Source organism: Nocardia sp. JCM 34519.1, assembly GCF_020361265.1.
Classification (GTDB): Bacteria; Actinomycetota; Actinomycetes; order Mycobacteriales; family Mycobacteriaceae; genus Nocardia; species Nocardia arthritidis_A.
In genome coordinates this window covers 283751-325327 of record NZ_JAIRBR010000009.1, presented here as the reverse complement: position 1 = coordinate 325327, position 41577 = coordinate 283751, and the positions used below count along the sequence as shown (strand labels likewise).

Here is a 41577-nt window from a genome sequence, read left to right as displayed (position 1 = left end):
TCATTGCTCACACACTGGTCTTCGACGCCCTCCGCCCATGTCCGGGCATCGTCAGCACTTCGGACTTACTCGTCTAGTTGGTCTTCGATCGCGTCGGCGGCCTCGTCCGGGTCGGTCCGGACGGCGCGGAGGCGGCGGATGGTGCCGTCGTGGTCGCGGAAGGTGGCCCTGGCCGCCCACCGTTCGGGCTTCCCGCCGCTGGCGGGCAGGTAGCCGATGTCGATGACGGTGGAGGTACCGGGTTGGATGGGTGGTCTCATCGGCTGCTCCCGATCACGCCCCGGATGCGCAGATCAGCGAACGCGACGGCATCGGACCACCGATGCCCTTTGCCCTCGTGGGATTGAACGACGTTGAGCCACAACAGGTCTTGCCCCCAGACGCCGAACAGTACGAAGTTCATCACCGTGCTGGCGGCCGACAGGGCGTAGGCGTCGTGCTCGGCGAGCCGATCCGGGTCGGCGCCGAGTTCGAGTAGGGCACGCCCGATCAACCGCGAACCCTGCCAGCGGCCGTCGGCGTCGCGGACGACGTAGCGGTCCCCGTGCGGATGCTCGGTACTGGTGGGTGTGGTGGCTTCCGGTGCGGCCGCGACGATGTCACGGACCCGCGACACCAGCGCGGTCGCGGTGATCGGGTTGGTGCTCATAGCAGGCCCTTTCCGATGCGGTCGATGATTTCGGCGAGGTCGTCGACGGTGTTGGTGGCCGCGAACAACTCGGTTGCCTGGCGGCTGGTCAAGCCGAGTCGCCGCTGGGCGTAGTCGCGGGCGATGAGGTGCTGGCCGGTGGCGAGATCCAGGGCGGTGGTCAGGTCCGGATTCACCCGGATCTGTTGGCGGCCACTGGTGTTGACCAGGCCCGCGATGCGCAGGCTCATCGTGTCGTACACCCACCCGACGTCGGGGTCGAGTTCGACGGTCCATCCGGCGAAGCACATCGCGGTCCGGCACAGCGTGGCGCCGTTGTCGGCGTAGACGAGACCGTGAATGTCGACCTCGCGGTACACCCACTGGTCCCAGACCGCGCCGGGATGGCGGGTGTGGTTGGGTAGGGCGCGGATGGTGTCGAGCACCGTGCGCGCGAATCGGATGTCGGGGCTGGTGCGGCGGATCATGACCGAACCCCGTGCCGCGCAACCGGTTCGACACCGATCAGGCGTCCGGCGGCCAGTAGCCGTGTGCGCTGGCCGGGCAGCCAGGTGGCTTGGCAGCATGCGCAGTACCCGGTTTCGCGCTCGCGGCCGCCGATCACGGTCATACCGGTCTCGAGCGCCTGCGCGGGGCAGGTGGGGCAGCGTCGTCCCGACAGTAGCCGGGTCAGGCCCGACACCAGGCGTGCGGCGTTCCAGCGCTCGGCCTCCGCAGCGCTGGCGTGCGCTTCGGGGCAGTGCAATTCCATGACGATTTTCGTCATCGTTTCTCCCGTAGATGCAGTATTCAATTCCGGTCAGGGAATTCCGGTGGTGCTAGCCACATGTGAAATCCCCTGCAACACATCCTATTTCAATTCATATCGGCCATCAATACCATCATATTCGTTGCAGCAGAACACAATTCGTAGCTCTCAGCCGTTGAATACTCCCCGGTTGCGGCAGAGGTGGAAATAGTTGCCGCCGGGCGTCCACGGAAACCCGGACGTCGATTGATGCAATTCGTGCGGGAACAGGCGTGCGTCGCGGGCATACCGCCATTGCCGCAGATTCACCAGCTTCGGGTGTTCCTCGTCCTCGTGACCCCGGCCGGGCACGATGCCGTACCCGAATTCGGGCCAGCGCAACAGTAGCGACGACCCGATCGGCCGCACCGACCGCGAACGCCCATCAGCGGCATGCGGAATATGCCCCTCCAGGATCAGCGCGAACCGGTATTTGACACGCAACCGATCCAGGATCCGCACCAGTTCACGTGCCCCGTCAGCGGTTTCGGTATCCAGACCGTTGAGCCGATACAGTGGCCCGGCAACGACGAGGGCGGGCTGGTGCGCGGCGATCGCGGCTTCGATACGCCGCAACTCGCGCGGATCCTCCAACCGCACCCCGTCCGGGCGGGACTCGATCCGCAATTCGTCGTGCCAGTCCGGCCGCGGGTGCAGTTGCTGATCGCAGACCCCGTCGACGCGACCGACGATATCGCGGTAGCGACGGCGCAGCTGACCGGGCAGGTTCTCCGCGTCGATCACCAGCACTCGATGCGAGCGCCGGTCGGGTGCACCGGCTCCGGTGATCGGTGCGGCGAGGAACGGGTGCAGGCCCGCGGTCACCGCGCACGCGATCTGTGCCAGGAGCGTGGATTTGCCGAGTCCTTCGATGCCGGTGAGGATCATCCGGTCCCCGTACTCGAACAGCTGCGGGATCAGCCAGTCGTAGGAATCGCTGCCCGCGAGCACGTCGGCGACCGACGGCGGTAACGCGGCGGCGCCCGGCGCGACGGGGTCGGTGAAATCCAGATCCAGCCCTTCGCGCGCGCGTTGCACGACTTCACCAGTGAATTCCAGATCACCTGTACGGTGCAGGGATTGGAGTTTCTGGATCATCCGGGTCGCCTCGGTGATGGCGGTGCGGGCGCGCCAGAGGGTGATGATCCGGTCGGCGAAGTAGGGCACCGATCCGGGCACGCCTTTACCGAGCATTTCCAGGGTGAGCTGGCGCAGCCGGTGGGGATTGCCGCCGAGTTCGCCTCTGCTGCTGGCTTTTTCGATGATCACTGCCGGATCGGCGGGGTGCCCGTCGCGCAGCATGTCGACCATGGTGGCGTGCAGCAGCTGGTGAGCGGGCCGGTAGAACGCCTCGGTAGGGATGTCGGCCACCTGCTGCGCGACCTCGGTGTTGTCCCAGGTGTAGAGAGCCGCGCCGAGGATCTGCTGTTCGGCTTCCAGGTCGCACATCAGCGGTTCCTCCTCGACGCTGGTCACGACCCGACCCTCAGGCGTTCACGCAGCTTGGACGCCGCCCACAGCCCGGCCTCGGCCATGCCGCCGAGCTCGGAGCGCAGCACATCCTGGTGCACGCCGTCACCGAGGAGCGCTTCGAGTTCGGCGCGCAGGGCTTCGCGGGCACGGCCCGGTGGGGTGCCGCCGTTGCGGGTGATCATGTCGAGGTGATCACGCGCCAACTGCCAAGCCATGGCTCGTTTTTCGCCGACGGTGACCGGGTCCGGAACAGGCAGCGGCTTGTGAGCGGCCGTCATCCGCCAGTAGTACCCGGCGTCGCCGTAGAGGTCGAAAAGCCGGTCCAGGTCCGGGTTTTCGGCGACATCGCCGGTCGCGAGGTACTCCGCGCGAGCGTCGATCAATGCCTCGGCACGGTCCAGCTCGGCTTGGGCCTGGGCGTGGCGGAACGTGCCGGCGTCCGGTTCGGCCAGGACCGCGATCGCGTCGGGCACCAGCCGAGCCAGCACCCGCCGCCGCATCGCCGCAGTCGCAGGAATCTCCGGGGCGGCGGCGTTGAGCCGGTCGGCGACCTCGTCCCCGCCATGTCGTCGGCGCGGCGCCGACGGCCCGGTCCTCGGCGGCGATGACTCCGATCCCGGTAACGCCGACGCCCTGAACGGCGGAGACTCCGGCGGTGACGGCGAGCTGGGTTGCGCGGAATCCTCGCCTCCTCGCGCGTTACTTACCGCAGGGGGGAGATCTACAGAAGAAGAGATATCTTCTTCTGTACATTGTGAATTGTGAGACGCGTACGCGTTGGTAGGTGGGCCGCTAGCGTTTCCGCTAGCGCCCGCGCGCCGGTTCGCCGCTTTCGCCAAGCCTCCCAATCTCCCTGCTGACTTGGCCTTTTCCCGCCTTTCGGTGGTGTCGGAGAACACTGTTTGATGCATGGCGTAGTCATGCATGGTGTAGAAATCCGTGCCCACACGGTGCCGTCGCCGTGCACGCACCGTGCCCGCATGGTGCCGTCGTAGTGCAATCGTGGTGATGCCAGGATTGCGCCACGGTGAAGACCTCACGGATGCGTTTGGGCACCAGCTTGCGGGCCTGCGTGCCGGGCACGACCCCGTCGGTGCGGTTACGCACGCAGTAGATCCACAACTCGATCAAGGCCAGCTTCGCGACCGGCGACATCGGCCCGGTCTTGCGGTTTTCCAGGAAATCGACCGACAGCTTGATATAGCCGCGACCGTCCTTCCTGGCTTCGATGCGGGATTCAGCCGCCATATCCCTCTCCTACCCGGCCCGCGCCCCGGCACACGCCATGCGGCGCATACCGGGGAGCGGGCTGACCTGCGGTCGCCGTCGAATCGTGAACTCGGGGTGGTCTATTCGATCAGCGTGACGTCGCGTGACTCGTAACGGCCGTCATCCCAACGCCTCTCGGTCACCCACGCGCGACCGTGACCGCTCTCGACCACATACCGGCACTGGTAGAGGATGCGTACGGGTTGGCCGGTCTCGTCGCGGACTTCGGCGACGATCGTCCAGTGCTGGCCGTCGCCGAACGGATCGCTCGCGTTCGCAAGGAGGACGGGCATCGGCCTGTCCGGGTATGGCCCGGTCACGACGCACCCTCACCAATAGGTGTGTATATCGTTGCGCTGCGCCGGATTCCGCCCGGTTTCCCCGAGCGGAGGCGTCCGCGTTCGACCGCGATGTTGACCAGTATCAGTGCGGTGCCGTCGTCGAGCGCGGTGACTTGTTCGAGGGTGAACGGGTCACCGCGGGTGATCAGGTCGTCGAGACGATCGGCGATACGTTCCTCGGCAGCGGACAGAATCACGCAGTCGTAGCGCAACAAGCGGGCCTGCAGGGTGTCCAGCGAGATACCCAGGTGCCGGGCGATCGCCTGGTGAGACATGTTGCCGCCGCGCAGGAATCGGTACTCCTCAACGAAGACCCGCCCCGCGTCATCGCGCGCTGCCGAGTCGCGGGAACGACGCCTGCGGTTCGAGCTCATGCCGACCTCGGTTCGGTCATCGCATCGAGGTAGCCGAAGTAGTCGCACTCGATCCACCGCAACGGACGGGAGTCACCGTTGAGCCGAAACCCCTTGTCCGCCAACGCGTGTGGCTTGGGCTGTGACCGCCACTGCAACACCAGTTGCTTCGTGACACCGAGGCGCTGAGCCACCTCGACGGTGTCGATCAGCCCGTGCTGGCATCTCGGGTTCCGGCACTGCTGTTTCGTCATTCGTGTTCACCTCCTTCCGCATTCGCCTCAGTGGTGCGGCGCTTCGCCCGTTCGGCGTCGACCTGCTCCAGGGTGGCCTTGATGGACACGATCAGCTCCCGCAGCGTCGTGGGCTCACCTGCCAGGTCCACGGTGGGCGCGCCGAGCAACCGGTAGGAGTCGATCTCGTGGTAGAGGTCGCGCAGATGATCCATCGCCGCCACGGCGAAGATGCGGCGCCGGAACTCCCCGACCGTCGGCATCTCCTCGCCGCCGTCGAGCCACTCCGCGATCTGGGTGGCCAGCTCGCCACCGGGCTCCGCGATGACCTGGTTGGCCAGGAACGGCAGCCGGGTCTTGGAGATGTGCAGGTTGTTCTTCAAATCCAGGTCGGCGACGATGTCGAACTCGTGCTCGAGCCCTTCGCGCTGCATGGGGCGGGTGCCGACCTTGCGCGGCACCGCGCGGCCTTTGGCGTCTTCTTCGATGACGTATTCGGTTTTGGTGCGCATCGTGACGATCAGGTGGCCGGGGAAGGTGAGCATCGCGTCGACCATGCGGCGCTCGTCGGGGTTGGCTTCCTTCCACCCGGAAAACGAGTTGCTGCCGAGCTTGCGGCGGTCGACCTGTTCGAGCATCCCGTCCTGGCCCATCCAATAGTGCGACCAGGAATCGATGATCATCACCGCGAACCCGTGACCGGCGGCCACGCCGAGGATTTCGACGAGGCTGGCCGGGGAGAACCGGTCCGGTTCCAGGGTTTGCCACTGCCAGCCGTTGAGGCCCTGATACTTGCTAGCGCTGCCATGCTCGGTGTCGACCATCCCGACCACCCCGCCGTCGCGCTGCGCCCATTCCCAAGCCAGCGACAGCGCCGTGTAGGTCTTGCCGGACCCCGACGGTCCGGCCAAGGCCATGCGCGCCTTGCTCTTTCGCCGGACGGCGGGTTTGAACTCGATCGCCACCGCTACCGCCTGTTCGAGGGGTAGACGGCGGGCCCGCCTGCCATGGGACCGGCAGGCGGGTTAAAATGGGGTCGCATATTTACTCCCGTAGATGTGCCCGACCCGGCGGAGTGCTAGCCCGCCGGGTCACCTTTTTGTTCTTCGTCTCCCGTAGACGTTGTTCCCGTAGATACGGTTGTGCTCGGTTCTGGCTGGTCTCCTTCCTGTTCGATCCGGAACATATTTTCGGCCGGGATGTCCAGTGCCGCAGCGATTCTCACCGCCAGCGCGGGGCTGCACGAGGTTCGCGCTCCCGAACGCAGCAGCCCGATGATGCTCTTGCCGCACCCGGCGCGGTCGGCGAGGCTTCGGACTGCAATCCCCCTGTCCTGCATCGTATCTCGCAACACGGTGCGGGTCTTCAATCTCGCCCGGTAGACCATCCTGGCCCCTCCCTCTGCCTCATCCCCAGTCCAGACAGTAACAACAGAAGGCATCTATGTCTACCAACTCACGAATGAATGATGAATATTTGCGCAGATAGACGATATTTCCAATATCTATTGGCGCACATCGCGCATAGGGTGTCGCATCAAGTGTTCTGCCGGTGTGGACATATGCCCTACGCTTAGGCCATGCCACGTAAGCGTGCGATACCCGAGCCGTGGGCCTCCGCGATGGCCGCGGTGGGTATCAACAGCCGAAACGAACTCGCCGACACCGCCGGCGTGCACCCGACCACGATCAGCCGGTTGATCGACAACCCCGAACACCCGTCCTCGATCGAAACGGTCCAGGCCGTGGCCGACGCACTCAAACTGGACGTCCGCGACGTCGCCCACTGGTCCGGCATCGCCCTCGAACTCGCCGAGCCCTACATCCCGCCCCCGGAAGCAGCCCTCCTCGGCCGCGAACAACGCCGACTCGTCACCGAACTCATCCGCGCACTCGCCGCGACCAACCGACACCCACGCCCGCCGTTGAAGATTCAGACGGCCGGAATCGTCGTCCTGTCCGGCGAATAGCCGAATATGTAGCCACAGTGAATATTTCGCAGGTACGCGGCACCGTTCACCACACGACCGATGCCGTCATGCAGCAACGCCATTCATCGCAGCTGGACAACCTCGGCATCGGCGATAAAACGCCGATTCGAATGTCTACTTCCGCAAGCGTTCGAGCACCGTCCGCAGCTGTGCCTTGCAGGACGCCTGCAGGTCGTCGGTACTGGGTGCGGCGACCGCTACGATCCTGAACTCGATCTCCGCTGCGAGGTTGCTGTCCTTGGCCGCGCAAAGGTAGCCCATCGAGAGGAAGCCGCCGAATTGTGTCTGGCCCCACGCCCAAAACCCATTCGACCCGACTCCGGACAGATCACCAGTGCCTTTGGTATTCGCCGGACCTGTGCCGCTCTGCTGCCAGAGCTTGTAGATATTGGTGTAATCGTTCTGGTAGGCGGGCTTCCGGTCGAACTCGGCATCCAGCGTCATCGTTGATGTCTGGTCGCCGTAATCTCCATTCCAGCGGTACGCCGCGGAGCACGAAAGGCTACCGCCGCCCATTTCGGGGTCGGGCGGGCTTTCGGTGTGCTTCGGTGCCTCCCTGGGGCCGGTCGTCCCCCACTTCAATAGCACCGACGGGTCGATCAGGCTGCAGGAGTCGATGACGCCGGGCATCGCATACCGGTCCGCGGCCCGTTTGGACTCGCCGTCGATCAGCATGACCGCGCCGACCACAACACCGATGGCGACCACCAGGGCGACCGCCCCTCCGACGAGCCAGCGCGTCTTGTTCGAGCTGGTACGCGGGGATGAGTACGGCGAGGGGAGGCTGGATCGTGGCGGCATCGGATGCCTGGGCACCGACCTTCGTTCCGCCTGTGGCACCGAGACATCCCGCAGCACAAACGTTTCCGAAGACTGTGGGGGTGCGGCAACGGCTCGCTCGGACACCGCGTCACGCACGAAGGCTGCGAATTCGCTGCAACTACTGAATCGCTGGTCACGATGCTTGGCCATGCCCCGAGCAAGAACCGCGTCCAAACGCACCGGAAGATCCGGCCGGATCCGGCTCAGCGACGGCAACGGTGCGTTCAGATGCCCCGCCACCACCTGCCCGGGGTTGTCAGCCGCAAAAGGTGACTGCCCGGCCAGCAATGTGAACAGGGTGCACGCCAGTGAGTACTGGTCGGCTCGGTGATCGAGCGGCTGCCCGGTCAGCTGTTCTGGTGCCGCATACGCAAGCGTCGCGGTGAAAGTACCGGTGGCGGTGATCTTTGTGGTCGCGTCCAGCAACCGTGCGATACCGAAATCGGTGAGCACAGCACGTTCGTCCCGACCGGCCTCCGGGGCGGCGAGCAGAATGTTGGCCGGTTTGATGTCGCGATGCAGGACACCCCGCGCGTGCGCATAGTCCAGCGCGGCGGCGGTTTCGGTGATGATCCGCGCCGCCCGGTCGCTGGTCACGGCGCGGGGATCCAGTCGGCCTATGTCAGAGCCCTGGATGTATTGCATGGCGACCCATAGGTGACCCGCATGGGTACCGCGGTCGTAGACGCCGACGATGTTCGGATGTTCCAGCCGCGCAACGACATTAGCTTCCTGCTCGAACCGCCGACGCAGCTCCGCGTCACCGGAGACCTCACGATTGAGCAGCTTCAGCGCAACCCACCTCGGCAGCCGAGGATGGCGGGCCAGATAAACCGTGCCCATACCACCCCGTCCGAGCACGCCTTCGATGACATAGTCCGCAAACGTCGCGCCGATATCGGGATGAACCACGATCCCCCCTCGCACTACAGCACCTCATGATCCACGCCAGCATAGGCGGACAACCAAATCAGCGGGAGCAGCGCGGGTGTGCCACGCATCGGCTACACCAACGATCGGCGACGACTGGCCGAAGCAGTCGCTGCACAACTGGAGGGACAGTGCAGAAGTACTACAACCCACTGTCCACCATGTATCCGTCACATAGGGCGCCGCGCGAATCTCCTAGCAACACAACGGACTCAAGCCCGACTCACCGTTAAGCAGGTCTCGCGTCCATCGCATTCTTACCTCTGCTGGACCGCCGCCGCAACGAACCTATCTATGACGGAGGTGAGCTTCCGGTCACTGATCGCTCTGGAATCGCCTACGCGGCAATCACATTCGTGAATAGGCAAAGCCGGAGTCCACGGCAAACCGCATACGGTAAGGAATAGCCCAGACTCACCCAGACGATTGAAACTTATTGGTAGCGTTTGGACTTCGAGCTAGAACCGATCCAGCCACAAATGACGCTCGACCGGTGTATTGATGTGAGATGCGATCTTTGTACCGCACCGTCGCGCAAGCGTCCGATAGCGGCGCTGCCGGTGCCGAACAGGCTCGCGAGAGCTCCCGAGGGCCGGGACCGGGCATTGTCATGAGCACCTGGTCGGCGACGACCAGAGCCCAGATTTCATACAGAATCGCTTTGCCCACAGCCGATTCCGCAATATCGTTGACACCCAGCAGTGTGCTGCCACCTTTCGCGACCGGGGGCGGGTCGAGTCCGGCACTGGGGACAAGTTCCCCAATCATCGAGATCTTCCGAACGAGGCCCGATGATGTGACGATTTGAGTCGATCAATCAATTCTATTGGGCCAGTGGGGATTTCAAGGCCCAGACAATGAACTTCTCTTGATGAGGATTTCAAGGAGGGGACTATGTCACGCAGCCAGAAACACCGGAAACGCATCCGAATGCTCCGGACCGCCGCTGTTCTCGCGACCATCACCACGCTCGCATTCGACCCCACCAGCGCGTCCGCGCGGCCGATGGATCCTCCCTACCCCATCGGTGGGGCGATCAAGGTCGAATACGACGAGACCGGCGGATTCGACTTCTTCGGCAACGCAACCAACCCCGAGTCCGACGCCGCCCGCGGCGGACGCTGGCAGGCATTCGAGAAGAACAGCTCCATCTACTGGCACCCCCTGGTGACCGACGGCCACGCCCACCAGATAGGCGGTAGAATCCGGGACAAATGGGGTGAACTCGGCTGGGAGAACGGAACTTTGAAATACCCCACCACCAGAGAACAACCGACCCGCAAGCCGGGCCGGTTCAACGAGTTCGAGGGTGGGTCAATCTACTACTCCAGCGCAACCGACGCGCACAACATCTGGGGACTGATCCGCGACAAGTGGGCCTCACTCGACTGGGAGAACGGCCCACTCGGGTTCCCGACCAGCGACGAATTCGGCACCCGCAACAACGGCGCCGGCCAGCACATGGAAGGCGGCGAGCTCTATTACTCGCCGTCCACCGGTGTCCACCCGGTGTGGGGCGCCATTCGCGACCAGTGGGCCAACGCGGGATATGAGAACGGGCAATACGGGTACCCGACCAGCGACGAAGTCAAAGGCGGGGAAGTAAAAGGCGACGGGTACGAGGGCCAGTGCCAGTACTTCGAACATGGCGTCATCATCTCGGGTTTCTCGACACCGTCGTTCTACGACAAAGGATTCTCATCGGTCTACGTCGGCCCGGCAGGCACCCAGTTGGGGCTGTTCAACACCTCCAAGTACACCGCAGAAGTCGAGAACGCGGTCAATCAGTGGAACTCGAAAGGCGGGGTGACGATCGTAATGCCCGGCGTCGAGAATCCGGTACTGCGGCTCATTGATGTCAACCGTTCCGATGTGCAGTTCGTCGGGCAGTACGACCAGGGCACCCAGATCCAGTTCAACACGTATTACATGGATCAAAACGATTACCGTGGCCCCAAGGACCGCAATCTCGTCATGCACGAAATGGGTCATGCACTGGGTCTGCACCACAGTTGTGAGGACAACATCATGCTCTCCCGTGTAACTCCACAAACCGAGTTCGGTCCAATCGACAGCAGTTCGTATCAGGCTATGTGGGGAGGGGTCTGACATGCGTTTGACCATCGAATCGATATCTACCCGCGCGGTTGGCTTATTCGCTGTCATGATCGCGGCGGCGGTCGTGGCAGGTTGCGACGAAACACCGCCGGATGTCCCGGCAGGGAAGGTCAAAAACGTCGAGGCTGAACTGGCCGTCGACCCCTCCGACCGTGCCGCGGTCGCAGGGTGGGCCGATGCCATCTTCGTCGGAACGGTGGAGGAAAATCTGCACACCGAGGTTCCCGAGACCGGAATACCGGAGACCCAGTTCCGGGTCGCTGTCGTGGACCAATTGAAAGGCGAGTTGCCCGCCAAGGTCGTGGTCAATCAATTGGGAGGTACGAATAGTCGCGGTGAGATCATCGTCGTCGACAACGTGCCGCTCATCGGTCCCGATAAGACCTACCTGTTTGTCACCCGCTACTACGCCGAGAAGGGATGGCTCACCGCCGCGACCGGGCTGGGAACCCGCGAACTGATCGGCCCGGAAGCCGAGGCCGCGAAGCGGGCCGACAACAATCCGGCCAACCGCGATGCCGAGCCCGATGTCGTCAAACGCATGCGCGATGCCATCGCCCACGAAAAGCCCTTCCCAGACGAGGCCACCCGACCGAAACTGCCCGATCCCGCCAGCCTCCCCTCGGCCGTGACCGGCATCCCGACCCCACGAGGAAACACGAGTCCGGCACCGACACCGACCACGAGCCTTCCACCGGCTCCCACAACCAGCGCACAACCGCACCCGCCAACGACCACCAGCGGAAACCCACCGACTCCAACATCATGACAATTGACATCGCTCATCTACGGAGCCGTCGGGGAAGGATTTCCCGACGGCTCCATAAGGTAATTCCCAGTCCCAGAATATAGTTCACGGCACGCCGCAGGCAATAATTCGAAATACCTTCCGCTCCCGTAGAATTGGTGTTGCCAGACACCGGCTAGCACCGGTTTGCACACTACGGGAGAACAATTGAACATGCATCGTTTCGCGCGCGCTGACGGGCGGCGCGCCTGATGGCGCGTGAACGGATAAAGCCTGGCAGACACGGGAAGATCACTGTCACCCCGGTCCGCGACCAGGACGGGAAAACAATCAAGCACATCGCGAAGACTAATGTCCGGGACACCGACGGTGCACTGCGTCCGGTCACAGCGAGCGGACCCAGCAAGACGAAAGCCATTGCGGCACTGGAAGAAAAACTCAGCGGCCGCGTGACGCCGTCGAAGGCGGCCATCACATCGGAATCTCTGGTCGACGCACTCGGCGAGCGCTGGCGAACCAGGATCCAGCGATCGAATCGGTCGGCGAACACCAAACGCCGGTACATCGAGATCCTGGATCTGCACATCATCCCCGCGCTGGGCAAGCTCACCATCGGTGAATGCACCGCCCTCGTGCTGGAAAGCTTCCTCGAGGAGTTGGGTGAGCGGATCGGGAAACCCACCGCCAAGCTGGCCAAGACCTGCCTGTCCGGGATGTGGACCATCGCCAGTCGATACGGGGCGTCGGCGGGCAACATCGTCAAACTGCTCGCACCGATCGAGGTGGAGGACAAGCCCGTCGTCGCGTGGTCGACCGATCACGTCCTGCGCGTCCGGACGGCGCTCCATGAGGACGAGCACGCGATACGGACCGGGATAGCCGACATCGTCGATCTCCTGCTCGGAACCGGATGCCGGATCGGTGAGACCATGGCGCTCAAATGGAAGCACCTCGACCTCGACGCCGCGAAACCCAGCGTCCTGATCGAAGGCACCGTGGTCCGGCTCCGCGGCGGCGGACTGTTCATACAGCCGCATCCGAAAGGCGGTCCCAACGGCAATCGGCGGCTGTTCTTGCCCACTTGGGCCGTGTTGCGCTTGAAGATTCGGCGCACGCTGATGCCGCACGACCCGGAGGATCTGGTCTTCCCGTCGATGCGCGGTACCCTGCGCGACCCGCGCAACGTGCGCAAGCAGCTCAAGCGGATCCTGACTCGGCTGGGCTTCACCGATATCCCGCAGAACCCGCACGCCGCCCGCAAGACCGTCGCCACGAAGCTGGCCGAGGACGGCGAAGGCGGCCAGACCGACATCGGGATCGCCGCAGCGCAACTGGGCAACACCGAGGCGATCACGCGTCGGCACTATGTCCAGCGAACTCACGTCGGCCCGGACGCCCGCGATCGGTTCGATGCCTTCGCCCTCGCCGGTGAAAATGGAGAGTAAATAGAGAGTTGGGCTCCGATGAGCCTGTTGCCCCGGATCCCCAGGCCCGCTGGCCTGGGTGTTTGTGGGGCGGGCGGGGCTCGAACCCGCGACCAATGGATTATGAGTCCACGGCTCTAACCGACTGAGCTACCGCCCCTGGGCTGTGGTGGGTGCCGACAGCTTGGTGGATGCTACCGGGTGGGGTGCCGGTCACACCAGTTGGGCTGGTCGGGGGTGTCGTGTTGGGCGGCTCGGGGTGGGGGAGTGCTTCCGGATTCGCTCCGGCCATGCGCGGGCTTCGCCGACTGTGCCTATTAGGCTGGGCGTACCGCCGAACATTCTGGAGGGTCCGTTATGTCGAACGTGTTCACGAATGTGTTGAAGGCGCATCAGTGGGTGTACGAGAACAGCGGTGGGCTGGTGGGGCATCGACTGTTGTTCGGTAATCCGACGTTGCTGTTGCGGACGGTTGGGCGCAGGTCGGGGCAGCCGCGGACTTCGGCGTTGACGTATGGGCGGGATGGTGACGCGTATCTGGTTACCGCGTCGAATGGTGGTTCGCCGCGCCCGCCGGGTTGGCTGGCGAATGTGAAGGCCGAGCCGAAGTGCGAGATTCAGGTGGGGCGGCGACGGATTCCGGTGCTGGCCAAGGCCACTTATCCGGACGACCCGGATTACGCGCGGCGGTTCGCCATCGCCGACGAGGTGAACAAGGGGCGGTATACCGCCTATCAGAAGATGACGAAGCGGCCGATCGCGGTAGTGGTGTTGACGCCGGCCTGAGTGGGTCAGCGGTCCTCGTCGCGGTCCCAGTGGTCCCAGTGGTTCTCCTCGGGGTGGTCGTAATCATCGCCGTCCCAGTGCTTTTCGCGAGGCGGGCGGCTGGCCAGCTGGACTACGACGGCCACGATTATGAGAATTACGATGACCACAATCACGGTAATCACGCACGCACCCTAGCGCCGACCTGGTTCGCGCGCAGGGCGAGACGGGTCGGCGCTAGGGTGAATGGCCTTGCGTGCCAGCCGTTTTTCAGATCGTCATAGCACGAGTACGGTCCGCCCGATCGCGTCGCGGTTTTCGATCGCGGCGTGTGCCCGGTCGGCCTCGTGCAGCGGGAAGCTTTGCCCGATCACCACTTCCAGCCGTCCCGCGGCCGCCTCCTGCAATGCCCGCTCGGCGAGTCCGTGCCAATCGGTTTCGCCCGCGGTGATTTCGGGCAGGCTGGCGACGGTGATGCCGCGCGCCGCCGCGGCTTCGCGGTTCACCGTCGCGAATTCGCCTGCGGAGGCGCCGTATCCGAGGAATCGGCCACCGTCGGCGATGGCGTCGAGCGCGGTCGTGCCGAGGTCGCCGCCCGCGCCGTCGAACACCACGTGCACACCGGACCCGCCGGTGATCGCGCGCGCCTTGTCGGCCCAGCCCGGTTCGGTGTAGTCGATGACTGCGGTCGCGCCGAGTCGTGTCGCGAGTTCCAGTTTCGCCGTGCCGCGGGCGGCCGCGATGACCTGTGCGCCCGCGGCGCGGGCGAGCTGGGTCAGCAGGATGCCGAGGCCGCCGCCCGCCGCGGTGATGAGCACCCATTCGCCCGGTTGTACGGCGGCGCGATTGTGCACGGCGAGCGCGGTGCGCCCGTCGTGTGCGACGGCGACGGCTTGCGCCGAGCCGAGTTCACCAGGCACTTCGGCGAGCGTATCCACCTTGGCGAGCGCCTTTTCCGCGTAGCCGCCGGTGGGTGTGCCGCTGCCGATTCCGCTGGCCGCGGTCATGGTCGACACGCGCTTGCCCAGCCACGATTCGGCGACGCCCGGTCCGACGGCGGAGACGACGCCCGCCACCGCGCCGCCCGGCACGTAGGGCGGTGTCAGCTTGAAGTACTGGGTGCCCCAACCGCCGCGCAGCCGGGTGTCGAGGAACATGACGTCCGCCGCCGCGACGTCGACCACCACCTCGCCGGGCCCCGGCGCCGGATCGGGCGTCTCGCGCACCCGCAGCACCTCGGGTCCGCCGAATTCCGTCGCGTAAACCGCTCGCATGACCGTCTCCTCGTTCGCTGTGTCCTGGTCGAGTCCAGGATGAAACCTGAATAAAGATTTAGGTCAAGCCGAGTGCGGCCGATTTCGCCGTGGGCGGAATGATCAATCCGCCATGCGGGCAGTCCGATTCAGGAACCGCTGCTACAACTGCTGCCGCCGCCACAGCTACTACTGCTACCGCCGCTACAGCTACTACTGCTACCGCCGCCACAGGAACTTCCACCCCCACAGGAACTTCCGCCCCCGCAACTACTTGTCGAATCGTGCCCGCCATGGTGGTGGTGCCCGCTGGAATGGCTCGATCCGGAGTCGGTTCCGGTATCGAACATGAACGGAGCGCTCGAACTCGAATCGGTGGACGTCCCCGTATCCCCGGCCGCCCAAGGTCCGGCCCCGTCGCGGCTACCCGCCGATGAGGTGCCGCTGCCGCGACGCACCATCCCGATGAACCAGATGCCCAGTGCGAGCACGATCAGCACTATTACGAAACCCCCGAGTGGATCCATGTCCGCACACTAACCGCTCCTGGATCGCCCCGCCGTACAGTTAACTGTGTCGCCATTCAACTTCCGCGAACTCACCCGCGTATTCCGCCCCCGGCAGTCCGAGATCGATCCGCGCCGGGTCGATGCCGCCGTCGCCGCGCTGGAACTGCCGGAGGCCGTCTTCAAAACCTGTCCCTGGCAACCCCGCGAGCTGGTGGCGACCGGTCTGCGGCAGTGGCTGCGCTGCTGCGGCGCGGCCATGCGCGACGGTCAGGTGATCGGGATGCCGTCGCATGCGGTCGACGAGGCGTGGCACGGCCTGATCCTGTGCACCGAGCGCTACGCCGCCTTCTGCGCCGGCGCGTACGGCCGTTTCCTGCACCACTTTCCGGAGGGTGCGGGCGCGCCGAATCCGGCGCACGGTTCGATGGAGCAGCAGTTGGGCCGCACGGTGGTGGCCTGGTCGCTGGCGGCGCGGCCGGGGGAGGAGTGCGTGCTGTGGGATCTGGACCGGCGGGTCGGCGTCGAAAACCCTTGGGGCATCGGCGCCGACCGGGTCGCGGCGATCGAGGCGGAGCTGGCTAGGTGAGCTTCACCCGCTCGGCGAAGAAGCGCACCGCGGCGGGCGCGAGCCGGTTGACGTGGTACTGCAATCGCGCCTCCGGTGTGACGGGGACGATGCTGCGGTCGCGTTCGACAGCCCGCACGATCAGCTCGGCCACCTTCGCGGGCCCGTAGCCGCGCCTGCGGTAGATGTTGTCGTAGCGCTGCTGCTTGCGCCGTTCCTCATCCGCGCCGATGCCCGAAAACCTGGTGTTGGCAACAATATTGGTGTGCACGATGCCCGGGCACACGGTGTGCACCGAGATACCCTTGCCCGCCAGCTCGGCGCGCAGGCAGTCGGAGAACATGAATACCGCCGACTTGGAGGTGGCGTACGCGCTGAACCCGCGCTGCGGGCTGTAGGCGGCCATACTCGACAGGTTCACGATATGCCCGCCCAGCCCGCGCTCGGCCATCGCCTTGCCGAAGGTGCGGCAGCCGTTGATCACCCCGCCCAGGTTCACCCGCATCACGCGATCGAATTCCGTTGCGGGCGTGTCGAAGAAGTCGCCCGCCTGACCGATGCCCGCGTTGTTGATCAGAATGTCCGGCACGCCGTGCGCCGCGATGACGGCGTCGGCGTGCGCGGCCACCTCGGTCTCGTCGGATACGTCCAGCGAATAGGCGTGTGCCACACCGCCTTCCGCAGCGATCAGCTCGGCCGTCTCCTTGGCGGCGACGAGATCGATATCGGAGAGCACGATTTCGGCGCCGCGCCGGGCGAAGGACAGCGCGGTCTCCCGGCCGATACCGCTGCCGCCGCCGGTGATCACCACCAGCTGATCCGCGAAAGGCGCGCCGGCCCGGCCGACTTCGGCCCGGCGCAGCCCGCGGGCGGCGGGCGCGCCCGCCAGCGAGTCGATGAGTTCGGTGGTCGCGGTGGCGAGCAGTTCCGGGTGCGAGAACGGAACCCAGTGTCCGGCGGCGATATTCCGGCGCCACAGCCGATCGGTCCAGTTGGGTTCGTCGTCATAGCCCGCGGGCCGCACCGCGATATCGCGGCCGGCGACGATCAGCTGCACCGGGACGTCGGTGCGCCGCTCACGCGGAGAAAGCAGGTGCTGCACGATATTCGCGCGGTAGATCAGCAGGCCGTCGACAATGTCGCGCCGAAAACTGGGTCCCAGCTTGATATTCGACGGCGCGGTCTCGTTCATCAGCGCGACGAACAGCTGCCAGAGCCGTTCGCTGCCGATCAACCCTAAGGTGGCCCTCGGCAGCACCGGCGTCATGAAGAAGAAGGTGTATGCCGAGGAGAGCAACTGGGTGAACGGCTGCCAGATATTGCGTGGCGTCGGCCGGGACAGCCGCTCGCGCATCCATTTCGCGACGTGGTCCAGATTCGGCCCGGACACCGAGGTGAACGATGCGACGCGCGCCGCGGCCCCCGGTTCGCACACCGCCTCCCACACCTGCACCGAACCCCAGTCGTGCGCGAGCACATGCACCGGGCGGTCCGGGCTCACCGCGTCGATCACCGCGTAGAAATCCTTGGCCAGCTCCGCGAGCCGGAAGTCCGCGACGCGCCTGGTCCTGGTGGATTCGCCGTGGCCGCGGGTGTCGTAGGTGACCACCCGGAAGCGCCGGTTCAGCAGCGGCACCACCCGGTCCCACAGGTGGTGGGTGTCCGGCCAACCATGCACCAGCACAACGGTTTCCGCTGTCGGGTCGCCGGATTCGAAGACGGCGATGTCGAATTCGCCGCTGCGCACCGTCCGCCAGCTCGCCGGGGCGTCCGGGATGGCTTCTGTCATCGGATATCTCCTTGTCACAGGACGTATTTCACAGGTCGAGCACGAGACGTTCACCCGCCGAACGGGATACGCAGACGAGCATTTCGCCCGCCGCGTGCTCCTCGGCGGTGAGCACGGTCTCCCGGTGGTCCGGCGTGCCCGCCAGCACCCGCACCTTGCAGGTGCGGCAGAAGCCTTGGCGGCACGAGTACGGCCGGTCGGGGCGGCGTTCCAGGATGGCGTCGAGCGCCGTTTTGTCCGCGGGCACCGCGACCACCTCGCCGGAGCGGGCGAATTCGATCTCGAAGGGCGCGCCGTCCACGATCGGCGGCGGCGAGAACCGCTCGGAATGCAGTTCCACACCGCGCATTTCGCGGATCGCCTCGGTGATGACCGCGGTCATCGGGACGGGACCGCAACAGTAGACCGCGGTGCCCGCCGCGACGCCGGGCAGCAGCGCCGCGGCGTCGGGCAGGCCATGCGCGTCATCGGTGCGCACGGTGACGCGGCCGCCGAAGCTTTCCACCTCGTCCAGGAAGGGGATGGTGTCGCGGCTGCGGCCGGTGTACACCATGGACCAGTCGACGCCGAGCCGATGCGCCAGCCGCAGCATCGGCAGGATGGGCGTGATCCCGATCCCGCCTGCAACGAAATGCAAACGGGCCGAAGGTGATCCGTGCCCCGGCACGGCGAACGGGAAGGCGTTGCGCGGCCCGCGCAGCACCACCGGCGTGCCGACCGGCAGCGCATCGTGCACCTCGATGGAGCCGCCCTTGCCATTCGGTATGCGGCGCACCGCGATTCGGTAGGCGCGGGTGTCGGCGGGGTCGCCGCACAGCGAATACTGGCGCAGCCGCCCGGACGGCAGCTCGATATCGAGGTGCGCGCCGGGATGCCACGGCGGCAGCTCCCGGCCGTCCGGCGCTTCGAGCCGCAGGCTCACCACATCCTGGTCGTATGCCTCGACGCGGCGCTCGGTCACCACCACCGGTATCCGGCGATCGTCGACCCGGGGGTCGAGCTCGCGCCGATTCGTCCGCGCGGTCCAGCGGATCCGGGCCGTCGCGACCGCGTCGACCACCCGGAACGCCCGGTCGGTAGCGCGCTTCCCGAATAGGTCCGCGGGCATTTCGGTCGGGATATGTCTCACGAAGCCACCGCGCGCGCCGCGGGCGACTCGGCCAGATAGGCGACGGCCTGTGCGGTCGACCCGACCGACTCGGGGTTGTAGCCGGGTTTATAGGTGGACAGCGCGCTGCGCAGCAGCGAGGGCACGCCGGGCAGCGCGCCGCGCCACATCGAGCCGAAAATGCGGAGGACCAGCCGCGGGTAGCGGTGGTTCGGCAGTGTCGGGTCCTGGTGGACCAGGAATTTCGCGCCGCGGGCCACCAGCGTCACGAAGATCGGGAAGGTGAGCGCCATGATGGCGGCGCGCCGCACATAGCCGACCCCGAAGTACAGCGCGACATCGTGCGCGACGTGCCGGTGTTCGACCTCCTCGGCGCCGTGCCAGCGGAACAGATCGGCCATGCGCGGGTCGGCGCCGAATTTCTCCAGGTCCGCATTGAGCACCCAGTCGCCGAGGTAGGCGAAGAAGTGTTCCAGCGCCGCGATGAAGGCCAGCCGGTCGACGAGCACCTGCCGCCCGGCGACGCCGTGCACATCCGTGGGTACGAGCGTCTTGCGGAAGAGGTATTCCGCTTGCCGCACATAGGGTTCCGGATCGATGCCGTGTACCGCGAGCACCTCGTGCAGCACCTTGTCATGCGTTTCTGCGTGCATGGATTCCTGGCCGATGAAGCCGTGCATGGCCTCGCGCAGCTTCTCGTCCTTCACGTAGGGCAGCGCCTCTGCGTAGGTCGCGCAGAACATTCGTTCGCCCTCGGGCAGCAGCAGATTGAGCGCGTTGATCACATGTGATGCGATCGGCTCGTCCGGCATCCAGCGCAGCGGCGTATCGGTCCAGTCGAATCGCACATTGCGCGCATGCAGCGCGACCTCGCCCGGATCGATGCCGGGGCGTCTGCGAAGTAGCTTCATCGGTACTCCTATCCACGGATGTCGCCTCATCGCGTCCGTTCCTGCATAGCTGTAGCAAACATCATACACATATATGCAACGTCGAGTTACATACACATGCCGGTTCGAGCCGCCCTCGCTCGGCGGCGCACCGTGGAATGCTGGTTGGCATGCTCGAATTCGATGTCGCGGGTGCCGGTTATGTCTGAAGCGGAATTGGATCCCGCCGCGGTCGAGATCGGCAGTTTCTTCCCGCAATCGCCGAGCGCCGTCTGGCGGGCGTTGACCGAGCCGAGCCTGATCGAGCAGTGGTTGATGCGATCGATCGGCTTCACGACGGCGGTGGGCACCCATTTCATCTTCGCGGTGCCGACCCAGCCGACCGGTGAGATCGCCTGCGAAGTGCTGGAGGTCCGGCCGGGCGAACAGCTGACCCTGAGCTGGGTGGATCTGCGCGCCGAATATCCGCGGCGCTGGGTGCTCGACTGGACGATCCGGCCGCAGGGCCGCGGCACCCGATTCCTGTTGACGCACACCGGATTCGATATCGCCGACCGGCGCCAGAAGATGGCCCGCAATGCCATGGAGCGGGGTTGGCGGACCACGATGACGCGCTTGCGTGAGGTGCTCGAACACGCCGAAGCGTGAGGTGGCTGATCGTGTGCTGCCTAGGCAAAGCCGGGCACTGCCGCCGAAATCGCCTGGGCCCGTGCGAACGAGACCGGCGTGATCGTCTCTCGCCGCTGCAATCCGGCCTGCTCACCGGGGCTTTTTCGGTCGAGCGGGTCGCGGGTCTGCCCGCCGAGGATTGGCGGCGGGCCCACCACGATTTCACGACGGGCCTGTCCGCCGATCTCGAGCTCGCCGCCGCGCTGCGGCCGATCGCCGAACGCCACGGACGCAGCGTCGCCGAGGTGGCCATCGCCTGGGTGCTCGCCTGGCCCGGCGTCACCGGGGCGATCGTCGGCGCGCGCAAGGCGGCTCAGGTGGATGGCTGGATCGGCGCGGGCTCGCTCGAACTGACCCCGGCTGATATCGAGGAGATAGCCACCGCGATCGAAGTCTCCGGCGCGGGCGTCGGTCCGGCCCGCCACGCATGAAGATCGCCGGGCCGCGCCGTCAGCCCAAGGCGTCGAAAACCGCCTCGGCACTGTCTCTTTCGCGATACAGGCGCCAGGCGGTCTCGGCGATGGCATCGGGGTCGAGGGTGCGGCCGGTGGGATCGCCGAATTGTTCCGGATGCGCGGTGACGTGGCGGTGGATATCGCCGCGTTCGACCAGGCCGCCGATGGTGAGGGTGCCCGCGTATATATCGTGCTCGGCCAGCGCGGCGTGCAGGGTCACCGCGTAGTTCCGCATGGCGCCCGAGGCGATGGCGAGTGAGCCGAGCGCGGGCATCGGCCGGACCGCGCTCAGTCCGCCCGCGAAAAGTAGTGCTCCGGAACGTCTTTCGAGCATTCCGGGCAGGACGTGGGCCACGGTGTCGACCGCGGGGTACAGCCAGGTCATCGCCCGCCGCACCTCGTCGGCATCGATGGTGGTGATCGGCTTCGGCAGCGCCGGATCCATGGCGGTCGCGCCGTAATACATGACATCGATCGCGCCGATCGTGTCGAGCACCGAGCGCAGGCGCGGCATATCCAGCACATCGGCGGCATACGCCTTCGCCTCGATGCCCGCATCGTTGAGCGCGGCGACATATCCCGGGTGTCGTTCCGGGTTCCGGGATATCAGGGCGATGGCGAAACCTTCCCGGCCGAAGCGGTGGGCGATCGACATGCCGAGCCCGGGGCCGACCCCGATGACGACGGCCGTTCGTCGTTCGTTCATGACAAACCTTTCTGGATGAAATCGAGGTATCCCTCGACTTACCCGCCCACCGTAGCATCGATTCCGAGGGTGCCCTCGAGTTTGTAGAATGGATTCCATGGCGACCACATCGAAACCGCTGCGCGCCGACGCCGCGCGCAATCGCGACCGGCTGCTGGCCGCCGCCACCGCGGTATTTGCCGAGCGCGGCCTCGACGCCCCGCTGGAGCACATCGCGCGCCGGGCCGGAGTGAGCATCGGCACCCTCTATGCCCACTTCCCCTCCCGCGAAGCGTTTTTCGCGGCGATCTTCCCGGAGCGCCTCGCGGCGCTGGACCGCATCGGCGCCGCCGCGCTCGCCCAGCCCGACCCGTGGACCGGCTTCGTCCAATTCCTGACCGATCTGTTCGCGCTGCAGGCCGAGGATCGTGGTCTGAACGACGCACTGGCCCAACGCTTTCCGGACGGCGTAGATATCGGTGAGGCCTGTGCGCGCGGTGTCGTCTACGCCGAGCGCATCATCGAACGGGCGCAGCGGGGCGGCATGCTGCGCGCCGATTTCGGCATATCCGACCTGTCCGCGCTGACCTCGGCGATCGGCCAGATCATCCGGGAGACGATCGATACGCGACCGGATGCCTGGCGTCGCTTCCTCGGGCTGTACGTCACCGGACTGTCAGTTCAGGAAGCGAAAACCTGACCGGCCCAATCGATGTGGTAGTCGTAGGTCTGGCGCCACTGTTCGCCGTCGGCCATCCGGTTCAGGATCAGCGGCAGGAACAGCCGGATGAAGACGCGCGAGAGCGGACCCGCGGCCTTGTTCCGGTTGATCCGTTCCGCCTGCCGGATGATCCGCTCGACGCGGGGCCGCCTTGCGGCGACGAACTTTTCGAACGCCACCCGCGGTGTCGCGTTGTCGCGCAGGCACTTCGCCAGCATCACCGCATCCTCGACGGCCAGCGACGCGCCCTGTCCGGAACTGGGGGATGGGGCGTGCGCGGCATCGCCGATCACGATCATCCGGTCGCCGTGCCAGCGCGGTAGATGCGGCAGATAGTGAATCGGCATGAGCGGCAAGAGTTCTCGGCCGCCCGCGATAAGTGGCAGCGCGGGCCCGGCGTCGTCGGCGAAGAGTTCGGTGAGGTAGGCGCGGACCGCCGCATCGCCGTCGGCCAGGACCGCGCCGCGCGCCGGTTCGACGGGATGCGGACAGTTGGCGAACCACCACACCTCGTCGTCGGGTGCGGTGGCATAGCCGAAGAACGCGCGTTTGCCGAAGACGAACCGGTAATCGCCGGGCCCGCCACCGATCTCGACACCGCTCGTATACCCGCCGCTGCCGATGAGCCCGACATAGCTGGGTCGCGGCGCGGCCGGATCGATGCAGTAGCGAACTCTGGAATGGATTCCGTCGCAACCGATCAGAACCGCGCCCTCGGCCTGGCCGCCGTCCTCGAATACGGCCCGCACGCCATGCCCGGATTCGTGCGCATCCACCAGCCGCTTGCCGTATTCGATGCGGATGCCGCGACGCAGCGCCTCATCGCGCAGGTTCCGGTACAGATCGGCGCGTTTCATTGTCCGGCTGGTGGTGCCGTCGGGCAGGGTCTGCCCGGTGGACACCGAGCCGAGAACCTTCCCACCGGCGGTGACGATATGCATCTGCGGGGTCGGGAATCCCGCGGCGAGTACCCGGTCCGCGTCGAGTACGCGCAGCGCATCGATTCCGTTGGAGCCCAGTCCCAGAAAGCTGCCGACCCCCGCCGCGACATCCGAATGTGCCTCGTAGACAACGGAATCGATACCTGCTTTCTGCAATGCCAACGCCGTGGCCGGACCCGCTATCCCGCCCCCGATGATCAGTGCGTTCGAGATCATGAACATCTCCATCTAATTCATTCAATTGAATGAACGAAATGCTACGCTGACGGAGACACGCGAGCAACGGCGATAATTCGGAAGAATCGGCGACGGCAGTTACAGGAGATGTGGGTGAGCGCGGAACGCGACGAGTTGGTGCAGCGGATGCTGGTCTTGGGTCGCGAGATGAGCACGGTCGCGGTCATGCACCATGCCGCGGTCGGTGAGCGACTCGGCATCTCCGCCACCGAGGGCAAGACGCTCGAACTGCTGCAGCGGCTGGGCCCGCTCACCCCGGGCGAGCTGGCGAAGAGCTGCGGGCTGGCCGCCAACACCACGACGTATCTCGTTGCGCGCCTGGAGAAGAAGGGTTATATCCGGCGCAGGCCGCATCCGCACGACAGCCGCAAGGTGCTGCTCGAGGTCGATCCGGCGACCTGGGCGGCGGGTACCGAGTTCTATATCGATTTCAGCGCCAAGATGCAGCGGTTGCTCGCCGGCTACACCCCGGACCAGCTGCGGCTGCTGTTGCATTTCTCGGAGGAGGTCATCCGGATCAACGAGGAGGCCATCGCGGGCCTCGCCGAGGGCTGATCAGCGTGGCGCCTCGGTGAATTCGACATCGGAGCCGGTGAAGGCGAGTTCGCCCGCGGCATCGTGGTGCAGGGTCAGGAAGACGACGCATCGCCCCGCGATCCAATTGGCCAGTTCGGCCGAGGCCACGCCGTCGGCGACCCGCAGCGCGGCCTTGTTGAGCGGATCGGCGGAGGCGACGGTGGCGTAGACGGTGTACCCGGTGTTCGTCGGCGGCCCGGCGAATACGGCGACGACCTGATCGGCGCGAACCCAGCAGGTCCCGTGCGCGGCATGTCCGCGCAACCACAACATTCCACTCATGCCGCTCCCTCGCTGGCGCTCGGTCGCGTCATGAGCGGAGCACGCTGTGCCCATGATTCGCTCGCAAGCTCGCTCATGCCGTTGCCTCGCTGGGCTCGTCCACCTGTTTCGTCTCCCCGACTCGCTGACATCTCAGATGAGGATGCTAGCCAGGTTCACCCGCGACGCAATCGGCATTGAGCGAGACATGATGTAGCGCATCCGCGATCGGTGATCACTCCTTGCCGGTCTACGCCTTCCCGTGCGGCTCGGGCCTGCGTGAATCGATTTCGCCGAGCGCCCAGCGCGCCCACTCCCGATTCATCGTCCAGAATCGCTCGCCCCACTCCATGGCGATCCGGCCGTAGACCGAGAAATCCTTGTCATCCCAGTCGACGGTCGCTTTCAACGCCGCCAGTTCGCCGAGCGCCTTGGCCGCGCCGTTCTCGACACCGGTGAGATACTCCATGGCCTGTTCCTTGCCGACCTCGCCGAGAAAGAAGACGCGCAGCAGCATCTCGTTGCGCGACGCGCGTTTCGGGCGCGTCGTGGTGAGCCAGTCGCGCAACTCGGCGCGGCCCGCGCCGGTGACGGTGTACTCCTTGCGCCCGCGCGGACCCTCGTCGGTGACGGTGATGAGTTCGGCGTCGGCGAGTTTGGTGAGTTCGGTGTAGATCTGGCTCTGGGTGGCGGGCCAGACGTTGGCGAGCGATTCCCTGAATCGTCGCAGCAGGTCGTAGCCGCTCGCCGGACCGTCGGCGAGCAGCCCGAGCAGGGCATACCGGAGGCTCATGACCAATATCGTACATTCCAGTATTGACATGTCGAAATGGCAGTCTCTATCTTCGACATGTCAGAAGTGGAATATTGAATATCGAGGATCTGGTCGACATGTCCTACCTGCGCACCTTCGCCCCGTGGATCGTCTACGCCGTCATCCCCTCCGGGTACTGGCAGTGGGCCGCCCTCATCGCCCTGATCCTGTCCGTCGTCGAGATCGTCAGACAGACCCGTGCGGGCCGCAAGGCCGACGCCATGATCATCGATATCGGCTCGGCCCTGTTCTTCGCGGCGCTGACCGTGCTCGCCTTCGCCGATCCGGGCACCCCGCTGCACCCCTATAGCCCGGCACTGTCCAACGCCGTACTCGCGGTGATCGCGGGCGTATCGCTGGCCGTGCGTGCCCCGTTCACCCTCGGTATCGCCAAACAGTCCGCGCCGCAGGAGGTTTGGGACCACCCGGTATTCATCCGGATGAATTACGTCATCACCTCGGTGTGGGCCGCGAGCTTCGCCATCGGATGCCCGCTGCTGGCCGTGCTCGCGCACCGGGACGCGCCGCGGATCGCGATTCAGGTCGCGGCGTTCGTGATTCCGGTGGTGTTCACCATTCGATACGTCGCGCGCATTCAGGCCCGGGCCAGGGCCGCGGGCGAGCTTGCCTGAAATCGGGCGTGCGCCAACGCTGTTGCGCGTATGACTCGCTCAAGCCCAACGCGGACACTGCAATCGGCCGCGATACGGATCCTTGACCGCCCGATGGATCCGGTACACCGGCCGATTGCCCGGCGCCGCAGCGGCTTCCGCAGGCCGGATCGATTCGGTCTCGCCGGCGGGCGAGATCCTGTGCTCGCCGGGTATTCCGGCGATGTGCGGACGGTGTCTGCGGCCTGGTGTCTGCATGGGCCACAGGGTAGGGGCGCGATCTTGGAAAGAGCTGAGGAAGCCGGTGTGGTGTCGTTACGCTCGACTCGGACCGTCTGGAAGGGGTTGACGAATGGGACACGTCGAGCACACCGCGACCGGGTTGGCGCCGGTCGATTTCGCGTTCGACTATGTCGAGGACTATCGCAACGTTCCGAAATGGATGTTCGGAATCAAGCATTTCACTCCCTTGACCGAACAGACCACCGGAGTCGGCGCGCGCTTCGACACCGCTCTGCACCTCGGCCCGACCACGCTGCACCTGCATGCCGAGGTGATCGAATTCGTGCCGCACCAGATGATTACGCTGCGCGCGGTCAAGGGTATCGAGGGCACCATCCGCTGGACCTTCGCACCCATCGACGAGCGGTCGATGACGATCGGCGCGATCGCCGACTACCGGGTGCCCGGCGGGCTGGCCGGGCGCGCACTCGACCGCATCATCCAGGCGTTCATCGGGCCTGCCATCCGGCACACCGAAAAGAACCTGCGTCAGCAGATCGAATCCGCTTACGCCACGGCGAAGGAACGCGGCTGATCCGGACCGGCCCGCCACCCCGCATGGAAATCGCCATGCGTTGCCCGCCATCCGCGGGCAACCGGCGGCGCGCTACGACCCGATGACGGCGTTCATGATGGTGCCCGCGCTGGTGGCCACCACGCCACCGATCATCGCGCCCGCCACCATCTTCGGGGATTCGAGGCCGCCGCCGGTCCACTTCTCCCAGGCGAAGCGGCCGCCGGCGTAGATGATTCCGCAGATTCCCGACAGCAGAACGAACCAGGTCAGGTAGCGGACGAGTTGGAGGAACTTGTCGGACACCGGGGGCGCCTGAGGCGTTGGATTGCCGATCTGCGCCAGCAGGATGTCGTGGGCGGTGGCGAGGATCATCGTGTGCTGCTCATTCCGGATTCGGGACGGGGTTCATTCGCTTATCGAATGGTATCGGTTTGCCAATTGTGACGCAGTCGCCTTGGTACGCAACAACAGAGCTTACCGGCCCTTGCCCGAGTTGCCGAAGCTCTGGATCATTGGTGGTGGCGGGTGTCCGGCCACCCGCGAGGCCGGGCGCGGCAACGGATTCCGCCCGTTCCGCACCGCCCGGGGATGAGTCGACCTACCCTTACCCGTATCCTCGACAACGGTCGAATTCACCGGTGGCCGAACGACTTTCGCCAGTTCTCCGGCAGACTCGACGGTAGGTGGCAGTAGCAGGAGAGGGAGCAGACGGTGAGCATCATCTTGACGTCGATCGGGGACACCTTTACGACGCTTGCGCAGATCGGCAACCCGACTCCGCAGGCGCCGCCGCTAGCGGACAAGTTGACCCAGATGGTTCGCTACTTCACCTGGTTCGCGATTGCCTCCGGCGCCGTCAGCATCATTTACGCGGGCGGACGGTTCGCCTGGGAGAAGTGGAGCGGCGGCGCGCTGCAATCGCCGAAGATGGTGGCGGGTGCGATGATCGGCGGTGTGGTGGCCACCAGCGCGGGCACCATCATGAATTCGCTGATAGGTAGTTGACCCCGCCCTGCGCGATGCGCTCTACCCTCCCTGATCTTCGAATCGGCTGTCAACAGGGGAGAATCGGTGAACGACAACGGCGTTTCGCGCAGGGTGTTCGGGCTCGCCCGATATCGACGGTCGCGGGGCCGGTGGCGTGCGGCGAATCTTCGGACAACTCGACCGCTGCCACCGGTACGCCCGGCCGGGCTCGATCGTCATCGACGTTTATGTTTCCGGACGCGGTGCGCAACCCGAGTAGTGTTCGTCCGCAAGGAAAGTCGCGAACCGACCGGTCGGTCTTAATCGAAGCTTAGTCGTCGCCGTCCCATGACCAGCGTGGCACCGCGCGAAGCGGATGCAACTCCGCATCGGTTCTGGCATGCGAATTCTGCTGTGCCACTTTGGAACCGAACTCGACATGGGAGCGAACCGCGGTGCGGAAGGCGGCACTGTCGAAAAGGCCCGCCGCCTCGAAGGTCTCCAGGTACAGCTCGACGAAGCGCTCCCGCTGTTCGTCGGTGATGGCCAGGCCGCGGTGCGCCGCGATGAGGTGGTCGAAACCCAGCCGCTCGGTGAATCTGCCGGGGCCGCCGAAGGATTCGGCGGTGAACCAGGTGAGGTGCTCGACGTGGTCCGGTCTGCGCTCGGTGAACAGGGTCTTGAGGATCGGGTCGGTGAGCACCTTCTCGTAGAAGGCGGCCTCCACCCGGTGCAGCACCGCATCGCCGCCGACGTGCTCGTAGAGACTGGGCATGGCGTTACCTCCGTGCGGAAGTGGGGCGGTGGCACCTATTAGAAGCCTTTCCAGGTCCGGCGTCCATGGGCGTCGAGGGCAATAGCAGGATCCAGTTGGTAAACGGGTTTTAGTAAATCGTGTTCACGAATCGGCGATCCGTGGTTTGATCTCCTTCTAGAACGTGTTCCACACAGTGACGTGTGATCCGCGAGGCGAGTTGACATCGCCGCGGATCGATAGGAGTTAGCCGTGACCGTGACCACGCCGGCACTTCCCGCTGGATTCGACTTCACCGACCCGAACCTGCTCGCCACCCGGCTGCCCGTTCGCGAATTCGCCGAACTGCGCCGCACCGCACCGGTCTGGTGGTGCGCCCAGCCCGACCGCGCGAGCGGCTTCGACGACGGCGGCTACTGGGTGGTGTCGAAACTCGAGCACATCAAAGAGATCTCGAAGAATCCGGAGGTGTTCTCCGCGCAGCGCAACACCGCGATCATCCGGTTCAACGAGGAGACCACCCGCGAACAGATCGACATGCTCGGCAATATGCTGCTGATCAATCTGGACCCGCCCAAGCACACCAAGATCCGCCGCATCATCTCCAAGGGTTTCACCCCGCGCGCGGTGGAGAGCCTGCGCGCCGCGCTCACCGAACGCGCCGCCCGGATCGTGCACGAGGCCAAGAAATCCGGCAGCGGCGACTTCGTCGAACAGGTCGCCTGCGAACTGCCGCTGCAGGCCATCGCGGAACTCATCGGGGTGCCGCAGGCCGATCGCCGGAAGATCTTCGACTGGTCGAATCAGATGATCTCCTACGACGATCCGGAATTCGAGGGCGACCACCACGCCGCGACCGCGGAGGTGATGGGGTACGCCTGGAATATGGCGGAGCAGCGGCGACGCTGTCCGGCCGACGATATCGTCACCCAGCTGGTCAACGCGGATATCGACGGTGAGCACCTCGGATCGGACGAGTTCGCGTTCTTCGTCATCCTGCTCTCGGTGGCGGGCAATGAAACCACCCGCAATTCGATCACCCACGGCATGAAGGCCTTCGTCGACCATCCCGAGCAGTGGGAGCTGTACAAGGCGCAGCGCCCGCGCACCGCACCCGACGAAATCGTGCGCTGGGCGACGCCGGTCACCGCGTTCCAGCGCACCGCGACCAGGGATACCGTCATCGGCGGACAGGCCGTCGCGGCGGGGCAGCGGGTCGGATTGTTCTACAGCTCGGCGAATTTCGACGAGGACGCCTTCGACGATCCGTTCACTTTCGACGTGCTGCGCAATCCGAATCCGCACGTCGGATTCGGCGGCACCGGAACGCACTACTGCGTCGGCGCGAATCTGGCCAGACTGCAGATCGACCTGATGTTCAACGCCATCGCCGACACCATGCCGAACCTGCGCCAGGTCGCGGATCCGGTGCGGTTGCGCTCGGGTTGGCTCAACGGCATCAAGCGATGGGATGTCGAATACGTTTGAATCGAGTCGTGAACGCCAGACCACGGGGCCGCGCGCCGGTTGTGCGCGAGGCCGATATCCGGCGCGTCGCCCGCGACCTGCTGACCGAACGCGGGCCCGCCGCGGTGACGCTGCGGGCCATCGCCCGTGAACTCGGGGTCACCGCGCCCGCGCTGTACCGGTACTACCGGTCGCTCGACGATCTGATGGAACGGCTGCGCCGGGAATTCTGCGCCGACCTCGCGGCGGAGCTGTCCGCCGAGATCGCCTGCCTCCCCGAGGACGGCGCGGTGCGATTCTTCGCCATCTGCAAGGGTTTCCGGCGCTGGGCGCTCGCGCACCGCAGGGAGTACACCCTCGTATTCGCCTCGCCCGGCGCGGGCTCGGACACCATGCGCCGGTTCGGCGAACCCTTCGGCCTGGTCTTCCTGGCCGCGGCCGGCCGCCTGCTGGCCACCCGCGAGATCATCACGCCGCCAACGGATGTCATACCGCCGGAGCTGCGCGACGACCTGACCCGTTTCCAAACCGAGCTGCTGGCAATGCTTTCCGAATCCGGGCAGAAGTTCCCTGCCGAAAAGCTGGACCTGGGCGTCACATATCTGATGATCCAGATCTGGGCGCGGCTGTACGGGCACGTGACCCTCGAGGTGTTCGGCAATTACCCGATCCCACTGGCGAATCCGGAGATCCTGTTCGATGCGATGCTGGCCGAGTTGGGGCGCGCCGTCGGATTGTCGGCGAACCCTGACGATCCGGTCGATGGGCAGCGGGGTCGTTCTCGGACCGAGCCGAGCTGATCGCGGGTCGCCGGGTGGGTCGATGCGGCCGCGTGCTGACCCGAGGTCGGCCGAGGTGACCGCTGGCTGAGCCGGTTCGGTCGTGGGCTGAGCCGATTTGGCCGTGGTGGAGTGGATTCGGCCGTGGGATTTGCCGATTCGGCCGTGCGGCTGGGCCGGGTGCGGCCATCCGGCTGTGGCTGCGTTCGGCGGGCACGGAACACGCCGTGGTGACCGAGTGCCGGGTGGTGACGACGGCGGGTGGCTACCCTCTGCTGCATGGGGCGGATCCTGCTCACCACCTCCTGCGCCGCGGTCGCGGTGCTGGCGGTCGCGTGCGGCGGCAAAGATTCGGCGGGCGGGACCGGGACGCCGACCACGGCCGCCACCAGCTCGGCCGGTACCGGTACCCCTGACACGAAACTGCCGCTGTGCGGCGATGTCGTGGCCCCGCCGGATTCACCGCCGGACTGCAGGCTCACCTCCACCGACAGCGCCGGTGAATCGTTCACGGTGCACCACACCACCGAGAACGGTCAAGCCACGGTGACCATTCAGGTGATCGGGCGGGACGGTGCGCGTAGGCAGACCATCGTCGAGCACGACAATCGGATCGTCGGCCAACCCGTGCTCCGCGATCTCGACGCCGACGGGCGCGACGAGCTGGTGGTGCCGCTGTCCCAGGGCGTGGTGAACTCCCGCTTCGTCATCTATCACGCCACCGACGGCGATCCGGAGTTCGTCAACTCGGGGGAGCTGTTCGGTCTCGGCCCGGAACGGACGCCGAGCGGGTATGTCGCGATCGAGGCCAGAGATGGTGCGGCACAATGGGATATCGATTTCGCGACCTTCCAGGGCGCTCAGCTGCGTCGTGTGGTCACCGCGCGGGTCGACCTGAGCAAGGACGCCGCCGGAAAGGTCTCGGGCGCCTGTACGGTCGCCGACGCCGGTGGCCTCGCCGCCACCGGGCTGACACCGGACGAGGCCACCAAGCGGTTCTGTGCCGAGCCGATGGTGTTGCGGCACTTGCCATCCTGAGTTCTCAGATCCGGGCGCCCTTGGCGCGGTTGCAGGATCGGCACAGGATCTGCAGATTGCTCGCGCTGGTCGCGCCGCCGCGGCTGAGCGGGATGATGTGGTCGAATTCGAGGTAGTGGCCGTCGCCGCATTCGACGCATTTGCCGCCGTCGCGTTGCCACACTTCGGCTTTCACCTCCTGCGGGATGCTGCGGGTGTCCAGTTGGCGCGGGGTGAGCACCAGCCGTTTGGCCACCCGGAGCGCGCCCTCCAACGCGGCGGCGACATAGTCGGGGTCACCGACCTCGAAGGTGGCTCCGCCGCGCGCCGAGGTGGCCCCGAGCACAACGGTATTGGCCTCGGCATGTACCGAAACGATTCGGGACCAAGGGATTTCGGTGCCGGTACCGGCACCGACGAAGCGCAGCTTCTTATTGCTCGCCAGCAGGCGGCCCTCGGTGAACTTCGGCCCGCGGGCCAACTGCCGGACGTGGACGGCGGGCAGATCCAGGTGCACCTTCTCCTCCGGATCCAGGTGCAGGCCGCGGGTGCGCACCTGCGGCAGCTCGCCGCCGCGCAGCCGGGACAGCGTGCGGCCCCGGTGCATTCGCCTGCGCAGCTCCTCGATCTGCGGCCCGCACAGGCCCAATTCGGCGATCGCGTGCTCGAAGGTGTCCAGCTCCGCCTGTTCGATCTCGCCATCCGCGAACGCGAAGGTCACCAGGCGCTCCACATAGGTGAGTCCCATATCGCGCAACGTGTTACGGCCCGCGTCCGCCGAAATCCGCTGGTAGCGCAGCGAGGCCCACAGTTCCGCCCATTCGGGCCCGCGGGTGCCGGAGCCGGTCAGCACCCGCCAGGCACGGGAATGCCAGTGGGTCAGGAACTCCTCGATCTCCGCCGCGCAGCGCTGGCACGGCGCGGTGCCACCGAACAGCTTGCGCCGCAACGGGTTACCGCACCTTGCGCAGCTCCCCGGGCGCAGTGGCGGGGGAGTGAAGGTCGATCCGGTCCATTCCGTGCCATCCCACCAGCGCAGTCCGGGCCGCCCCTCCGGATCCGGATGCCAGTCCGCCAGTTCGGGATTCGGCGGCGGCGCGGGCGGTATCTCGATCGTGCGCCGATCCAGTTCGACCCGCCGGACCGGCTCGTCGACCCGCACGCCGAATTCGGTGACCAACCCGGCGAGGCCGTTGTCCCAGCCCTGTGCGACGGCACGGAAGCGCCACCCGCCGTCGCGCCGGTAGAACTCGCCGAACACCATCGCCGTCACCGGATCGGGCGCATCGATCTCGAAGGTCAGCGCGGGACCGTCGGCATCGTGCACGGTGACGGCCAAACCCGCGAGATCGCCGAAGGTTCCGTTGTCCACCGAGCCGGCGACGACGATTCGCTCGACATCGGATTCGGTGCGCGGCAGCGAGACGCTCAGCCGGGCGGTGCGCGGCGCGGGTTCCTGGTCCAGCGTCACCGCCTGCGAGATGTGCCGGGGCGCGTTGTAGAACACCAGATCCCGGTCGGCGCGCACCCGGCCCGAACCGTCGAGCAGCAGCGCGTTCGCATCGATGACCGGTCCGGACCGCCATGAAACAACCACGGCGAGAAGCGATGTCGGGACCGGTGCGTTGGCGCCTTTGCTGAGTTTCATCGTCCTCGAACTATGCCACGCGCCTCCGACACACCGATCGCGGCGGCGTGTTTGTTCGGCGATCCGTGCGATTACCGGGCGGCGGCCGCGCGATAGGTGGCCGCGGCCTTGAGCACCATCTCGCGGTACTCGTCCTCGGCGTCGGAATCGAGCACGATGGCACCGCCCGCGCCGATCCGCCAGCGCCCGGCGTAGCGCACCGCGGTGCGGATGACGATATTGAGGTCGGCGGTGCCGCCGAGCCCGAGGAATCCGATGGTGCCCGAATAGATCCCGCGCGCTTCGGTTTCCAGCTCGTCGATGATCTCCATGGTGCGCAGCTTCGGCGCGCCGGTCATCGAGCCGCCGGGGAAGCAGGCGCGCAGCAGATCGACCGCGTCCACGTCGCGGCGCAGGGTGCCGCGGACCGTCGAAACCAATTGGTGCATGGTCGCGTACGCCTCGGTGGCCATCAGCTTCGGCACGTGCACGCTGCCGATCCGGCAGACCCGCCCGAGGTCGTTGCGCAGCAGGTCGACGATCATCAGGTTCTCGGCCCTGGTCTTGGGGCTGTCGGCGAGTTCGCGCCGTAGTCGCTCGTCCTCGTCCGGGGTCGCGCCGCGCGGCGCGGTGCCCTTGATCGGTTTGCTCTCCACCGTTCGGGCCCGGTCCACCTTGAGGAAGCGTTCCGGTGACGAGCAGGCGATGTCGAGGTCGGCGAAGCGCAGATACGCCGCGTAGGGCGCCGGATTACAGCGGCGCAGCGCGCGGTAGAAGGTGAGTCCGTCGGAGTCGATATCGGTGACGGCGCTGTCGGAGATGGTGATCTCATACGATTCACCCGCCCGTAATCGCCGCTGGCACACCGTGATATCGGCGAGGTAGCGCTGCTTGCCCCGGGTGAGCAGGGCCGCGACCTCGCCGGGATCGGTGACCGCCGCGAGTTCGGGCGGATTCGCCCATGTGGGCAGCGATTCCAGGATCTCCCTGGTGTCGCGCAGCCAATCCGCCCCCGCCCGAACGGCATCCGGCGCCGGCTCGGTGAGGGCGAGCAGGTGGGTCCGGCGGGCGACGTGGTCGACGACGACCAGCCGGTCCGCGAAGATCCACTGCGCATCCGGTGTCGGCGCGCGGTGTGCGGCCCGGGCCCCGCAGTCGGCCTTCACCTCGTAGCCGAGGTATCCGACGTATCCGCCCGCGAAATCGAATGGCAGTTCCGGTATTTCGGCGCGCCGCAGGCGCAGTTGGGCACCCAGGTAGTCCAGGATGCCGCCCTCGACGGTGCGCCGGTGGCCGTCCGCGGACTCCACCACCACCGCGCCGTCGCCGACCCGGTACCGCACCACCTCCGCGCCAGGACCACTGGCGTCGCCGAGGAAGGAGAACCGGTCGAGGCCGGGTTCGACGTATTCGCTGTCGAGCCAGTACGCCGTCGGCGAATCCCCGTACAGCCGAACGAAAGCCGCCTCGGTATCGACGGCCCGCTCGATCACCTCGTGGCCGACGGTCCACGGTCGCTCGAATCGCGCACTGTCGCGGGCGGTTTCGACCGGACGCCGGGCAGGCGCGCCGAGCACCGCGTAGCTTTCCTGCCGCGCGACCCGGTTCGGCTGCGCGGCGGTGAGTTTCGCGAAGTTCCGCAACAGTGCCGCACCGTATTCGCTGGCGACGGATTCGGGATGGAACTGCACCCCCCACTGCGGCCGGTGCCGGTGCCGCACGCCCATGATCACCCCGTCGGCCGCCTCGGCGGTTATCTCCAGACAGTCCGGCAGCGGGCGCAGCGCGGCCAGCGAGTGGTAGCGCACCACGGTGAAATCCTGTGGCAGCCCCTCGAACAGATCGATTCCGTCATGCTCGACCGTCTCCAGATATCCGTGCCGCGGCACCGGCGCCGGACCGACCCGGCCGCCCGCGGCGACCACGATGCCCTGATGCCCCAGGCATACCCCGAGCAACGGCAGCTCGGACTCCCGGATCACCGCCGCGGAGATCCCGATATCGCGCCGCACGTCCGGCCGCCCGGGACCCGGTGAGATCACCACATTGTCGAACCGCGCCAGCTCCAACCGCTCGACCGAGCTCGCCTCGTCGTTGCGCACCACGGTCGGCTCGACGCCGTTCACCTCGCTGATCAGCTGATACAGGTTGTAGGTGAACGAGTCGTAATTGTCGATGAGCAACGTGCGCATGGTGCCCGCAGCGTACACCCAGGTCCGTGCCGGAAACTGTGGTCACCCGACATCAGTTTGGGAAGGCGGTGGTGCAGAATGTTGGGCATGTCTACTTCGCAACCGGTCGACGTCGACCAGGCCGTCGTCGATTTCGCCGCCGTCGGTCGGTGGATGGATGAGCAGGGCCTGCCAGCGGGCGAATTCGAGCGGGTGATCGCGCTCGGCGGCGGCACCCAGAACGTCATGTTGCGCTTCACCAGGGGCGGCCGCGACTATGTGCTGCGCCGCGGCCCGAAACACCTGCGCGCCAAGAGCAATGACGTCATCGGACGCGAGGCCAAGGTGCTCGGTGCGCTCACCGGAACCGATGTGCTCGCGCCGCGGGTGATCGCGGCCTGCCTCGACGAATCGGTCATCGGCGCGGTCTTCTACCTGATGGAACCCATCAACGGCTTCAACCCGCAGAACGAACTGCCCGAGTTGTACGCGTCGGATCCCGAGGCGCGCAGGCAGATGGGTCTGTCCGCGGTCGAGGCCATCGCCCGGCTCGGCGCGGTCGACTACTCGGCCATCGGCCTCGCCGATTTCGGTAAGCCGGAGGGTTTCCTGGAACGTCAGGTCCCGCGCTGGCTCGGCGAGCTGGAGTCGTACTCCGCCAACGCCGGATATCCGGGCCCGGAGATTCCCGGCGTACAACGGGTCGGCGAATGGCTCGATCGAAACCGGCCCGCCACATGGACGCCCGGCATCCTGCACGGCGACTGCCACCTGGCCAACATCCTCTTCTCCTATGACGAGCCGAAGGTGCTCGCGCTGGTCGACTGGGAGATGTCGACAATCGGCGATCCGCTGCTCGACCTCGGCTGGCAGATCGCGACTCGGCCGGAACCCGGCACCACCGGATCCGCGCTGATCGGCACGCTCGGCCCGGCGGGCGGGCTGCCGACGCCCGCGGAGATGGTCGCGCACTACGGCAAGTTCTCCGATCGCGATCTCAGCTCGATCACCTGGTACACCGTGCTCGCCTGCTTCAAGCTCGGAATCGTCTTGGAGGGCACGCACGCTCGCGCGTTCGCGGGCAAGGCGCCCAAGCAGGTCGGCGATTTCCTGCACGCGATCACGCTGGAGCTCTTCGAGCAGGCCCATCGTCTGATGGAGTGACCGGATCTCGCCGAATTCTGGCGTGATATCTATCGCCGATCAGATGCTGCCACGGATATCTTCGGCGGCATGCCGATCGTTCCCGATACGAAGAACTGGACCTGGGTGCTCGAACGGGTCTGTCCCGAATGCGGTTTCGACGCGGGCGCCACCGCGTACGAGGCCGTGCCCGAGCTGACCCGCGATGTCGCGCGCCGCTTCGCGACGGTGCTGCGTCGTCCCGACGCCGCCGTGCGCCCCGACGAATCCACTTGGTCGGCCCTGGAATACGGCGCGCATGTGCGTGACGTGTGCCGTCTCTTCGATCAACGGCTCGCTTTGATGCTGGCGGGCACCCCCGGCGGCGCGGTCCCGAAGTTCGCGAACTGGGATCAGGACGAGACCGCGATCGCCGACGGCTACGCCACCCAGGATCCGGCCGTGGTGTCGGCCGACCTGTCCGCGGCCGCCGAAATCGTCGCGCACTCCTTCGAATCGGTGCCCGCCGCCGAGCGTGCCAAGCAGGGCGCCCGCAGCGATGGCGCGACCTTCACGGTGGACTCCTTCGCCCGCTACTTCATCCACGACCTGGTGCATCACGCATACGACGTCAAAGGATGAGATTTCTGGAACGCGTTCAAGACGGTAGGTGAGTGGTACAGCTGAATTTTTGACGCAGTACTAGAACGCGTTCCACTTTTCTCGTAGTGTGGGTGCAGTCACATATAAGCACGTGCATGCGAGAGGGCCGACGGGAATGAAGACGAAGGGCGCGATCCTGTGGGGGATCGATCAGGAATGGTCGGTCGAGGAGATCGAGGTCGGTGATCCGGTCGCGGGCGAGGTGCAGATCCAGTTGGAGACCGCCGGAATGTGCCACTCCGACCACCACATCGTGACAGGTGCGACCCCGATGCCCGCCTTCCCGGTGATGGGAGGCCACGAGGGCGCGGGCGTGATCACCAAACTCGGCCCGAACGTGCCGTCGGACCTACAGGTCGGCGATCATGTGGTGCTGTCGTTCATACCCGCCTGCGGACGCTGTCCGGCCTGCGTCGCCGGACATATGGCGCTGTGCGATCTGGGGATGGGGCTGCTGTCCGGCCTCGCCGTCAGCGACGGCACCTACCGGATCCAGGCGCGCGGCCAGAACGTCATCCCGATGTGCCTGCTCGGCACCTTCTCGCCCTATATGACCGTGCACCACACCTCCGTCGTGAAGATCGACCCCACCGTCCCGTTCGAGGTGGCCTGCCTCGTCGGCTGCGGCGTCCCAACGGGTTTCGGCTCGTCGACGCATGTGGCCAATGTGATGCCCGGCGATACCGTCGTCGTCGCGGGCATCGGCGGCGTCGGGATGAGCGCGCTGCAGGGCGCGGTGCTGTCCGGCGCGGAGAAGGTCGTCGCGATCGATCCGAATCCGTGGAAACGTGAGCAGGCGCAGAAATTCGGCGCGACCCACACCTATCCGTCGATGGCCGAGGCGATCGTGCCGCTGATGGACGCCACCGAGGGCCGGATGGCGGAGAAGGTCATCCTCACCATGGGTGAGATGCACGGCGATTACATCGAGGAGGGCCTGCTGCTCACCGCCAAGGCGGGCACTCTCGTCGTCACCTCGATGGGACGGATGGACGCCTTCGACGTGAAGATGAACAGCTTCCTGCTCTCGATGCTGCAGAAGACCGTCAAGGGCTGTATCTTCGGCGGCGGCAATGCGCGCCTTGACATTCCGCGCCTGCTGCGCATGTACAAGGCGGGCCAGCTGAACCTCGACGATATGGTCACCCGCTCCTACCGCCTGGAGGACATCAACCAGGGCTACCGGGACATGCTGGACGGCAAGAACATTCGCGGCATCATCAAGTACACCGACGCCGACCGGTCCTGAAGCTCTTCGGAAAGCCGCCGTTCCCGGTGTGGCCGCGACGGTCGGGAGTCGTTCACCGCGTACGACTCTCGCCGCGTCGGCGTCCACACCGGGGCCTGAGTCGAGTCAGTGCGCGGTGGTGGCGCCGGTGATGTTCAGGTCGACGCACGAGTAGAAGGCGTTCGCGGTATCGGCGATGTTCCAGATGCCGATCAGCTTCTGCCGTCCGGTGAAGTTGCCGAGATCCACGGTGTGGGTGACGGTTTCGGGGGGCTGACTGTCGTTGCCGTCCTCGACGGCGACGCGGGTGTCGCCGATCCAGTACTCCCAGTTCAGCGTCCGGTGCCGGGCGGTGAAGGTCCAGGTGAAGGTTATCGAGTTGCCGGTCTGGTAGACCTGCCAGGGTTTGCTGTCGTCGTCCAGGTCGGCCCAGCGTGGATCGCCCGCGCTGCAGTTGAGTTGCCCTTTCGGTCCCTCGACGCTCTGTGGCTCCCATTTGATTGGGCCGCAAGGCAATTGGTCTTGAGCGCACTGCGCTTGACGACTGGCGGGCGAGGAGATGTAGCCGTGTGCGCTGGCCGTGGCCGCGGGGAGGATGGCGACGATGAACGGGGCGATACCGACGGCACCGACAAAGGACAGGATGCGGTGACGAAACATGTTCTATTCCTGAGATTGCTCGTATATCCGTTCCGGGACCGGCCCTGGGTTAATTGGAATCTGAACAATAAATCGCCCTCGCCGAGCCGGTCGAGCCTCCCAGGAGTGGGGAGCCCGGACTGGGGAGCACGCAGGTGGCGGCCCATCCGGGGGCGTCGGCCACGGATGCGTTGGGGCCGAGGCGGATTCCGCAAACGACCCGCACCTGGCTAATTACGACCATTCGGCCCGTTATCGTTGCCGCTCCATCTTCCATGTGAAACGATTGCGGTTCGTGCTGGACAATCACCGCCGACCCGGTACAGCGTCGTGCCCAATCATCTCCGCTTGATGCGGCGCTCGGATCGGCGTGGATTTGCTACGGAATCGGCTTCGCTGGCAGGGGAGTACCGCCGTGAGTGAACACACGTTGAACACGGATGACGACACGAGAGCGGGAGTTGTCGACATCGTCGTCGAAATCCCGATCGAGGCAATCGACAATGGAGGCGCACTTCGGGTACGCGCCGAGAACTGTGCACACACGCGGGTGCTCGCCAATACCGAAACTGAGCTGCCACCGATCTTGGTGCACCGCGGCACCATGCAGCTCATCGACGGTGCCCATCGACTACAGGCGGCTAAATCGAAGGGCGCCAGGGTAATCCGGGCCCGGTTCTTCGACGGCACCGAACAGGAGGCGTTCGTGCTCGCGGTGCGGGCCAATATCGCCCACGGCATGCCGCTGACCACGGTGGATCGAAAGGCCGCCGCGCTGCGCATCATGCGTATGTATCCGCTGTGGTCGGACCGCAAGATCGCCGAGGTCACCGGATTGGACCACAAAACCGTCGGCGCGGTGCGCAGACAGTCCGCTGGGGACGTTCCCCAGACCGGACACCGGCTCGGCCGCGACGGCCGGATGCGCCGGGTGCGCGGCACCGCGGATCGTAAGGGCTGCAAGACAACTCGAAAACGTACCGGAGTGCCGCAACCAGCGCCGGAGCCGGAGCCGCTGCCCGCGCAGCCGGTGTGTTCCGCGGCGCTGCTGCAGAGCCTGCGCCGCGATCCGTCGCTGCGGCTCACCGAGACCGGCCGAATGCTGTTGCGCTGGCTGGACGCCAGTCCGCGCACGCCGACGCAGTCGGTGGACCTGGCCGACCGGATCCCGGAGCACTGTCTGAACGTCATCCTCGATATGGCCAGGCAGAACGCGGCCAACTGGCAGGGTTTCGCGGCCCGGATAGGTGACCGTTTGCAATCCAGGACTCGGAAAGGACCGCCGTCGGAATACGTGGCATAGCCGTCGAATTCGGATTTCTGCGCAGAGTGTGCAGAATCCGGGCGATCCCGGACGTCGCGAGTTGGCAATCGGGAACGGCGGTACCGTATTTCTCGGGTGCGCCGCTCGGCGTAGACCACACTATGGTCTGCGCCGAGGGCGGACTCGCCGGCAACTGCCCGACCTTTCATTATCGCACGACTCCGGAATCGCAATACTGCATTCGCCGGAATCGCAAAGCATTTGGTGCCGAACCTATTCGGCGTAAATGCGGGTTCCGTTTCGGCAATTGAATTCTCGGCCGTTGCCGAGATGATTAGGATTCGCTCGGGCAAATCTCCGCGCACACCCCCCGTCCCCACTAATCCCCACTCGAAAGTAACGGCCCGAGTGTGGTTCTACTTGGGCATGAATTCCGCACATCGAAGGGCATCTCGCTATACCGCGGCAGCGGTAACCGCGGTGCTGGCATCGTTTTTCGTGACCAGCTCCGCGATCGCGCAGCCGCCGACGACACCGACGACTCCACCGACCTCACCGTCCGCGCCGGCCACTCCGACTACACCGGCCACCCCGACGAAACCGACGACACCGGCTGCCCCGTCCACCGCCGCCCCCAAACCGCCCGCGCCGCGTTCGGTGCCACCGAGCAGCTCGACCCGGCCGTCCATTCCGGTGGTGCCCGCCACGCCGACCACTCCGTCCGTGCCGCAACCGATTCCGCCGAAGCCGCCCACCGGCTCGTACACCGGCTCCGAATTGGGCGCCGTGCCAAAGGATGTGCTGAAGGATCCGCAGGGCAGCGTCACCCAGGTGACGCCGAAGCAACCGCTGCCCGCGCCACCGGGTATCGCCACCGAACCGTCCGCCGCGGCGCAGGCGCAGGCCGACGGCGTCAAGAAGGTATTCGGTGACGTGCCAGGCGAACTCGTCGTCGACAAGGTGCTTCCGGTCGGTGACGGCTCCACCGTCCGGCTGCGGCAGGAAATCGATGGCATCCCGGTCTTCGGCGCCGCCGCCTCGGAGTCACTGGCCGCCGACGGCTCGCTGCTCTCGGTGACCGGTGCGCTGGCGACG

General features: G+C 66.0%; 50 protein-coding genes and 1 tRNA gene (1 of these 51 running past the window's edge). 22 read left to right on the top strand and 29 right to left on the bottom strand.

The genetic code is table 11. The annotated features are described in order from the left end of the window. Positions 1–65: 65 nt before the first annotated feature. From LGY53_RS23705 to LGY53_RS23650, 12 genes are all read right to left on the bottom strand, one after another. The gene (locus LGY53_RS23705) at positions 66–260 is read right to left on the bottom strand and encodes a hypothetical protein (RefSeq protein WP_225728880.1); all 195 of its coding nucleotides are present in this window, start codon (positions 258–260) and stop codon (positions 66–68) included. Further along, a complete protein-coding gene (locus LGY53_RS23700) occupies positions 257–649 on the bottom strand; it encodes a hypothetical protein (protein ID WP_225728879.1) in 393 nt (130 codons plus the stop codon). The genes LGY53_RS23705 and LGY53_RS23700 overlap by 4 nt, the downstream gene beginning before the upstream one ends. Next, positions 646–1116 (bottom strand): hypothetical protein, encoded by a 471-nt coding sequence (locus LGY53_RS23695; RefSeq protein ID WP_225728878.1) that lies wholly within the window; start codon positions 1114–1116, stop codon positions 646–648. The genes LGY53_RS23700 and LGY53_RS23695 overlap by 4 nt, the downstream gene beginning before the upstream one ends. After that, the gene (locus LGY53_RS23690; RefSeq protein WP_225728877.1) at positions 1113–1415 is read right to left on the bottom strand and encodes a hypothetical protein; all 303 of its coding nucleotides are present in this window, start codon (positions 1413–1415) and stop codon (positions 1113–1115) included. The genes LGY53_RS23695 and LGY53_RS23690 overlap by 4 nt, the downstream gene beginning before the upstream one ends. 150 nt (positions 1416–1565) lie before the next feature. Further along, a complete protein-coding gene (locus tag LGY53_RS23685; RefSeq protein ID WP_225728876.1) occupies positions 1566–2912 on the bottom strand; it encodes an AAA family ATPase in 1347 nt (448 codons plus the stop codon). Then, entirely contained in the window at positions 2909–3409 is a 501-nt protein-coding gene (locus LGY53_RS23680) for a hypothetical protein (protein WP_225728875.1), read from the bottom strand. Before LGY53_RS23680 ends, LGY53_RS23685 begins: the two co-directional genes overlap by 4 nt. A gap of 418 nt (positions 3410–3827) precedes the next feature. Continuing rightward, positions 3828–4157 carry a hypothetical protein gene (locus LGY53_RS23675; protein WP_225728874.1) on the bottom strand — a complete coding sequence of 110 codons (330 nt, stop codon included), beginning with the start codon at positions 4155–4157 and terminating at the stop codon, positions 3828–3830. Between the two features lie 101 nt (positions 4158–4258). Then, positions 4259–4471, bottom strand: coding sequence for a hypothetical protein (locus tag LGY53_RS23670; protein WP_225728873.1), 213 nt, complete (start codon positions 4469–4471; stop codon positions 4259–4261). A gap of 23 nt (positions 4472–4494) precedes the next feature. Next, positions 4495–4893, bottom strand: a complete 399-nt coding sequence (locus LGY53_RS23665; protein WP_225728872.1) for a hypothetical protein — start codon at positions 4891–4893, stop codon at positions 4495–4497. Beyond that, positions 4890–5126, bottom strand: a complete 237-nt coding sequence (locus tag LGY53_RS23660; protein ID WP_225728871.1) for a hypothetical protein — start codon at positions 5124–5126, stop codon at positions 4890–4892. Before LGY53_RS23660 ends, LGY53_RS23665 begins: the two co-directional genes overlap by 4 nt. After that, on the bottom strand, positions 5123–6070 hold the full coding sequence (locus LGY53_RS23655; RefSeq protein WP_225728870.1) for an ATP-binding protein: 948 nt from the start codon (positions 6068–6070) through the stop codon (positions 5123–5125). Before LGY53_RS23655 ends, LGY53_RS23660 begins: the two co-directional genes overlap by 4 nt. 113 nt (positions 6071–6183) lie before the next feature. Continuing rightward, on the bottom strand, positions 6184–6492 hold the full coding sequence (locus tag LGY53_RS23650) for a helix-turn-helix transcriptional regulator (protein ID WP_225728869.1): 309 nt from the start codon (positions 6490–6492) through the stop codon (positions 6184–6186). A gap of 192 nt (positions 6493–6684) precedes the next feature. On the opposite strand from LGY53_RS23650, the gene LGY53_RS23645 reads away from it, so the two are divergent. Next, complete coding sequence (locus LGY53_RS23645; RefSeq protein ID WP_225728868.1) at positions 6685–7074, top strand: helix-turn-helix transcriptional regulator; 390 nt, start codon at positions 6685–6687, stop codon at positions 7072–7074. A gap of 135 nt (positions 7075–7209) precedes the next feature. Here LGY53_RS23645 and LGY53_RS23640 read toward each other — a convergent pair whose 3' ends face one another. After that, the gene (locus LGY53_RS23640) at positions 7210–8829 is read right to left on the bottom strand and encodes a serine/threonine-protein kinase (protein ID WP_308102975.1); all 1620 of its coding nucleotides are present in this window, start codon (positions 8827–8829) and stop codon (positions 7210–7212) included. 912 nt (positions 8830–9741) lie between these two features. Between LGY53_RS23640 and LGY53_RS23635 the strand changes: the two genes are divergently transcribed. The 3 genes from LGY53_RS23635 to LGY53_RS23625 all read left to right on the top strand — a co-directional run bounded on the left by LGY53_RS23635 (position 9742) and on the right by LGY53_RS23625 (position 13158). Further along, positions 9742–10956: a hypothetical protein gene (locus tag LGY53_RS23635; RefSeq protein WP_225728867.1), complete on the top strand. Its 1215-nt coding sequence runs from the start codon at positions 9742–9744 to the stop codon at positions 10954–10956. A 1-nt stretch (position 10957) separates the two neighbouring features. Then, a complete protein-coding gene (locus LGY53_RS23630; protein ID WP_225728866.1) occupies positions 10958–11734 on the top strand; it encodes a hypothetical protein in 777 nt (258 codons plus the stop codon). A 428-nt stretch (positions 11735–12162) separates the two neighbouring features. Continuing rightward, positions 12163–13158 (top strand): tyrosine-type recombinase/integrase, encoded by a 996-nt coding sequence (locus LGY53_RS23625; protein WP_225728865.1) that lies wholly within the window; start codon positions 12163–12165, stop codon positions 13156–13158. Positions 13159–13223: 65 nt separating this feature from the next. Here the strand turns inward: LGY53_RS23625 and LGY53_RS23620 are convergent. Beyond that, a tRNA-Ile gene (locus LGY53_RS23620) sits at positions 13224–13297 on the bottom strand. Positions 13298–13494: 197 nt separating this feature from the next. On the opposite strand from LGY53_RS23620, the gene LGY53_RS23615 reads away from it, so the two are divergent. Next, positions 13495–13923, top strand: coding sequence for a nitroreductase family deazaflavin-dependent oxidoreductase (locus LGY53_RS23615; RefSeq protein ID WP_225728864.1), 429 nt, complete (start codon positions 13495–13497; stop codon positions 13921–13923). Between the two features lie 5 nt (positions 13924–13928). Here the strand turns inward: LGY53_RS23615 and LGY53_RS23610 are convergent, their stop codons facing one another. Together LGY53_RS23610 and LGY53_RS23605 are read right to left on the bottom strand one after the other, a co-directional pair. Then, entirely contained in the window at positions 13929–14087 is a 159-nt protein-coding gene (locus LGY53_RS23610) for a hypothetical protein (protein ID WP_225728863.1), read from the bottom strand. Between the two features lie 93 nt (positions 14088–14180). Beyond that, positions 14181–15176, bottom strand: a complete 996-nt coding sequence (locus LGY53_RS23605) for a zinc-binding dehydrogenase (RefSeq protein WP_225728862.1) — start codon at positions 15174–15176, stop codon at positions 14181–14183. 327 nt (positions 15177–15503) lie between these two features. On the opposite strand from LGY53_RS23605, the gene LGY53_RS23600 reads away from it, so the two are divergent. Then, positions 15504–15695, top strand: coding sequence for a hypothetical protein (locus LGY53_RS23600; protein ID WP_225728861.1), 192 nt, complete (start codon positions 15504–15506; stop codon positions 15693–15695). 33 nt (positions 15696–15728) lie between these two features. Further along, on the top strand, positions 15729–16250 hold the full coding sequence (locus LGY53_RS23595) for a hypothetical protein (RefSeq protein WP_374111221.1): 522 nt from the start codon (positions 15729–15731) through the stop codon (positions 16248–16250). Here LGY53_RS23595 and LGY53_RS23590 read toward each other — a convergent pair. The 3 genes from LGY53_RS23590 to LGY53_RS23580 are packed head-to-tail and all read right to left on the bottom strand — an operon-like array spanning position 16243 to position 20037. Next, positions 16243–18018, bottom strand: coding sequence for an SDR family oxidoreductase (locus tag LGY53_RS23590; RefSeq protein ID WP_225728860.1), 1776 nt, complete (start codon positions 18016–18018; stop codon positions 16243–16245). The two genes, LGY53_RS23595 and LGY53_RS23590, sit on opposite strands and share 8 nt — an antisense overlap. A gap of 28 nt (positions 18019–18046) precedes the next feature. Then, the gene (locus tag LGY53_RS23585) at positions 18047–19126 is read right to left on the bottom strand and encodes a PDR/VanB family oxidoreductase (RefSeq protein ID WP_225728900.1); all 1080 of its coding nucleotides are present in this window, start codon (positions 19124–19126) and stop codon (positions 18047–18049) included. 17 nt (positions 19127–19143) lie between these two features. Next, positions 19144–20037: a metal-dependent hydrolase gene (locus LGY53_RS23580; RefSeq protein ID WP_225728859.1), complete on the bottom strand. Its 894-nt coding sequence runs from the start codon at positions 20035–20037 to the stop codon at positions 19144–19146. 180 nt (positions 20038–20217) lie between these two features. Here LGY53_RS23580 and LGY53_RS23575 point away from each other — a divergent pair, with 180 nt between their 5' ends. Further along, positions 20218–20664, top strand: coding sequence for an SRPBCC domain-containing protein (locus LGY53_RS23575; protein ID WP_225728858.1), 447 nt, complete (start codon positions 20218–20220; stop codon positions 20662–20664). Further along, the gene (locus LGY53_RS23570; RefSeq protein WP_225728857.1) at positions 20661–21116 is read left to right on the top strand and encodes an aldo/keto reductase; all 456 of its coding nucleotides are present in this window, start codon (positions 20661–20663) and stop codon (positions 21114–21116) included. Before LGY53_RS23575 ends, LGY53_RS23570 begins: the two co-directional genes overlap by 4 nt. Before the next feature lie 19 nt (positions 21117–21135). On the opposite strand, the gene LGY53_RS23565 is transcribed toward LGY53_RS23570, so the two are convergent. Continuing rightward, positions 21136–21846: an SDR family NAD(P)-dependent oxidoreductase gene (locus LGY53_RS23565; protein WP_225728856.1), complete on the bottom strand. Its 711-nt coding sequence runs from the start codon at positions 21844–21846 to the stop codon at positions 21136–21138. A 97-nt stretch (positions 21847–21943) separates the two neighbouring features. Here LGY53_RS23565 and LGY53_RS23560 point away from each other — a divergent pair, with 97 nt between their 5' ends. Then, complete coding sequence (locus tag LGY53_RS23560) at positions 21944–22525, top strand: TetR/AcrR family transcriptional regulator (RefSeq protein ID WP_225728855.1); 582 nt, start codon at positions 21944–21946, stop codon at positions 22523–22525. Here the strand turns inward: LGY53_RS23560 and LGY53_RS23555 are convergent. After that, entirely contained in the window at positions 22507–23703 is a 1197-nt protein-coding gene (locus LGY53_RS23555; protein ID WP_225728854.1) for an NAD(P)/FAD-dependent oxidoreductase, read from the bottom strand. The genes LGY53_RS23560 and LGY53_RS23555 overlap by 19 nt on opposite strands. A gap of 114 nt (positions 23704–23817) precedes the next feature. Between LGY53_RS23555 and LGY53_RS23550 the strand changes: the two genes are divergently transcribed. Further along, positions 23818–24279, top strand: coding sequence for a MarR family transcriptional regulator (locus LGY53_RS23550; RefSeq protein WP_225728853.1), 462 nt, complete (start codon positions 23818–23820; stop codon positions 24277–24279). Here the strand turns inward: LGY53_RS23550 and LGY53_RS23545 are convergent, their stop codons facing one another. Then, positions 24280–24582, bottom strand: a complete 303-nt coding sequence (locus tag LGY53_RS23545; protein WP_167473600.1) for a hypothetical protein — start codon at positions 24580–24582, stop codon at positions 24280–24282. It lies immediately after the preceding gene. Between the two features lie 229 nt (positions 24583–24811). Continuing rightward, positions 24812–25354, bottom strand: coding sequence for a PadR family transcriptional regulator (locus LGY53_RS23540; RefSeq protein WP_225728852.1), 543 nt, complete (start codon positions 25352–25354; stop codon positions 24812–24814). A 74-nt stretch (positions 25355–25428) separates the two neighbouring features. Between LGY53_RS23540 and LGY53_RS23535 the strand changes: the two genes are divergently transcribed. Together LGY53_RS23535 and LGY53_RS23530 are read left to right on the top strand one after the other, a co-directional pair. Beyond that, positions 25429–26007, top strand: a complete 579-nt coding sequence (locus LGY53_RS23535; protein WP_225728851.1) for a hypothetical protein — start codon at positions 25429–25431, stop codon at positions 26005–26007. A gap of 331 nt (positions 26008–26338) precedes the next feature. Then, a complete protein-coding gene (locus tag LGY53_RS23530; protein ID WP_225728850.1) occupies positions 26339–26803 on the top strand; it encodes an SRPBCC family protein in 465 nt (154 codons plus the stop codon). Between the two features lie 72 nt (positions 26804–26875). Here LGY53_RS23530 and LGY53_RS23525 read toward each other — a convergent pair whose 3' ends face one another. After that, positions 26876–27157 carry a hypothetical protein gene (locus LGY53_RS23525; protein WP_167473604.1) on the bottom strand — a complete coding sequence of 94 codons (282 nt, stop codon included), beginning with the start codon at positions 27155–27157 and terminating at the stop codon, positions 26876–26878. A gap of 339 nt (positions 27158–27496) precedes the next feature. Here LGY53_RS23525 and LGY53_RS23520 point away from each other — a divergent pair, with 339 nt between their 5' ends. Continuing rightward, positions 27497–27790 (top strand): hypothetical protein, encoded by a 294-nt coding sequence (locus tag LGY53_RS23520; protein WP_167473605.1) that lies wholly within the window; start codon positions 27497–27499, stop codon positions 27788–27790. A 292-nt stretch (positions 27791–28082) separates the two neighbouring features. On the opposite strand, the gene LGY53_RS23515 is transcribed toward LGY53_RS23520, so the two are convergent. After that, entirely contained in the window at positions 28083–28526 is a 444-nt protein-coding gene (locus LGY53_RS23515; RefSeq protein WP_225728849.1) for a hypothetical protein, read from the bottom strand. A gap of 237 nt (positions 28527–28763) precedes the next feature. Here LGY53_RS23515 and LGY53_RS23510 point away from each other — a divergent pair, with 237 nt between their 5' ends. The 3 genes from LGY53_RS23510 (at position 28764) to LGY53_RS23500 (ending at position 31789) form a co-directional block, all read left to right on the top strand. After that, positions 28764–29993, top strand: a complete 1230-nt coding sequence (locus LGY53_RS23510) for a cytochrome P450 (protein ID WP_225728899.1) — start codon at positions 28764–28766, stop codon at positions 29991–29993. 8 nt (positions 29994–30001) lie between these two features. Further along, positions 30002–30772 carry a TetR/AcrR family transcriptional regulator gene (locus LGY53_RS23505; RefSeq protein ID WP_225728848.1) on the top strand — a complete coding sequence of 257 codons (771 nt, stop codon included), beginning with the start codon at positions 30002–30004 and terminating at the stop codon, positions 30770–30772. 258 nt (positions 30773–31030) lie between these two features. After that, positions 31031–31789 (top strand): hypothetical protein, encoded by a 759-nt coding sequence (locus LGY53_RS23500; protein WP_225728847.1) that lies wholly within the window; start codon positions 31031–31033, stop codon positions 31787–31789. Positions 31790–31793: 4 nt separating this feature from the next. Here the strand turns inward: LGY53_RS23500 and LGY53_RS23495 are convergent, their stop codons facing one another. Together LGY53_RS23495 and pabB are read right to left on the bottom strand one after the other, a co-directional pair. Then, entirely contained in the window at positions 31794–33416 is a 1623-nt protein-coding gene (locus tag LGY53_RS23495; protein WP_225728846.1) for a TerD family protein, read from the bottom strand. A 71-nt stretch (positions 33417–33487) separates the two neighbouring features. Then, complete coding sequence (pabB, locus tag LGY53_RS23490) at positions 33488–35587, bottom strand: aminodeoxychorismate synthase component I (RefSeq protein WP_225728845.1); 2100 nt, start codon at positions 35585–35587, stop codon at positions 33488–33490. Positions 35588–35665: 78 nt separating this feature from the next. Here pabB and LGY53_RS23485 point away from each other — a divergent pair, with 78 nt between their 5' ends. From LGY53_RS23485 to LGY53_RS23475, 3 genes are all read left to right on the top strand, one after another. Beyond that, positions 35666–36730 carry a phosphotransferase family protein gene (locus LGY53_RS23485; protein ID WP_225728844.1) on the top strand — a complete coding sequence of 355 codons (1065 nt, stop codon included), beginning with the start codon at positions 35666–35668 and terminating at the stop codon, positions 36728–36730. A gap of 69 nt (positions 36731–36799) precedes the next feature. Continuing rightward, positions 36800–37330, top strand: a complete 531-nt coding sequence (locus LGY53_RS23480) for a DinB family protein (RefSeq protein ID WP_225728843.1) — start codon at positions 36800–36802, stop codon at positions 37328–37330. A 136-nt stretch (positions 37331–37466) separates the two neighbouring features. Then, positions 37467–38600, top strand: a complete 1134-nt coding sequence (locus tag LGY53_RS23475; RefSeq protein ID WP_225728842.1) for an NDMA-dependent alcohol dehydrogenase — start codon at positions 37467–37469, stop codon at positions 38598–38600. 105 nt (positions 38601–38705) lie between these two features. On the opposite strand, the gene LGY53_RS23470 is transcribed toward LGY53_RS23475, so the two are convergent. Then, a complete protein-coding gene (locus tag LGY53_RS23470; RefSeq protein ID WP_225728841.1) occupies positions 38706–39239 on the bottom strand; it encodes a lytic polysaccharide monooxygenase auxiliary activity family 9 protein in 534 nt (177 codons plus the stop codon). 394 nt (positions 39240–39633) lie between these two features. On the opposite strand from LGY53_RS23470, the gene LGY53_RS23465 reads away from it, so the two are divergent. Continuing rightward, a complete protein-coding gene (locus tag LGY53_RS23465) occupies positions 39634–40521 on the top strand; it encodes a ParB/RepB/Spo0J family partition protein (protein ID WP_167473616.1) in 888 nt (295 codons plus the stop codon). A gap of 416 nt (positions 40522–40937) precedes the next feature. Here the strand turns inward: LGY53_RS23465 and LGY53_RS44190 are convergent, their stop codons facing one another. Then, a complete protein-coding gene (locus LGY53_RS44190; protein ID WP_225728840.1) occupies positions 40938–41189 on the bottom strand; it encodes a hypothetical protein in 252 nt (83 codons plus the stop codon). A gap of 16 nt (positions 41190–41205) precedes the next feature. Between LGY53_RS44190 and LGY53_RS23455 the strand changes: the two genes are divergently transcribed. Next, positions 41206–41577: the start of a M4 family metallopeptidase gene (locus LGY53_RS23455; RefSeq protein ID WP_225728839.1), read on the top strand. It continues 1242 nt past the right edge of the window; 372 of the gene's 1614 nt are visible here — the first part of the coding sequence; it begins with the start codon at positions 41206–41208; the stop codon falls past the right edge of the window.

Coding starts and splice junctions, on each gene's coding strand:
- LGY53_RS23705 (WP_225728880.1), bottom strand. CDS start 260: ATGAGACCACCCATCCAACCCGGTACCTCCACCGTCATCGACATCGGC.
- LGY53_RS23700 (WP_225728879.1), bottom strand. CDS start 649: ATGAGCACCAACCCGATCACCGCGACCGCGCTGGTGTCGCGGGTCCGT.
- LGY53_RS23695 (WP_225728878.1), bottom strand. CDS start 1,116: ATGATCCGCCGCACCAGCCCCGACATCCGATTCGCGCGCACGGTGCTC.
- LGY53_RS23690 (WP_225728877.1), bottom strand. CDS start 1,415: ATGACGAAAATCGTCATGGAATTGCACTGCCCCGAAGCGCACGCCAGC.
- LGY53_RS23680 (WP_225728875.1), bottom strand. CDS start 3,409: ATGCGGCGGCGGGTGCTGGCTCGGCTGGTGCCCGACGCGATCGCGGTC.
- LGY53_RS23675 (WP_225728874.1), bottom strand. CDS start 4,157: ATGGCGGCTGAATCCCGCATCGAAGCCAGGAAGGACGGTCGCGGCTAT.
- LGY53_RS23670 (WP_225728873.1), bottom strand. CDS start 4,471: ATGCCCGTCCTCCTTGCGAACGCGAGCGATCCGTTCGGCGACGGCCAG.
- LGY53_RS23665 (WP_225728872.1), bottom strand. CDS start 4,893: ATGAGCTCGAACCGCAGGCGTCGTTCCCGCGACTCGGCAGCGCGCGAT.
- LGY53_RS23660 (WP_225728871.1), bottom strand. CDS start 5,126: ATGACGAAACAGCAGTGCCGGAACCCGAGATGCCAGCACGGGCTGATC.
- LGY53_RS23650 (WP_225728869.1), bottom strand. CDS start 6,492: ATGGTCTACCGGGCGAGATTGAAGACCCGCACCGTGTTGCGAGATACG.
- LGY53_RS23645 (WP_225728868.1), top strand. CDS start 6,685: ATGCCACGTAAGCGTGCGATACCCGAGCCGTGGGCCTCCGCGATGGCC.
- LGY53_RS23635 (WP_225728867.1), top strand. CDS start 9,742: ATGTCACGCAGCCAGAAACACCGGAAACGCATCCGAATGCTCCGGACC.
- LGY53_RS23630 (WP_225728866.1), top strand. CDS start 10,958: ATGCGTTTGACCATCGAATCGATATCTACCCGCGCGGTTGGCTTATTC.
- LGY53_RS23615 (WP_225728864.1), top strand. CDS start 13,495: ATGTCGAACGTGTTCACGAATGTGTTGAAGGCGCATCAGTGGGTGTAC.
- LGY53_RS23605 (WP_225728862.1), bottom strand. CDS start 15,176: ATGCGAGCGGTTTACGCGACGGAATTCGGCGGACCCGAGGTGCTGCGG.
- LGY53_RS23600 (WP_225728861.1), top strand. CDS start 15,504: ATGAACGGAGCGCTCGAACTCGAATCGGTGGACGTCCCCGTATCCCCG.
- LGY53_RS23590 (WP_225728860.1), bottom strand. CDS start 18,018: ATGACAGAAGCCATCCCGGACGCCCCGGCGAGCTGGCGGACGGTGCGC.
- LGY53_RS23585 (WP_225728900.1), bottom strand. CDS start 19,126: ATGCCCGCGGACCTATTCGGGAAGCGCGCTACCGACCGGGCGTTCCGG.
- LGY53_RS23580 (WP_225728859.1), bottom strand. CDS start 20,037: ATGAAGCTACTTCGCAGACGCCCCGGCATCGATCCGGGCGAGGTCGCG.
- LGY53_RS23575 (WP_225728858.1), top strand. CDS start 20,218: ATGTCTGAAGCGGAATTGGATCCCGCCGCGGTCGAGATCGGCAGTTTC.
- LGY53_RS23565 (WP_225728856.1), bottom strand. CDS start 21,846: ATGAACGAACGACGAACGGCCGTCGTCATCGGGGTCGGCCCCGGGCTC.
- LGY53_RS23560 (WP_225728855.1), top strand. CDS start 21,944: ATGGCGACCACATCGAAACCGCTGCGCGCCGACGCCGCGCGCAATCGC.
- LGY53_RS23555 (WP_225728854.1), bottom strand. CDS start 23,703: ATGATCTCGAACGCACTGATCATCGGGGGCGGGATAGCGGGTCCGGCC.
- LGY53_RS23545 (WP_167473600.1), bottom strand. CDS start 24,582: ATGAGTGGAATGTTGTGGTTGCGCGGACATGCCGCGCACGGGACCTGC.
- LGY53_RS23540 (WP_225728852.1), bottom strand. CDS start 25,354: ATGAGCCTCCGGTATGCCCTGCTCGGGCTGCTCGCCGACGGTCCGGCG.
- LGY53_RS23530 (WP_225728850.1), top strand. CDS start 26,339: ATGGGACACGTCGAGCACACCGCGACCGGGTTGGCGCCGGTCGATTTC.
- LGY53_RS23525 (WP_167473604.1), bottom strand. CDS start 27,157: ATGATCCTCGCCACCGCCCACGACATCCTGCTGGCGCAGATCGGCAAT.
- LGY53_RS23515 (WP_225728849.1), bottom strand. CDS start 28,526: ATGCCCAGTCTCTACGAGCACGTCGGCGGCGATGCGGTGCTGCACCGG.
- LGY53_RS23500 (WP_225728847.1), top strand. CDS start 31,031: ATGGGGCGGATCCTGCTCACCACCTCCTGCGCCGCGGTCGCGGTGCTG.
- LGY53_RS23495 (WP_225728846.1), bottom strand. CDS start 33,416: ATGAAACTCAGCAAAGGCGCCAACGCACCGGTCCCGACATCGCTTCTC.
- pabB (WP_225728845.1), bottom strand. CDS start 35,587: ATGCGCACGTTGCTCATCGACAATTACGACTCGTTCACCTACAACCTG.
- LGY53_RS23485 (WP_225728844.1), top strand. CDS start 35,666: ATGTTGGGCATGTCTACTTCGCAACCGGTCGACGTCGACCAGGCCGTC.
- LGY53_RS23480 (WP_225728843.1), top strand. CDS start 36,800: ATGCCGATCGTTCCCGATACGAAGAACTGGACCTGGGTGCTCGAACGG.
- LGY53_RS23475 (WP_225728842.1), top strand. CDS start 37,467: ATGAAGACGAAGGGCGCGATCCTGTGGGGGATCGATCAGGAATGGTCG.
- LGY53_RS23470 (WP_225728841.1), bottom strand. CDS start 39,239: ATGTTTCGTCACCGCATCCTGTCCTTTGTCGGTGCCGTCGGTATCGCC.